Source organism: Vagococcus sp. (assembly GCF_052102835.1).
Lineage (GTDB): Bacteria > Bacillota > Bacilli > Lactobacillales > Vagococcaceae > Vagococcus.
Genome location: NZ_JBQEIL010000007.1, coordinates 65,628 through 114,384, shown reverse-complemented (window position 1 = coordinate 114,384; position 48,757 = coordinate 65,628). Strand labels below are relative to the sequence as shown.

General features: G+C 35.0%; 31 protein-coding genes, 1 riboswitch and 1 other annotated feature (1 of these 33 running past the window's edge). Of the genes, 12 read left to right on the top strand and 19 right to left on the bottom strand.

Features of this window, described 5'->3' with window-relative positions:
- The 8 genes from ACTJFD_RS08480 to ACTJFD_RS08445 all read right to left on the bottom strand — a co-directional run.
- Positions 1–6,177: Cna B-type domain-containing protein (locus tag ACTJFD_RS08480; RefSeq protein WP_442260913.1), on the bottom strand; the 6,177-nt coding region annotated here is incomplete at its 3' end.
- Entirely contained in the window at positions 6,174–7,586 is a 1,413-nt protein-coding gene (locus ACTJFD_RS08475; protein ID WP_442260912.1) for an Ig-like domain-containing protein, read from the bottom strand. The genes ACTJFD_RS08480 and ACTJFD_RS08475, both read right to left, overlap by 4 nt.
- Positions 7,587–8,004: 418 nt before the next feature.
- Positions 8,005–8,265, bottom strand: a complete 261-nt coding sequence (locus tag ACTJFD_RS08470) for a SemiSWEET family transporter (protein ID WP_442260911.1) — start codon at positions 8,263–8,265, stop codon at positions 8,005–8,007.
- Positions 8,266–8,460: 195 nt separating this feature from the next.
- Positions 8,461–9,867: a dipeptidase PepV gene (gene pepV / locus ACTJFD_RS08465; RefSeq protein WP_442260910.1), complete on the bottom strand. Its 1,407-nt coding sequence runs from the start codon at positions 9,865–9,867 to the stop codon at positions 8,461–8,463.
- A 36-nt stretch (positions 9,868–9,903) separates the two neighbouring features.
- The gene (locus ACTJFD_RS08460; protein ID WP_442260909.1) at positions 9,904–10,647 is read right to left on the bottom strand and encodes a pseudouridine synthase; all 744 of its coding nucleotides are present in this window, start codon (positions 10,645–10,647) and stop codon (positions 9,904–9,906) included.
- A gap of 74 nt (positions 10,648–10,721) precedes the next feature.
- Positions 10,722–12,365, bottom strand: coding sequence for a putative polysaccharide biosynthesis protein (locus ACTJFD_RS08455; RefSeq protein WP_442260908.1), 1,644 nt, complete (start codon positions 12,363–12,365; stop codon positions 10,722–10,724).
- A gap of 94 nt (positions 12,366–12,459) precedes the next feature.
- Positions 12,460–14,874: a leucine--tRNA ligase gene (leuS, locus tag ACTJFD_RS08450; RefSeq protein WP_442260907.1), complete on the bottom strand. Its 2,415-nt coding sequence runs from the start codon at positions 14,872–14,874 to the stop codon at positions 12,460–12,462.
- A 68-nt stretch (positions 14,875–14,942) separates the two neighbouring features.
- Positions 14,943–15,146 (bottom strand) — a binding site (T-box leader).
- A 45-nt stretch (positions 15,147–15,191) separates the two neighbouring features.
- Positions 15,192–17,675 carry a LysM peptidoglycan-binding domain-containing protein gene (locus ACTJFD_RS08445; RefSeq protein ID WP_442260906.1) on the bottom strand — a complete coding sequence of 828 codons (2,484 nt, stop codon included), beginning with the start codon at positions 17,673–17,675 and terminating at the stop codon, positions 15,192–15,194.
- Positions 17,676–17,956: 281 nt separating this feature from the next.
- Here ACTJFD_RS08445 and ACTJFD_RS08440 point away from each other — a divergent pair, with 281 nt between their 5' ends.
- The 5 genes from ACTJFD_RS08440 (at position 17,957) to ACTJFD_RS08420 (ending at position 21,995) form a co-directional block, all read left to right on the top strand.
- On the top strand, positions 17,957–18,592 hold the full coding sequence (locus ACTJFD_RS08440; protein WP_442260905.1) for a DUF1700 domain-containing protein: 636 nt from the start codon (positions 17,957–17,959) through the stop codon (positions 18,590–18,592).
- Positions 18,592–19,659, top strand: coding sequence for a DUF4097 family beta strand repeat-containing protein (locus tag ACTJFD_RS08435; RefSeq protein ID WP_442260904.1), 1,068 nt, complete (start codon positions 18,592–18,594; stop codon positions 19,657–19,659). Before ACTJFD_RS08440 ends, ACTJFD_RS08435 begins: the two co-directional genes overlap by 1 nt.
- Before the next feature lie 149 nt (positions 19,660–19,808).
- Positions 19,809–20,462: a phosphatase PAP2 family protein gene (locus tag ACTJFD_RS08430; protein ID WP_442260903.1), complete on the top strand. Its 654-nt coding sequence runs from the start codon at positions 19,809–19,811 to the stop codon at positions 20,460–20,462.
- Positions 20,463–20,464: 2 nt separating this feature from the next.
- On the top strand, positions 20,465–21,403 hold the full coding sequence (locus ACTJFD_RS08425; protein ID WP_442260902.1) for a TIGR01212 family radical SAM protein: 939 nt from the start codon (positions 20,465–20,467) through the stop codon (positions 21,401–21,403).
- A gap of 22 nt (positions 21,404–21,425) precedes the next feature.
- Complete coding sequence (locus tag ACTJFD_RS08420) at positions 21,426–21,995, top strand: class I SAM-dependent methyltransferase (protein ID WP_442260901.1); 570 nt, start codon at positions 21,426–21,428, stop codon at positions 21,993–21,995.
- 51 nt (positions 21,996–22,046) lie between these two features.
- Here the strand turns inward: ACTJFD_RS08420 and ACTJFD_RS08415 are convergent, their stop codons facing one another.
- From ACTJFD_RS08415 to metK, 5 genes are all read right to left on the bottom strand, one after another.
- Positions 22,047–24,602: a hypothetical protein gene (locus tag ACTJFD_RS08415; RefSeq protein ID WP_442260900.1), complete on the bottom strand. Its 2,556-nt coding sequence runs from the start codon at positions 24,600–24,602 to the stop codon at positions 22,047–22,049.
- Between the two features lie 442 nt (positions 24,603–25,044).
- Entirely contained in the window at positions 25,045–27,621 is a 2,577-nt protein-coding gene (locus ACTJFD_RS08410) for a hypothetical protein (RefSeq protein WP_442260899.1), read from the bottom strand.
- A 368-nt stretch (positions 27,622–27,989) separates the two neighbouring features.
- Positions 27,990–31,238 carry a M14 family metallopeptidase gene (locus tag ACTJFD_RS08405; RefSeq protein WP_442260898.1) on the bottom strand — a complete coding sequence of 1,083 codons (3,249 nt, stop codon included), beginning with the start codon at positions 31,236–31,238 and terminating at the stop codon, positions 27,990–27,992.
- Between the two features lie 263 nt (positions 31,239–31,501).
- Complete coding sequence (locus tag ACTJFD_RS08400; protein WP_442260897.1) at positions 31,502–32,971, bottom strand: MDR family MFS transporter; 1,470 nt, start codon at positions 32,969–32,971, stop codon at positions 31,502–31,504.
- Positions 32,972–33,035: 64 nt separating this feature from the next.
- On the bottom strand, positions 33,036–34,223 hold the full coding sequence (gene metK / locus ACTJFD_RS08395; protein ID WP_442260896.1) for a methionine adenosyltransferase: 1,188 nt from the start codon (positions 34,221–34,223) through the stop codon (positions 33,036–33,038).
- A riboswitch (SMK box riboswitch) is annotated at positions 34,221–34,309 on the bottom strand. Its footprint overlaps the gene before it by 3 nt.
- A 316-nt stretch (positions 34,310–34,625) precedes the next feature.
- Here metK and ACTJFD_RS08390 point away from each other — a divergent pair.
- A complete protein-coding gene (locus ACTJFD_RS08390; RefSeq protein WP_442260895.1) occupies positions 34,626–35,381 on the top strand; it encodes a hypothetical protein in 756 nt (251 codons plus the stop codon).
- 64 nt (positions 35,382–35,445) lie between these two features.
- Here ACTJFD_RS08390 and ACTJFD_RS08385 read toward each other — a convergent pair whose 3' ends face one another.
- The 4 genes from ACTJFD_RS08385 to ACTJFD_RS08370 all read right to left on the bottom strand — a co-directional run bounded on the left by ACTJFD_RS08385 (position 35,446) and on the right by ACTJFD_RS08370 (position 40,656).
- The gene (locus tag ACTJFD_RS08385) at positions 35,446–36,156 is read right to left on the bottom strand and encodes an aspartate/glutamate racemase family protein (protein ID WP_442260894.1); all 711 of its coding nucleotides are present in this window, start codon (positions 36,154–36,156) and stop codon (positions 35,446–35,448) included.
- A gap of 3 nt (positions 36,157–36,159) precedes the next feature.
- Complete coding sequence (locus ACTJFD_RS08380; protein WP_442260893.1) at positions 36,160–37,407, bottom strand: carboxylate--amine ligase; 1,248 nt, start codon at positions 37,405–37,407, stop codon at positions 36,160–36,162.
- Between the two features lie 19 nt (positions 37,408–37,426).
- Entirely contained in the window at positions 37,427–39,265 is a 1,839-nt protein-coding gene (gene asnB / locus ACTJFD_RS08375; RefSeq protein ID WP_442260892.1) for an asparagine synthase (glutamine-hydrolyzing), read from the bottom strand.
- A 293-nt stretch (positions 39,266–39,558) separates the two neighbouring features.
- On the bottom strand, positions 39,559–40,656 hold the full coding sequence (locus ACTJFD_RS08370; RefSeq protein ID WP_442260891.1) for a PfkB family carbohydrate kinase: 1,098 nt from the start codon (positions 40,654–40,656) through the stop codon (positions 39,559–39,561).
- A gap of 314 nt (positions 40,657–40,970) precedes the next feature.
- Between ACTJFD_RS08370 and ACTJFD_RS08365 the strand changes: the two genes are divergently transcribed.
- The 4 genes from ACTJFD_RS08365 to ACTJFD_RS08350 are packed head-to-tail and all read left to right on the top strand — an operon-like array spanning position 40,971 to position 45,025.
- A complete protein-coding gene (locus ACTJFD_RS08365) occupies positions 40,971–41,921 on the top strand; it encodes a PfkB family carbohydrate kinase (RefSeq protein ID WP_442260890.1) in 951 nt (316 codons plus the stop codon).
- A 22-nt stretch (positions 41,922–41,943) separates the two neighbouring features.
- On the top strand, positions 41,944–42,642 hold the full coding sequence (locus tag ACTJFD_RS08360; RefSeq protein ID WP_442260889.1) for a phosphoribosylanthranilate isomerase: 699 nt from the start codon (positions 41,944–41,946) through the stop codon (positions 42,640–42,642).
- A 13-nt stretch (positions 42,643–42,655) separates the two neighbouring features.
- Positions 42,656–43,807 (top strand): iron-containing alcohol dehydrogenase, encoded by a 1,152-nt coding sequence (locus tag ACTJFD_RS08355; RefSeq protein ID WP_442260888.1) that lies wholly within the window; start codon positions 42,656–42,658, stop codon positions 43,805–43,807.
- Positions 43,808–43,822: 15 nt separating this feature from the next.
- A complete protein-coding gene (locus ACTJFD_RS08350) occupies positions 43,823–45,025 on the top strand; it encodes a NupC/NupG family nucleoside CNT transporter (protein ID WP_442260887.1) in 1,203 nt (400 codons plus the stop codon).
- Positions 45,026–45,162: 137 nt separating this feature from the next.
- Here the strand turns inward: ACTJFD_RS08350 and ACTJFD_RS08345 are convergent, their stop codons facing one another.
- On the bottom strand, positions 45,163–46,692 hold the full coding sequence (locus ACTJFD_RS08345; RefSeq protein WP_442260886.1) for a YfcC family protein: 1,530 nt from the start codon (positions 46,690–46,692) through the stop codon (positions 45,163–45,165).
- Positions 46,693–47,201: 509 nt separating this feature from the next.
- Here ACTJFD_RS08345 and ACTJFD_RS08340 point away from each other — a divergent pair.
- Both ACTJFD_RS08340 and ACTJFD_RS08335 read left to right on the top strand, forming a co-directional pair.
- The gene (locus tag ACTJFD_RS08340; RefSeq protein ID WP_442260885.1) at positions 47,202–47,894 is read left to right on the top strand and encodes a DUF5105 domain-containing protein; all 693 of its coding nucleotides are present in this window, start codon (positions 47,202–47,204) and stop codon (positions 47,892–47,894) included.
- Between the two features lie 177 nt (positions 47,895–48,071).
- A complete protein-coding gene (locus ACTJFD_RS08335; protein WP_442260884.1) occupies positions 48,072–48,584 on the top strand; it encodes a hypothetical protein in 513 nt (170 codons plus the stop codon).
- Between the two features lie 46 nt (positions 48,585–48,630).
- Here the strand turns inward: ACTJFD_RS08335 and ACTJFD_RS08330 are convergent, their stop codons facing one another.
- Positions 48,631–48,757: the final stretch of a DUF924 family protein gene (locus ACTJFD_RS08330; RefSeq protein WP_442260883.1), read on the bottom strand. 413 nt of this gene lie beyond the right edge of the window; 127 of the gene's 540 nt are visible here — the last part of the coding sequence; its start codon lies beyond the right edge, outside the window — the gene reads right to left on this strand; its stop codon occupies positions 48,631–48,633.

The following is a 48,757-nucleotide window of genomic DNA, read 5'->3' as shown; positions in this document are numbered from 1 at the left end:
TTTCACTGTGTACGTGTAACGTGTTGTCGTGCCTTCGGAATACTCAGGTAAGTCTTTAAACTCATAAGACCACTTACCTTCAGACCCAGCTTTGACTTCTTGACGGGCATATTCTGTGCCGTCTTGATAAAGGACAACCGTAATATGCTCGGGACGTTCTTTTTCATGGCCCTTATCTTGCCACACTTTTTCACCCGATACTTCGGTCGTTTGATAAGTATTAGTTATCTTCAGACCATCATAAGACACTTCATAGTTCGTTGGTACCTTATTTTCTTTAACGGTATAGACATATTCTTGACCTGTTTTATCGACTTTTGGTAAATTCGTAAATTCATACGTCCAACGGCCATCACTTCCTGATGCGACCTCTTGGCTCGCATACTTGGTATCATTTTGATACAAATCAACCGTGATGGTTTCAGGACGTGGTTCACCTTTACCGTCATTCTCCCAGTGTTTCTCACCGGACTTATCAACCGTTTGATACGTGTTCGTGATCGTCGTTCCTGACACACTACTTTCGTAATCTTTCGGAACATCTGCTTCTTTCACTGTGTACGTGTAACGTGTTGTCGTGCCTTCGGAATACTCAGGTAAGTCTGTGAACGTGTACGACCAATCCTCATTAGGACCCGCTTTAACTTCTTGACGAGCGTATTCTGCGCCATCTTGATATAACACAACTGTAATAGCTTGCGGACGTTTATTCACATGTCCTGTGTCTTGCCAGATTTTTTTGCCTGATACTTCGGTCGTTTGATAACTATTGGTTATCTTCATTCCATCATAAGATACTTCATAGTTCGTTGGTATCTCTTTTTCTTTGACGGTATAAACATATTCATTACCTTCTTCATCAATTTTTGGTAAATCGGTAAATTCATAGGTCCAACGGCCATCACTTCCTGATGCGACCTCTTGGCTCGCATACTTCGTATCATTTTGATACAAATCAACCGTGATTGTCTCCGGACGAGACTCACCATCGTCGTCATTCTCCCAGTGTTTCTCACCTGACTTATCAACCGTTTGATATACATTTGTGATGGTCATTCCTGACACACTACTTTCATATTTAGCTGAAGGATTAATTTCACGAACTTCATACTGAATGAGTTGGTTCTCTGGATTATATTTTGGTAAATCTGTAAATGTAAAGTTCCAATCCTCAACCACTTCTTGTGATTTTATTAGCGTCTCTGTTCCAGCGATAAAGACACCCACCGTAATCGAAAGTGGTCGTTCTGACTCGAAGCCTGTATCTTGCCAGACTTTTTGACCAGACACTTCCGTCGTTTCATAATGGTTGATAAAATCTGAACCTACTGTAGTTGACGTATAATGCTCAACTTCTTGTTCTTTAACAAGATATTGAATTTCTTCGCCCAGCTCATCATACTTCGGTAAGTCCGTAAATTCATAGCGCCACTGAGTATCTTCACTCGCTTGGGTTGTTTTTAACTGAGTTTGTGTACCATCTGCTGCGATTTGATATAAATCAAAACTAATCACTGAATGTGTTTGATTTTCAAAAAAGTCTTGCCAAATTTTTTGGCCTTTCAAATCAATGGTTTCATTATTAATATAATTGTTTTTAAAGTCTGTTGAATTAACTTCAGTCGTTTCATAATCTTGGACGACTTCTTCTAAAACTTGATAGTCATATAAATTTCCATCCTCATCGTACTTCGGATAAGATTGATTGAAATCGTAGGTCCAATCCTGAGTTCCTGATGACGAACCTGTTGCGACGGTAGTATCAATCAGCTCCCCATTCTGGAAAAGATTGAACTTAATTTCCGTTGGTCGCGTTTCAAATTTATTTTCATAATCCTCCCAGATTTTTCTACCACTAAATTGAACGACATCCGTCTTGCGATAAGTATTGATTATCTGTGTAGCATCTGGAATCTGAGTGGTATAATCTTGGACAACTACTTCTTTTACGCTATAACGATACTCATCACCATTGCCATCATACTTCGGTAAATCCGTAAATTCATAGGTCCATAACTGTGTTTCTGAGTCTGGAAAAACAATTTTTTTATGATCGCTTTCCATTCCATTAATAAGTAAAATAACTTGAATAAAATCAGGACGTGTTCCAAATTTATTATCGTAGTCATCCCAAATTTTTTCACCATTAATTGCGGTTTTTTCAGTCTGACGGAATGTATTCGTCAATTTCAATACAATTAAATCATCCGTAGAGGTATCCGTCTCTTTTTTAAGGACTGATTCATAATCTTGCAAATCAGAAACCTCAATAATATTATAACGATATAGAACACCCTCATCGTCATACTTCGGCAAATCAATAAATTCTGTTTGCCATTGTCCATCAGCATCTGGTTGTAGCGTTCGGACATCCCCATAAGGTCTTTCATCTTGGGTTAACTGAATTTCAATTTCGTCTGGGCGGGTATTAAATTTATTATTATAATCATCCCACTCTTTTTTTACCGCTAATTTCACTTTTTCAGTATTACGGTACTCATTAATGAAACTATCTCCTATCTGAGTTGAGGTATACTCATCAATCGGCAGTTCTTTCACCGTATAAATATAAAGTTTATTGGTCACTGCTTCATATTTAGCTAAATCAGTATAAGTATAACGCCATTCAGAGGCTGTATCTCCATCTGTAATCATTGGAACAGCTTCAGTCATCTGTTCACCGATACCGGTCGTTCCTTCTGTTTTACGATACAACTCTAATTTTTCTTTAAACACCGCCTGTGTTGGACGTTTACCAAAAACATTCTCATGATCATCCCAATATTTCACACCCGATAAATCCGTGGTGTCTAGTGAATGATCTTTAGTATTTGTTAATTTAAAGCCTAGTGTATTAGGATCACCTAACGGAACAACTTCCACTGTCGAATCATAATCTGGCACTGTGACTTCTTGAATATCATACTGATAAGCCTCACCATTATTATCATATTTAGGTAAATCCGTTAGAGTCGTCTTCCATTCACCATTTGCATCTGGAGTTATCTCATAAGGATCCTCTCGATAAAGTCCATTGTTTTGTAATAAGAAAAACTGAACTTTTTCAGGACGAATATCTGTTCCAACAATCTCATTCATCCAAATTTTCTCGATACTAATCTTCGTCGTCTCTGTATTTTGATAATGATTAATTAAGTTATAACCTTGTGTTTCTGACGTATAATCTTCAATCGGATCTTCCTCAATCGTATAAAGATAAGGGTCTAAATGTTCGTCATATTTAGGGAGGTCAGTAAAGGAATAACGCCAATCTCCTGAAGCATCTGCTTCAATTTCTTTTTCTTGATATTTTTGTCCATTTTGTAATAAATGAACCTTGATTTTAGTCGGACGAGCGCCTAATTTATCGTTGTTGTCCTGCCAAATTTTTTCACCAAAGACGGCTGTTTTTTCCGTGTTTTGATAAGTGTTTTTCAAAGTGCTTCCTTCAAATTCTGATTCATAGCCTGGCACTTTATCCTCTTTTACTTTATAAACATAAGAACGGCCTTGTTCATCATATTTATCAAGATCTTTAAATTGATAGTGCCAATTTCCTGAGGCATCTGGTTTTACTACTTGAGAAGCAACAAAAGTATCCATATCTGTCGCTCCTTGTGTATTACGATACAAGTTAACCGTGATGCTTTCTGGGCGAGTATTCAACTTATTGTTTTGGTCATTGATCCATTCCTTTTCACCACTAACCGAAACTTTATCATTATTCACATAAGTATTCGTAAAGGTATTACCCTCGGCTGATTTTTCTGATTGATAACGACTATCCGAAAATTCCTCTTTAACGAGATACTCAAATTCGCCACCATCGTTTCTATATTTAGGTAAATCAGTAAATTTACCTTCCCAAACGCTCTCGTTAGTTTCACTAGCATCCTCTTGAGATAACGTCAATTCTTGAAATTTAGTATTGTCTTGATAAAGCACAAATTTTAACTGATTGGGGCGAGTATCATGTGTATTTTGATAATCTTTCCAAATTTTCATGACTGGGATTTCAATCGTTTCATCATTCGTATACTCGTTGGTAAAATCATAACCGTTTTGAGTTCCTACATAACCGGGAACTTTTTCTTCGACCACAGTATATTTATTTTCTTTACCTTGACTATCGTATTTTTCTAAGTTGGTAAATTCATAAGCCCAACGCCCATTTTTATCTGGGGTAACGACCTGAGTCGCTTCTTTTTGACCATTTTTATATAGATGAAGCGTAATCTCATCTGGACGGGTATTAAAAGCATTGTCATAATCTTTCCAAATCTTGTCACCTTTTATATTTAATTCCTCAGTATAAGTATTAGTGAAAAGCCAACCTGATTCAGTTTGAGTTGCTTCACCATTGTAATGTGGAATGTCTTCTTCAAACATATCATATTGGATGAGTTGACCTTTCTCATCTTGTTTTTTCAAATCTGTAAAGGTCACTTTATAATCATTGGCTTTCGTTAATTTCTTTTCTTGAACCACTGTTCCGTTCGCTCTTAAATAAACTGTAATATCTGGTGTTTCTTTTGTTACAGGGGTCCCTTTCCAAATTTTTTCTGCCTTTAATTCAATACGTTCATCACTTGTTTTTTCATTCATTAAATCATACGTTTGAACCTCAGGAACATCGTCCGATATTTTATACAATTTTCCATCGGCTAATTCTTGAGAAATCGCATAACCTGATGGCGCTTTGGTTTCAACTAGTAAATAATCATCTTTGGTCAACTTATCAAAGAAGACTTCACCCTGTTGATTACTAACTAAACGATCGACAATTTTTGTCTTATCCTTTACTTTTCCGCGATATAAAGTAAACTCGGCTCCCGCCAATGGCTTATTATTACTTTTATCTTTTTTAATGAGATGAAGTTCTTTGGTTTTCCCATGAATAATTCCAGAGCTGTCTGGATAAACAACTTGTTCTGTTACCGTGACTTCATTACTTTCCATCTTAAAGTTGTCACCTTTAACCGTAATCCCATTTTTAACGGGAATTTGTTGACCCGGTCGTGACCCACTTGGATAAACAATTTGGGCATCATAAGAAATATCAATGGGCTCTCTCACATCATTTAAAAATTTTATATAAAATTGACGTTCTGTGTAATCAAAGACATAATCAATATTTTCTTGTAATCGTTCACCGGTCTTTTTCTTTACTTGTACTGTTTCTGGTAGTACACGCTGATTGACCCAATTTTTATCAAAAACTTCAACATTTTTTAAATGATAACTTAACGGATTGACTTCAACATTCCAAGCCATTGTATTTTTGGTCCCCGTCTTCACCCCACCGGTTTTTTCAACTAAGGCATTATCTTGCCAACCCGTCATTAGAGAACCGACAACAGCCGTTCTATCCGTATTGACATCTTCATAATACGCTGTATTTTTTACCTCTCCTGTTGGAAAGACTGACTGATCTTCAAAAATAGTGTCAAAACGTAATCGCATCATATAACTGACACCTGCTGGGACGGTCACTTCTAACTCGTTTGTTGCCTCGTTATAAACCACATTCTGAGCTGGAAGTTCCTCAAAGGGACCTGCTTCCCAACGTTCTTTTTCTAAACGAGCCGAACCAGGAACATACTTCTGGCCTTCGGGGATTTTATCAGTTAATTTTGCACCTGTTCCCACTTTTTTACGACCAATATTAATTAGGATTTTCCAAGAAACACCTTTAGCTCCTGCCGGAAACTCAGGTGGATCGATATTGCTATAAAGTGAGTCAATAAAGGAGCCTGATTTCGTTAAACTCACCCAATTTTCAGGATCAGGTTTCGGTTCATAACTGGCCTCATCTTCATCTTCACCAGGGACTTTATTGATTTCATAAGTATAGATTGCCTTATTTTTTTGGCTGTCAGTGACTTTTGTGTCATAAGCAATTTGAAAATGATGATCCGTTTTTTTATTGTATTTCAGGGTAAAACCAACCCTTTTATCTCCTGACATTTCATACGTTAATTCATAATCTTTATCTGCCAAAAGTTCTTTTTCTGTCAAAATATTTTTTCCTTGAACATCCTGGACCCAAATGCTATTCGCAATAATTTCGCCGTTTTCAACATGATCGACAATTTGCCAACGGTCTAACATCGCTCGCTCTTGGTTAATCGTAATATTCCATCCCAGGATCCCTTCAGCAACCTGTTTATCACTCACCTTTTTTTGATGGAACTATTCGTCGGTCCTGTTTCACCGCCTTCACCACCGCTAGGCTTTTCTGGAACAAAATTGACATCGACAATTTTTTCATGAGAGTTAACACTATTTTTAACAAAGTTAGCTCCCTCTTTAGTTACCTTAGATTGATAAGTTATCTTAACGGGCTCATGGATATCTTCCTTAAAGATAAATTTAAAGCTTTTTAAATCCTCTGCAACCTCTATTTCGTATGCTTTATTCGGTTCTACATTTAAAGAACCTTCAACAAACGTTGAATATTGTGATAAATCATCCGTAAACCAAGCATATTCTTGAGGAACATCATAACCTGACGGATTGTACGTAATCGTCCAATCAATCAGCCCCGTTTCTGGATCATAATCTGTTTTTTGTTTTGAAATATCTTTTCTTTCTTTAACTGTTGCCGAAGCTGTAGCCGAATAATTAACACCATCACCAGTCAATGTCGCCGTATTTTTAATAACTGTTGATGAGTTCGGATAAATACCCGCAGAATAGTTTAAAGGCGTTTCTATATATAAAACATACGCATCTTCTAAAGGTTCTTTAGGAATGACTAGACGACCCTCTGCATCAAAATCAACACCCCAATTTTCCCTAGCTCCATCTCTGACATTACCTGTCGCTAAATCAACATTGCCCTGATAAACTTCCTTCAAATGATAAGCAGTTGCGTTATTTGCAGAATCAACCAAAACAGGGTTATGAATTGTCGCTAATTTGGGATTAATCACTACTCGCCAAGTAATCGTTGTTAAACCACCATCACTTATCGTACTATCGACATATGTTTTTTCAATATAATTTTGATTTTTAGAAACAACATAAATCACGTCATTTTCTTGACTACCAACACCTGGAATCAAAACCTCTATCTCACCTGGACGAGTGACTTCACGTTCATCGACCATGAAAGATAATTGTAAATCACCATCGACATCATCATTCAAATGAACATTATCATTAAAAACAAGTCGAATATGACCTGAATCATCACTATAATAATGACCAAATACCAGATTCACATCCGGATCAATCAATTCTCCACTCGCTTCAGAGGTCAATCGAATCGGTGCATCCTCTGGAAGTTCAAATTCAAAATAATCACCATCTTCAATATTTTTACCCAGCGCATCTGGAATATAGATTTTATAATCAATTTGAAATGCTTCTCCGACATGAACGGGATTGTTTTCTGTGATTGGGTTACCATTGATAGTCATAACCGCACTTGTCAAAATACTCCCCTCATATCCTTCCAGTGTACTGATATCTCGACCTGTTTCAGCAGCCGTTACTTTCATCTGACCAATTGAAAAAAAAGTCGTTACAAATAAATTGCCTAATAAAACTAATAATAAAAACCAAGCCTTCTTCTTACCCATCGTATTCTCATCCTTATATTACTCTCGTTTTTTGAACGAAAGAACCGTTAATCATCAAGTCACTCCTTCTCTGTTGCTATCTTTATTAAGAATACTAAAAACTTTAACATGAAGCCGTCTTTTTATTTTTTCTTAAAAAAAGATTAAAAAAATAAAAGTTCTTCTAACTAAATTATAGCATCTCCGCTTTATTTTTACTCCTTTTTACTTTCTCGACTGTTTTCTCTATTTAATTGTGGATAACTTACTTCTTTACCAACAAAGTTATGCACAGCTTAAGCACTTTTAAAAGTCGCTTTTCAACAGTTATCCACATTGTCCACAGGGTTATCCACAGGTTTTAGTGTGGATAACCACTTTTTTAGACAAAAAAGCTTTTCCACCTGTTAAAAACAAGTTGAAAAGCTTTTTACTCTAATTATCGAATTGCCGTTATAAAAGTAATTAAACCAAATATAATCCCAGGAGCATTTGCCATTGCTAAAGGCCAATCTTTTTTCTCTTTCTTAAGACCATAAGTCACCCACAACGTACAATTAATCGCTGCGACTAAGGGTTGTAAAAAGTTGCCAGGTTGTCCGTTTAAATTATTACTTATTTGAGGAATATAGGAAATATACATTAAACAAGAGGTCACAGTAGCAATCCAGCCTAGTTGTGTTAGTTGTTTTTCTGTCATTTTTCGTCATCCTTTCTTACTTCATTAAATTATAATAACATAATTTATCTTATGAAACAAAAAAAGAGGGGGAGTCTAAAATCCTTCTATTTCAAAAATAAGCAATGCCTGTCATCATTTCTCTTTCATACCCTTACGATTAAATAGTATTAATAAAAAAAAGAGACTCACCTTTTTAGGTCAGCCTCCATTCGTTTATTTAATTAAACGATAAATAGCGTCTGCATAAATGATCGTCGCATTAATCAAATCATCGACTGCCATAAACTCGTTCTTTTGATGCATAGTGTCAATGCTATGTGGGAACATCGCTCCATAAGCAACACCACGTTCAAGGAGACGACCAAACGTACCGCCACCAATCACTTGTTCATGACCTTTTAAGCCAGTATGGTCTTCATAGGTTGCTAACAAAGTTTGAACCAGCGGATCTGTCATCGGTACATAGTGAGGTGCTTTACCACCTGGTTGTTCAACTGCTTTAGCTGTTGTATGTACTAATTTTTCTTGAATCGTTGTTTCTATTTCTTTGCCTGTCATTCCTTTAGGATAACGGAAATTTAAGGTTATTGTATTAACATCTTTTTGATGATCAAAATGAAAAACACCAGCGTTCATTGATAATTTACCCATAATATCATCCTCATGAGCAATTCCAAATTTCACACCTTCTGTGTCAGTATGAACAAAATCAGCAATAATGGTTACATAATCTTTAGCTGGTCCTGAAAAATCATAATCACTTAGAAAGTCTGCTAAATAAGTTCCGGCATTAATTCCTTTTTCTGGCATCGCACCATGAGCTGCTTGACCATTTAAAATAAGAGTAGCTACTTTTCCAGCAAGAGTAACCTCACCTGTGACAGGATTTTTTTCTAAAAATTCTTGATATTCACTTGCAAATGCATCAATATCGCCACTCACTTCAACAACTGCTTCTGCTGTTTCAGGTACCATATTCGCACGCATTCCTGAATCAAAGGTTAACAGATTTAAAGTTCCTTCATTTTTACCTGCTGTTTCTACCACAATCGTTGTATTCCCTTTTTCACCATTGATAATTGGAAACTCAGCGTCTGGTGAAAAGCCAAAATCTGGTTTTTCTTCTACAGTTAAATAGTGGTCCATGCATTCCCAACCACTTTCTTCATCTGTTCCCACAATCAAACGTGTTCGTTTTGAAACGGGTAAACCTAGTTCTTTAATAATTTTAAGTGCATAGTAAGCTGCAACCGTTGGTCCTTTATCATCACTCGCTCCACGAGCATAAATACGACCTTCTCTGATTTCTGGTGTAAATGGATCAGAATCCCAGCCTGGTCCAACAGGAACTACATCCACGTGGCCAATCACACCTAATGTTTCATCGCCAGTTCCATATTCAAGATGTCCGGCATAGTTATCAACGTTTTTAGTGATGAATCCATCACGTTTCCCTATTTCTAAAAATTTAAGCAAGGCATCCTTAGGACCAGGTCCAAAAGGTGCTTCAGCTGTTGCCTTTTCATCTTCTCTCACGCTTGGAATACTAAGCAATGAAAATAAATCATTCATTAGGTCTTCACGACGAGCTTCCACTTCTTTTTTCCAATCAATTATCATAGAGAATCCTCCTCGGTTAGTATAGTTTCTATAATATCATTTTTTTTGACTTTTGTCTGACAATTTAGAGAATAACTCTGCTTGTTCTTCATTTAATAATTCCCGGTATTTTCCTAGTTTAAGTTTAGGGTCCAATGCTAGTCCCCCCATACTTAATCGTTCCAGTTCAAGAACTTCTTTGCCTACTTTTTTGACCATTCGTTTGACTTGGTGGAATTTTCCTTCCATAATTTCTAAACGAATCAGTGTTTGTTCCTTATCTAAGTCTACCTTTAAAATTTCTAAATTTGCGGGCAAGCAAATTTTTTCTTCGCCAATGTCTACACCCGCTTTAAAAATAGCTTGATCCGCTGCCGTCATAATCCCTGCCACAAGAGCTTGGTAACTTTTGGGTACTTTTTTCTTAGGTGATAGCAGTTGATGTGCTAGCTCACCATCATTAGTCAGTAATAAAAAACCCGTTGTATCTTTATCTAAACGACCAACCGGAAAAACATCATGCGCCCGATCTTTATCGGAAAGCAAATCAATCACTGTTCGATGTTGATTATCTTGTGTTGCGGAAACGACATCTTTGGGTTTATTTAACATAAAGTAAACAAATTTTTGATACATGACAACCACCCCATTGACACAAATAACATCCTTCTTTTCATCAATCACTAATTTGCCATCTTTTACGATTTCGCCATTAAGAGTGACCTGTCTACTTTTTAAAACCTGTTTCACTTCTTTACGACTACCAAATCCCGTATGACTTAAAAATTTATCTAATCTCATCTTTTATAAAGGCTTCCTTTCCAAAAGAGACAAAAAGTCTATGACTAGATTGTCACAGACCTTTAGACTATCTCTTATTTAATTTTTAACTTATGACGAAGTGTTTGAATTTTGGGTCCCACTAAATGATCCGCTAAACGGACTTTCAATGCTAAATAACCATAAACAGCCACGCCAACAATGACCGATACTAAGACAATCACCATTGCTTGTCCTTTTATTTCAGGATTTAAAAAGAAGGACAATCCCAAACGACACAGCCAAGTAACTAATGCCATGATTAAACTAAAAATGACAATCAACATTGTACGACGAACAATCATTAAATATTCTAATTTAGCTACTTTGTTAATACTTCTTGTAATTAAAATACTTGATACACCTAGCCCAATCGCTGTTGCGACCAACGGACCATAAACTTCAAAAGCTTTCACTAAAGGTTGCTGTAACAACAGTTTAATGACTAAGCCAATCACTAGCATCACAATTGTTTCAACATTTTTATACACACCTTGAAGCGTGGTAGAAACTAAAATAAAATAACCCATAATTAGCCCAATCACACTTGATTGAATTAATAGATTGATACCTAAAACATCTGGCTCATAAAATAAAACATACATGGGTTTTGCCAAAACGATCATCCCAAATGTCGCCGGAATCATCACAAACAGTAATAATTGAATATTATCACTAATCAATTTCGATAATCCTTTTTTATTGTTCAATGTAAAATATTCGGTGACAAGAGGTAAACTCGTCATCGCGACACCTGTCGCTAAGGAAATCGTAATCATAATCAACTTATCCGGATTGGCACTAAATAACGTAAACAACGCTTCTAATTGTTTTTCCGAATAATTAGTAAAACCAGACATAATCCGTTCAAATGTAAACTGATCTACTAATTTAAATAAAGTAATCCCTGAACCAACAATCGTAAAAGGAATCGCCTGTTTTACAATTTCTTTGACCATTTTATTATTCGCAAAATTGACTTGATTATTACTTCCAGCTACCAAGCGATCCATCTCTGGTTTCTGCTTATAATAGAAATAAAGCAGCGTCGCATAAGCACCAATCATCCCAATAAATGCTGCAAATGTTGATTGGATGACAGCATCGACATAATCACCTTGTCTCACTTTCATGATAATAAAAGTCATCAGCAACATATAAAAAACACGGGCAATTTGTTCGATTACTTGTGAAACTGCTGAAGGCATCATATTTTGATTTCCTTGGAAGTAACCACGAATAACACTCATCGACGGGAAAATCAAAACGGCCCAACTAAGGGAGCGCATCACAGGAACTAAATTTGGATTACCATCAGCTAAGATAGGCGCAAGAAAATACATCACACCTGAAAACAAGACACCGAAAACGGCCATCACGGCAATCGTCCGCTTGAATAAGCGACGACTGATACCGTACTCATTTAAAGAATTATAATGCGATAACTGTTTCGCTACAGCACCTGGAATACCAGCTGTTGCAATCATTAAAAAGATAGCGTAAACGTTATAGCCTTTACTAAACAGACCATTTGCAATTTTTCCGTGTTCCCCCATCCAAGCATACCAAGGTATGATATAAACCGCGCCCAACAATCGCGATAATACACTTCCTATGGTCATCCAGAGTGAACCACGAATCATTTTTTCTTTTGCATTTAGCCCTTGTTCCTCATGTGAGGAAGTAGTTTGATTCGACATGAACATATCCAACTTTCTTATTCCATACTGCTCTAATTGTAGCGATTTCGCGACCGATATGCAAACACTTTTAAGTAATATTTACGTTTACTTTCTAATTGGCAACAATATTTACTAGCTTATTAGGAACCGTAATCACTTTACGAATTTCTTTACCCGCTAACTGTTCTTTTATATGTTCATTTTCAAAAGCTACTTTTTCTAAATCTTCTTTCGATAAATCGCGAGCGACAACTAATTTTGCTCGAACTTTTCCATTCACTTGAATGATTACTTCTAATTCATCTTCAATTAATTCTTTTTCATCATAAACGGGCCACGTTGCAAGACTGACACTTTCTGTTCCACCTAATCTTTCCCAAAGCTCTTCAGAAACAAATGGAGCAACTGGTGCTAATAATTGGATGAAAGCTTTCATATATTCAATGGGTAAAGCCTCTGCTTTATAAGCTTCATTAATGAAAATCATTAATTGAGATAATGCAGTATTAAAGTGAAGTTGTGCATAATCATCCGTTACTTTCTTAACCGTTTGGTGATAAACTTTGGTTAATTGACCATCATTATGTGTCGTAATTCGATCTCGTAACACCGCATTATCATCAACATAAAGACGCCAAACACGGTCTAAAAATTTACGACTGCCTTCTAGTCCTTTTTCACTCCAAGAAACAGAAGCATCTAAAGGTCCCATAAACATTTCATAAAAACGTAACGTATCTGCTCCATACTGTTCTACGATGTCGTCTGGATTAACAACATTTCCTTTAGATTTAGACATTTTCTCATTGTTTTCACCTAAAATCATTCCTTGGTTATGTAAAGTTTGGAATGGCTCTGGTGTATTAACTACGCCTAAATCGTACAAGAATTTATGCCAAAAACGAGCATATAGTAAATGAAGAACAGCATGTTCAGAACCACCTAGATAAACATCGACTGGTAACCATTCTTTAATTTTTTCTGGATCAGCCAATTGGTCACTATTATGTGGATCAATATAACGGATATGATACCATGAACTACCTGCCCACTGAGGCATTGTATTCGTTTCACGACGACCTTTCATTCCAGTTTTTTCATCAACCACTTCAATCCAATCCGTCATATTGGCTAATGGCGATTCACCTGTTCCACTCGGTTTGATATCCTTAGATTTTGGTAAAATTAATGGTAATTCAGCTTCTGGAACCGCCGTCATCGTTCCATCTTCCCAATGAATAATCGGAATTGGTTCACCCCAATAGCGTTGACGTGAGAATAACCAGTCACGTAAGCGATAACTTATTTCTTTTTTACCGATTCCTTTTTCTTCTAACCATTCAATCATTTTATTAATCGCATCTTCTTTATTCAAGCCATCTAAAAACTCAGAATTAATATGTAAACCATCTTCCGTAAAGGCTTCCTCAGTGATATTGCCACCTTCTAAAACAGGTATAATTTCTAAATCAAACGTTTTAGCAAATTCATAATCACGTTCATCATGAGCAGGGACTGCCATAATCGCTCCCGTTCCATAAGTTGAAAGAACATAATCTGCAATCCAAATCGGCATTTCTTTGCCATTCACAGGGTTAATCGCATAAGCTCCGGTAAAGACTCCCGTTTTTTCTTTTGATAGTTCGGTGCGATCTAGATCTGTTTTTTTCTCAGCTTCAATAATATAAGCCTCAACTTCTGCTGCATGATCTGGTGTCATAATTTCTTTAACTAATGGTAATTCTGGTGCTAAAACGGCATAAGTTGAACCAAATAAAGTATCTGGACGTGTGGTGAAGACCGTAAAGTCTAAGTCAGTCTCTTTGATTTTAAACGTAACGTTTGCCCCTTCTGAACGTCCAATCCAATTGCGTTGCATTTCTTTAATATTCTCTGGCCAATCAATTAAATCTAAATCATCAATCAAACGGTCCGCATAAGCAGTAATTCGTAGCATCCATTGTTTCATTGGAACTCGATAAACAGGGTGATCGCCACGTTCTGATTTACCATTGATAACTTCTTCATTCGCTAAAACAGTTCCCAGTGCAGGACACCAGTTTACTGGTACTTCCGCTTCATAAGCCAAGCCTTTTTCAAAGAATTTAGTAAAAATCCATTGTGTCCATTTATAATATTCTGGATCTGTTGTATTGATTTCACGATCCCAATCAAAACTAAAACCTAATGAGTCAAATTGACGTTTAAAGGTTTGGATGTTTTTCGCTGTAAACTCGGCAGGATCATTTCCAGTATCTAAAGCATATTGTTCCGCAGGTAAACCAAACGCATCCCATCCCATCGGATGAAGAACGTTAAACCCTTGCGCACGTTTCAAACGAGCTAAAACATCTGTTGAAGTATAGCCTTTTGGATGCCCAACATGAAGTCCTTGACCTGAAGGATACGGAAACATATCTAAAGCGTAGAAATTTGGTTTCTGTGAAGTTTCCTCCGTTTTAAACGTATGATTTTTCTTCCAATACTGTTGCCATCTTTTTTCAATTTCTTTATGATTATATGCCATTAAAAAAATCCTCCTCTAATTTTTTAAAAAATAAAAAATCCTATAGACAAAAGCTTACAGCTTAATGTCTATAGGACGTTATTTCTATACGTGGTACCACCTATGTTTATATTCTACTATTACTAGAATACCTCACACTTCTTGATAACGGAAAGACTCCGAAGCGATGATTTAACGGTCAGACAAGTTCAAAAGTTCCATTTGTACATTTTCACCAGCCATGTACTCTCTACTAAATTTTCCTTTTTACTACTTCTTATCATCATTATTTAAATATTAAGATTATCATAACAGATAAAAAATTGATTTTCAAATGTTTAGTTAATTTTTAACGTTTGACCCACATAAATAATATCTGAAGAAAGTTTGTTTTTCTCTTTAATCGTAGCTACTGAAATACCATATTTTCGTGATAAGGCCCATAATGATTCGCCCGCTTTCACACGATGAGTTGTTCCATTACCAAATTGAACTTCTCGTTGTGATTCATTTCTAACCGGTTCTTTCAATTTTAATGTTTGACCCACATAAATTAAATCGCTCGTTAATTGATTTAATGATTTAATTTCACTGATCGTTAGATGATTTTGTAAAGCAATTCGATACAAAGTATCACCACTTTTAACTTTGTAAGTACTTCCCGTTGTTAGCGTTGGCTTGTTTGCTGTTTGATTTGTCGAATTAGAAGCAGTTTGACTCACTTTTAAACGTTGATTAATATAAATTAAATCATCACTCAATTGATTTAATGATTTTAATTGCGAAACTGACATATTATACTTGCGACTAATTCCATATAACGTATCACCGCTTTTAACTACGTAATAACCTGATGTTGGCGTTGGTTTTTCAGTCGGACGGTTGGTTGAATTAGACGAACCACTTGTCCCTTTTATTTTTAATGCTTGACCCACATAAATTAAATCACTTTCTAAATGATTCCATTGTTTTAATTCAAAAACAGTCATACCGTAGCGTTGACTAAGCCCATATAATGTATCGCCCGCTTTAACCACCACTTGTTCATTGGTTGGAGTTGGGGTTGGTCTAGAGCCTGGTTTAGACGTAGGGGGTTTAGGTTGTGTTGTTTGATTTGAAGTCACTTTTAATGTTTGACCCACATAAATTAAATCACTTGTTAAGCCATTTAATCGTTTTAGCTCACTAACCGTTAAACCATAACTACGACTGATAGCAAATAATGTATCGCCTGATTTTACTTGATAATTACCGGATGACGGAGTTGGCTTATTTGGTTTTTCAGAACTATTATTATTGCCTGTCCCAACTTCCGGAGCTGCTGTATTACCGGTTGGAGCTGTATCATACTGCGTTAAGTTATGTTTGACGATTAAGCTATTCAACTTGTAATTATAATTTGGATCCGTTGCGTAGCGTCCTCTTAACCAAGCCGTTGCATCTTGATAAGAATTCGTATTTGACTTCCAAGCTCCTGAATAGAAATAAACACCTGGAGAAAAAGAAGTTGTTTTTAAAACATTCGCATTGTCTTGGAATGATTCTGCAAAAGATGGATACTTTCTAAACTGAGCATTAATAAACACATCTCGCCCATTAAAATGTTCCCATGTTTGCATCGTTACAGACTGTCCGTGATAAGACCCTTTAATCCCAAAAAGATTATGATTAGGTGCCGATGCTAAACTACTCTGACCGTAACCACTTTCTAAAATAGCCTGTGCAATCATCACAGATGCATATAAATTGTTACGATGTGCTACGCCCTGTGCGTAAGGCGCTATTGTTAAAACAAAATCATCCTGTGGGATTCCTGTTTTTGGTAATGTTGCTCTTGGTGTTGGTGTTGGTACTGTCGCCTTAACAGGAGAAGCCTGACGTTTTGGCGCTGGTTTTGGTGCTGGCTTTGGTGCTGGTTTTGGTTTATTTTGAGTCGTACTATTCGTTGATGGTGCACTTGTATTACTCGTTATTGTTTCAGTCGTACTTGTTGATGGCGCGCTCGTACTATTCGTTGTTGTTTCAGTTGTACTTGTTGATGGCGCGCTCGTACTACTCGTTGTTGTTTCAGTTGTACTTGTTGATGGCGCGCTCGTACCACTCGTTGTTGTTTCAGTTGTACTTGTTGATGGCGCGCTCGTACTACTCGTTGTTGTTTCAGTTGTACTTGTTGATGGCGCGCTCGTACCACTCGTTGTTGTTTCAGTTGTACTTGTTGATGGCGCGCTCGTACTTTCCTGTGTAACTTCTGCTGAAGACTCCGTAGAAGGCTCTTCAGTTTGTAACACAATTGCTGTTGACACAATTTGTTGTTCTAATGAAGCTGACACCATTTGTGTTTTTAATTCTTGCGTTTTTAAGCCAACTAAAACAGGTAAAGTTACTTTCGAGCTTTCCTGTGTCTTAAGATTCAATTTGATTTGATTCAACTGACTATCAAAAGTATAGTGACCAATAGATTGTCCCAATCCATTTTTTAAATCTGCTGCTTGTTGTTCTTCCTTAAACTGAACATTAGGTGAGAGCTTTATCACTACTTCTTGAGTGATATCTTCCGAAACATCTAATTTCAACTGAAGTTCAAATGGTTGATTTTTAAAATTTTCTTGACTTGATGTATCCAATGAGAGTAACTGAACTGCTGCTTTTGTTAGCGAACGTTCGCCTGATAGTTTGTGATTTGTATCCTCATCAGCAAAGGCTTTCATTGGTGCATTACTGATAAACACCGTTGATGATAACACAATTGTCATGCCAAACCATGATGCATTTCTTAATATGTTTGCTTTAGTCCCCATAAAAAATGGAATATCTTTTTTCATAAAATCTTTCCCCCAATCACTTCTTTTACATCTATATAAATTAATAATTATTCTTACCTACTTTAAAATTATTTTAAACTGTCATAGATTAATTAAAGCATGACCTTACTCTGATAGCAAGCAGTAACAAGTGTCTTTTTTTCTTTTTTACCACCTTTTAATTATTATTATCTGTTTCTTTTTTTCATACTTTAGGCTGATTTTGTTCTAATTCACTTGTAGCACTTCTTTTTTGACTGTATATTAATGTTAGATATAATACATGCTTAGGAGTTGACACAATGAACAAAGAACATTTTTTAATTGAACTCAGATTAAATTTAAAACAACTTCCTTTTGATGAACAACAGGATATTTGTCAAGTTTATGCCGACTTATTTGATGAACAACTGGCAGCCGGACTTTCTGAATTTGAAGTTAGTAAGGAATTAGGACAACCAAAATCAATCGCTATCGATATTTTAAAATCCAAAAATCTTTATTTCGAAGAAACACAACCCAGCGATCACGGATGGCAAGAATTTTCAGATGCAGAGCAATTTGAACATCCTTATCAACATGAATACGAATTCTCACCTGTCGCACCAAGTCGTTTTTCACGTGTCTCTCAAATTATTGGGCTCTTTTTTCTTAATACCTGTTTTATGATTTGGATGATTTCAGCTTTATTTATGCTTTTATTTGCTGCTTGGCTCGTAGCACTTACAATGATTGCCTCTCCTTTGATAGCTCTTGTTGGTATTTTTATGACCGCCGCAAGCACTTATGGATTCTTTCAATTAGCTAGTGCTTTCATTCTTTGTGGTGTTGGTTTAATCGGTTTCTTACTATTAAAGCCCATTACAACTGGAAGTTTTAAATTATTAAAAGGTTATATTCGTTGGAATCTTCTAGTCTTACGAGGAGGTCATCACTAATGATAAAAAAATCAACAAAAATTATTTTAAGCTTAGCCCTCCTTTTCATTGTAGGAGGAAGTTTCTCTAGTTTTTTCCTTTATCAAAATTTAAAAACACAACGTGAAAAGAATGAAGTCCGTGAATCCTTTGCTTACGATGGTTCTGAAACGTTAGTTTTAAATTTCAATCGTAGTACCCATGTGACACTCACCAAATCAACTGACGATCGTGTACATATGGAAAAAACAGGTCTGCCATTAGATCAACGTGCCGTTGGTAAATTAAAATGGAACATTGATAAAAAAGACAAAGAGACAACTGTCTCTATCGATAATGAAAAAGCCACAAAGACGTTGCCATTTAATTTTTCCTTTTTCGACTACGGTGTTGGCAAGGATAGTATCAATCTAAGCTTGCCAAGTGGCTATAAAAAAATAATCGTTAATGGCCGTCAAGTCAATTTGAACATCTATGACTTCTCTCCTGAATCATTAGAAATAAAAGTTGATCACGGTGACATTTATATGCAGAACGTCAATGCCAAAGAAATCAAAAGTAACACTGTTTCTAGTACTTTAAGATTAGAAGAGGTCAAAGCGACCCAAGATATCGAGATTAAAACCCAGTACGGGGGAATCACGGTCCTCGAATCGCATGCTAGAAAATTTGACCTAACCTCAACTTCTGGAGATATTTTTACGGGTAATACTCATGGTGATTTAACGACAAAAACAAATGATGGTTTTACTAGTATCAATCATACCTATGGAAAAATTCTAGTGGAATCTAAAAATAGTGATATTTTCTTCCACTCCATCTTCACTAAAGATGATATTGACCTAACTTCAGCTCATGGGAATCTTGAGATTGAGCTTGATAAAAAAGGGTGGGAAAAAGCGGCTATTTCGCTAAAAACACACAGTGGCATTATTACAGAACTAATGGATGAAGAATTAGAAAATGGCACACCTACTCTTGAAACGAAAAAAGGAAGCCCTCAATTAAAAGCAGATACAAAAAGCGGAAATATTGCTGTGCGAGCACTAGAAGAAGATGATACTCATTACGAGTTTGATGATTATTAATTTTTATTAACCTTTTATTCAAATGATTCGTTTCAACATAGTTTATGTTATACTGAAAGGGTTGTAGTGAACAAAATCATTGTTCACTACAACCCTTTTTTAATTTTTAGATTGATGATTTTGCTCAATATTAGGAGGCTCTTTTTATAGTGAAAAATAAAATTTATTGGCAATTTGCTGCAAGTGTTACCTTACTTCTGTTTGCAATGATTGCTTACTTTGTCATTTCTAACCCAATCGTTTTACAATCCATTGACCAGCCAATCATTCATTTCATTCGCGGGTCTATCACACCAACAAAAACAAGTTTTTTCCAATACATTACTAAATTTAGTAACACAATTACGATTATTTTCCTTACCTTAGTTGGTAGTCTTAGTCTTTATTATTGGAAAGAAAAAATCAGTGCTTACTGGCTTTTAATTAATTCAGCCTTGGTTCAAGGTCTTGGAAACATAATTTTAAAAAGTATCTTTTCTCGCCCACGACCAGCTGTTTCTGGCCACTTAGTCCATGCAACTGGCTTTAGCTTTCCAAGTGGACACGCGATGGGAAGCATGCTCTTTTATGGAACTCTGATCCTCGTCTTACCCAACCTGATAAAAAATAAAAAAATACGATTAAGTATCCAATTAATTTTAGGGCTTTTAATTTTATTTATTGGCATGAGTCGAGTCTATCTTGGCGTTCATTATCCGACAGATGTTTTAGGGGGCTGGCTGATTGGGGTAACTTGGCTCTTGGCAACTTACCCAATTTTCAAAAAATTGGAGTTCAAACAAGAATTTGGAGGAAATAAATAAGTATGTTTCAATTTAAAACAAGTCAACAAAAAAGATACTACACTTGGAATGAAGCTTTACGTGAAACTTTTTCAGAAAAACTATTTAAAGTCCCCATTGACGGTGGCTTTGATTGCCCTAATCGTGACGGAACAGTTGCAACAGGTGGCTGTACTTTTTGTAGTGTTTCAGGGTCTGGTGATATGATGATTGCTCCAAGTGATCCTTTACCCATTCAATTTCGAAAAGAAGTCGACCAAATGCATAAAAAATGGCCAAAGACTAAACAATATATTGTTTACTTTCAGAATTTTACAAATACACATGCACCTTTAGAGGTTATCAAACATCGTTTCGAACAAGTTTTAAATGAAGAAGGGGTTGTCGGTTTATCCATCGGAACTCGTCCTGATTGCCTACCAGATGAGGTTGTCGCGTACTTAGCTGAATTAAATGAACGCTTCTATTTATGGGTTGAATTAGGTCTACAAACAACTTATGAAGCAACGAGCCAAATGATTAACCGAGCCCATGATTATCAAACTTATCTTGATGGTGTTGCAAAATTAAGAAAACATAATATCCGTGTCTGTACCCATCTTATCAATGGCTTACCCGGTGAAACACATGAAATGATGCTAGAAAATGTACGACGAACGGTCCAAAATTCCGATATTCAGGGGATTAAATTACATCTCCTTCATCTGATGACTAATACAAAAATGGTCAAAGACTATCAAGAAGGACGATTACAATTAATGTCACAAACAGACTATGTCCGTTTGATTTGTGATCAGTTGGAAATTATTCCTCCTAATGTCATTATTCACCGGCTCACTGGAGATGCTCCTCGAGAAACCATTATTGGGCCAATGTGGAGTTTGAAAAAATGGGAAGTCTTAAATGCTATTGATCAAGAATTAGTCAAGCGTAAGACATACCAAGGAATTTATACTAATTAAATATAAGGAAGGTTCTCTATCGATGCTATTATCTGCGTTACGTTTCAGTCATTCTTTATTGGAGGAAATCATTCAACCTGGTGATTTGGTTGTCGATGCAACCATGGGAAATGGAAATGACACCGTGTTTTTAGCAAAACTAGTAGGCGAAAGCGGGCGAGTTGAAGCTTTTGATGTCCAACAGCAAGCTTTTGATGCAACCTATCAACGCCTAAAAAAAGAAGCAGTCTTAAAACAAGTTAATTTAAATCTTCTGAGCCATGAACAACTAGATACTGTGCTAGAGCCTCAAGATAAGGTAAAAGCTGCCATTTTTAATCTTGGCTATCTACCTAAAGGAAATAAAGAAATTATTACTAAAAGTAAAACAACGTTACAAGCTGTTACTAAATTGTTAGAGCGACTCGATGCAACAGGGCGAATCATTTTAGTTATCTACTCTGGACATCCTGGTGGCGAAATTGAAAAACGTGATGTTTTAGACTACACAAAAAAATTACCTCAAGACTTATTTTCAGTCCTCCACTATCAATTTATTAACCAAAAAAACTGTCCTCCTATGCTCATCTGTATTGAAAAAAAACATACGTAAATAAAAAAGCGAGATTGACCTTAATGTGGTCAATCTCGCTTTTGTCTATCTTTAAGGCGCGTTTTCTAGGACCCACATGATTTCACCATGATAAGTTTCCGCTAAATTCCCAGATGCGACCTCTAAATAGAGCCCCTGTTCTCCAGCATTCAATAAAATCGTCTCCTCTGGTTTAACACGTTGTTCCATCACTTTAACCTCAGAATTGGAACCAATCCCTTTATCAGCAAATTTCAAATGACCTAACAAAGTTAATTTTTCTGTTTTAAAACCACCAAACTCACCTAATAAACGCCAATTAACGAGCTCACCACTTGGAGTTTCTTGTGTGTTAACCACACTTATTTTAGGACTATCTTGAGGATAAATGGTCTCAACTTGATTAGATAGTTGTCGACTCCCAAAATTGATTGCCTTAGACACTCTAATTTCTGATTTTGGTTTAAAATAAAGATTAATAATGGTTTCTTGACTTGGAACCTTCCCATCTTTAATTTCTTGACCATTCGCTGTTGCTTTTAGTGATTCATAGTCATAACCATCGGCACTTGTCTTACCTGTAACCACATCTGTTAAGTGACTTCCGACTGATATCTCAGTTAAATTATCAGCTTTTTTACGCTCCGTTGACGTCGTTGAGATAAAGATGGAACGTTCCGTCCCAGAATACAAGTAATTAACAGTAACCTTAACAGTACTTAAAGCATAATAAATCTTCACTTCATCCAAATCTGAATCGACTTTTTTACTATATTTATTACCCAGCGTCCCCGATTTTTCTTGATCTAATTTTAATTCTTCATATTCTAGTGGAACCTCAAATTCTAATTTTTTTCCCAGACGGATATCGGCTTCTTTTTTCAAACTCTCTGGTTGTGGTGTCAGTAGAGTATCTACTAAATAATAAGTGATTTTAATATGTTTTAAAACATAGACCTGTACATTTTCTTTTTTTGACACTGCATTATCATCGTTACGAATCAGTTGAACACTTAAAGGATAATTACCTGCTTTTTTATCGGAAAATAGTGACCGTTCAACTGGTAGCTCCCAACTTCCTTCTAACTGTCCCGCTGGATAAGAGTAGTCCGCAATCGTTTCTGTTTCACGTATTATTTTTATCTTACCCCCTTTTTCTAAAGGGTCGCGCCATGTTCCTTTTACTACCAATTGACCTGTTTCATTTATCTTAATCTCATGTTCTTCTTCCCTAAGCTTTAAAATTGGCTCTTCACTTTCTTTAACAATCAACCCTATCCCTCTTGTACTCTGCTTATCTGGATAAGTCGTGTTTTGAATCTTAGTTTCAATCTGATAACGTCCGATTGGTAATGTTTCAGTTCCTAACAATTTAATCTTCCACTCGCCAGAATCTTTATTCCCACCATCGTAACTTGTTTGTTCAATAATCCCTATCGGCTCGCCTTTTTCATTTTTAACATTAAATGAAATTATCCCTTTTGGTGGATTATTTTCATCATACCAGTCACCAAAAATTTCAAGCGAAGAATCACCTTCCGTCATCTCAAAGTCTTCATTTTCAGGATTAATTTCAGGATTCGCATCAATCACTGCTAACGACGTTGTAAACGAAAGCGTTAATTTTTCATTTGGCTCGACATCTCTAGGTGTCACTTTACTTCCCAGACCAGAATCTGTTTTCCAACCAACAGAAGCATTTTCATTAAGGATAATCTTTTCTACATCATTTGGTTGAGATTCTAACCCTGTTCCATCAAATTTCCGATTAGAAAAAAAAGTGTACGGATTGTCTTCACTTGGCAATTGGAATGCTGTGTTCCCCACATGATAATTCACTAAATCAGGATAATCAAATTTGGACCGTTTAAAAATATAATTCAAACGGTATTCATCTGTCTTAGTATAAACCCCTCGATTTCTGCCCAAGGAATAAACAGGAACCTCATCATTTTCTCCTAGTTTAAAATCATGACCATAATAAATCCCATACTTCAATTTTTTACCGGACTGATTCCAATAATGAATATCCGTCTTAACCGCAAGACTATTTTTATCTTGTTTCATTTCCATCTCTAGGAGATAACTGCCCTCATCTATTAACAAAACTGCTTTTGCTTCTTTTTTATTTCCTAATAGTCGTTTTTCGCGAGAGTCTAAATCAGAAGTAACATCAACACCTAAAATTTTATTAATTCTTTTTCCCTCTGCATCAATAACCATTGCACCACTACTGTACAACCTTAACTGTTGGCTTTCTGTATTTCCCCCTTGAACCTTTCTCGAAAAAACCGAGCCAATATAATCAGCCGAACCTTCTTTTTTTAATATAACATTAGAAATTGCTGCAAAATCTTTAGGATTGGATAAAGGAGAATCGTACTGATAAAGACTTCTAAAACCAAAACTAAAAATAAGCGATGTCTCGCTTCCTGGCAACTTTGCTTCAAATTCATTTTCACCATTTGTATAATCTTTATAGCCAATCGATTGATAATAACTTTCTCTCTCCATCATTTTTTTGCTAACCGCAACTACAGAACTTGAATATGATAAAAAACCAATCCCTACAAAAAACAAACTTAGACTAATCAATAAGGTAACTCTTTTATAGCTTATTTTCCCCATATTTCTCCCCTCGATTTTCACTTTGTTTACTATAAAAAAAAAGTAATTATTACTAGGTTTTTAACACACTAATAATAACTACTAATTGATATTCCATATAAAAACTATTAAACACAAACGCTCGTTTTTTATCTTTTTTGTGAAAATACTCAACTTAAGTATACACAACATCCTCATTTTTCACTACCTATTAATTTTAGCTAACCTCTAACAATTATTTTATAACAACCATATAAAATCCAATGAGAATATCAAGTCTGAATAAAAGATAGTAATAATACAGTAATAATAAAATCGTTTCCTAAGTATTTTTTTTATCCTACAATAAATAAGTTTATTTTATCATTAAACGGTCAAAAAGAGATGAATTTGAGGAAAACTCTCAAATTCATCTCTTAATCAAAATCACTACTTTTTTTATTTTTAACTTTCAATCAAACAATTAAAAGGCGTTCTCTAATATCCAAGTAATTTCACCACGATAAATTTCTGCTAAGTTTCCTGATTCGACCTCTAAATAGAGCCCCTGTTCTCCTGCATTCAATAAAATCGTTTCTTCTGGTTGGATACGTTGTTCCATCACTTTAACCTCAGAATTAGAACTAATCCCCTTATCTGCAAATTTTAAGTGACCTAGTAAAGTTAGCTCTTCGTTTCTAAAACCACCAAACTCACCTAATAAACGCCAATTAACGAGATCACCATTTAGGGTTTCTTGTGTATTGATCACACTTATTTCAGGACTATTTTTAGGATAAATTTTTTCCACTTGTTTCGATAATTTTTGGCTCCCAAAATCAATCGATTTCGGGACTTTGATTTCTGATTTTGGTTTAAAATAAAGATTAATGATCGTTTCTTGATTCGGAACTTTCCCGTCTGTAATTTCTTGACCATTCGCTGTTGCTTTTAATGACTCATAGTCATAGCCTACAGCCGTTGTTTTATCTGTAACAACATCTGTTAAGCGACTTCCGACTGAAATGTCGGTTAGATTATCAGCCTTTTTACGCTCTGCTGATGTCGTTGAACTAAAAATCGAGCGCTCAGTCCCTGAATACAAGTAATTAACGGTCACTTTGACTGTACTAAAATCATAATAAATCTTCACTTCATCCAAATCTGAAACGACTTTTTTACTATATTTATTACCTAGCGTTCCTGATTTTTCTTGATTTAATTTTGCCCTATCATATTCTAAAGGAACTTCGAATTCTAAATTTTTACCTAGACGTATGTCGGCTTCTTTTTTCAATTCGTCTGGCTGTGGTGTCATCAAAGTATCACCTAAGTAATAAGAAATGATGATCCGTTTTAAAACATGAACAGCTACGGTTTCCCGTTCCGAACTTGCGTTATCACTATTACGGACAAGTTGAATATCTAAAGAATAATCACCTGCTTTTTTATCTGAAAAAAGTGATTGGTCTATGGGTAACTCCCAGTTCCCCTCTCTTTGTCCTGCAGGATAAGAGTAGTCAGCGATTGTTCCGGTTTCATTTATTACCTTTATCTTACCCCCTTTCTTTAGAGGGTCTTGCCACTTCCCTTTTATTATAAATTGTCCAGTTTCATTTTTTTTGATTTCAAATTCTTTTTCAAGAATTTCTAATTTCGGTTCTTCACTTTCTTTAACAATTAAACCTATTTTTCGACTACTCTTTTTACTTGGAGTTTTCGTATTTTTAATTTCTGTTTCAATTTGATAACGTCCAACTGGTAGTTTTTCCGTTCCTTCCAATTTAACTTTCCACTCGCCAGAATCTTTATTCCCACCATCATAGCTCGTTTGCCCTACAATACCTGTCGCTTCGCCTTTTTCATTTTTAACCTTAAATGAGATTGTCCCTTTGGGTGGATCATTTTCATCGTACCAATCACCCAAAATTTCAATCGAAGCATCGCCTTCTGTCATCTCAAAATCTTCATTTTCAGGGTTAATTTCAGGATTAGCATCCATCACTGCTAACGATGTCGTAAACGAAAGCGTTAGTTTTTCATTTGCCTTAACATCCCTTGGTATCACTTTACTTATCAAAGCGGAATCAATTATGTCGTTAGATTCCTCTCCATTCAAAATCACCCTATCTACATCATTAGGCTCAGACTCTAACCCTAGTCCTGTAAAGGTTTTATTCGAAAAAACTTCAAATGGATTATCACTACTCAATGTTTGTCTATCAGTATGACCAACTTGATAATTCACTAAATCAGGATACTCAAATTTAGAACGTTTGAAAATATAGTTTAAGCGATATTGATCTGCCAGAGGATCAATCTCTGCATCCGTCTTAGTGTAGACCCCACGATTTCTACCCAATGAATAAATAGGAACCTCATCATCACTTCCAAGTTTAAAATCATGGCCATAATAAATCCCATATTTTAATTTTTTCCCCGATTGATTCCAATAATGGATATCCGTTTTTACGGCTAACATATTAGAATCACCTTTCATTTCCATTTCTAAAAGATAATCACCTTCATTGATGAGTAAGACGGCTTTATCTTTACTTCGATTTCCAAGCAACGTTTTTGTTCGCCTGTCTTTAGAAACAGTTTGAGTCGATTCTACATCTGGATTTATCACTCTCTTCCCTTGAGCATCAATCACCATTGCCCCGCTATTAAAATACCGTGCTCGTTCTTTAGTTTCCTCACCATCTTGCCCTTGATAAAGAGAACCGACATAATGGTCGTTTTGCGGCTGATCTAAAAGCACGTTCGCTACTGGAATATACTCTTCAGAGTCCATAATGGGGAGCTCAGTCCAATTAGGATCCCTAAAGCCAAAACTAAAAATAAGTGAATCATCGTTTCCTAGGTATTTTGTTACAAATTCATTTTCATGACCCGTATAATCTAAATAACCAATGGACTTGTAGTACTGCTCTCTCTCCACCATTTTATTACTTTTTTCTGCCATAACAACCGTTGAACTAGATAAAATGCCGACCCCTATAAAAAACAAACTGATACAAATCAATAAGATGACACTTTTATTACTTATTAATTTCATTTCTTTCCCTTCCCCTCATTTTCCATGTAATTGATTATAAAAAAATTATTATCATCTCTTGATAATAATTACTAATTAATAACGACGACAATAAACTATCAAACAAAAACATCTATTTTTTATATTTATAGATAGATACTTAAATCTATTATACATAATATCAAAGGGTTTCTCCACCCCAAAAACTAAATACAATACTTCAAAACGTTTTTAATGAACTAATATACGATTTATGTATTCTCAATTGACGAATACGTTTATCAATCGTCCGTTTATAAGAAAAGAGAACGATAAGTCCTTTTTATTAAAAGGATTTATCGTTCTCTTATTATTCTTTTTTTATTTTAAAACTGTTTTTTTATAAAAATTTACTCCCCTTTTTCCTCTTTCCCACGTTTTCTAAAATATCCGATACCCGCTATCACGAGTAACGCAACGATTACGATAATAAATGCACGGGTGCCTGTACTCTTTTGTTGTGCTTTCTTATCTGTCTTATCTCCTAATTCTTTTGCAAATAGAGCATTCGCCACATAACGATAATCGTCTTGTTGATGGGCTTTATTTGTAATTGAATTAGCAAAGACTAACACGTCGACATCTGAATTTTTAAGTTCAGCCACTTGAGTCGAGCCTTTGTATTTCTTAATATGATCGGCTGACATAAAGCCTTCAATCAAATCATCTTTCGTTGTCTTTACTAAAACTTTAGCATCTTTTGGTGTTTTGGTAATCATATTACCACCATAACCATACATAATTTGATCTTTATCTTTTTTATAATTAGCAGTAACTAAGCTATCATCAATATATTCTACTGTCGTTAGTGCATCATAATCAAAATCTTCACTACGCTCAAAATCAAATCCTAATTTTAAATTCTTCACGCTATCGGATGCATAAGAACCTAAAGCGATATAAGGCTTACCATCTAAAACAGCTTTTTCTTCCGTTTCATTCAATGGTTGATTACCGATGATAACATCAGCCTCTTCAACAGAATCAGCTAAATCAAAATTTAGTTGTTCTTTCAAGGCATAGAAATCCCAATTAAGTGACGTATTTAAACGGTTAAAGTAACCATCTAAGCCAAATTCTTCATCTGTTCCTTCTTTCACCATAAAAGCAGGTTCTTTACCAGGAATATAAACTTTTGGTGATTTTTTAATTTCTTTTGCTTCTGGTAATTTTTTAACTTTGAGGGCATGAAGAATATAATCATCTTTGACTTGATCAAAGGCTTCTTCAGAAATCAAGAAGTCACCGATATAATCTCCCGATTCAATCATGCTTACCTTTTGTTTATCTTTAATCAATTGATTAACCGCTTGAACCGCATGAATTGAATTATTATCTAAAACTAAATAACTTCCCTCTCCTGTAACTTCTGATTTCAATGGTTTAAATTCTTCAATGACTGTCATTGATTCTTGTGGAATGGCCTCTTTTTTCGTAATAACATCCATTGAGAACCCTCGCAAGTCTGCGAATGCAGTCAATGGTTCTGAATAAAGTGACGTCCAATTTTCAATCACCACATTATCATATAAAACAGCATTGGCCATATTACGCTTCGGTTGGTGCATATCTACAACCATCGTTCCCTTAGGATAGGTTTGCTCATTGATTTTTGTTTCTTTATTAAGCTCTTTCACTTGGACATCATTTCTTAATAAATAAGTTACGATTTCTGAAGTGGCTTGACGGTTTCTCTGATTTTTTGAGTCTGTTGGAATTACATAATACTCTGGGAAGAAGTTATCATTCTCTTCATGCTTTTTCCTAAAGACATCAGCTTCTTTACCAATTTCATCTGTTTGACTCACATAATAAGGGCGAATTGATTCGGCATCTTCGTTATCAACACCACGAACCCATCCTTTTAGTTGATTTCCATAAAAGGCTTGTTTGTTATCACCAACATATTTACCATTATTAACTAACGCATATTTGACTGCCTGTACAGCATCTTCATTACCATAGGGAACTTCTACAGTATAAGCAGCTGCACCATGTAGGAATGAATACTGTGGTGTATAACTCGTTGACATATCATCAAAAGGTACCCATTCAAAAATTCCCTCTTCATTTTTCTTCAAATAATCACGCATAGGCATTTGGAAACTATTAATCGAGTCATTATTAACAATGGCTGTCGCTCCAAAAGCTTCTCCCTGTTTCAAGGCATTTTCAATAAACAAATCATATTCAACGTTAGGATCATGCGTTGGAGAACAAGGTTCTACTTGAAATTGATTGTAAAACCCATGAATTTCATATAAGTTAACTGGATTCCATTCAGCAATTAATTGAGTCATCGCTTGTGTTTCTGGTTGAACTTGATAAGTATTGTCACGATTCAAATCAAAACCATTTCCATTCGTTCGGACATTGACTGCATGAGCATCAGCATTTTCAGATGGAACTAATATAAAGAAGACATTTTCTAGCATCTCTTTAACGTTGGCATCTGTATCTTCAATTTCATAAAATTGGTTTAATTGCTCTTCACTTAAATTAGCAGCTGCGTCAGGATCATCTGGGTGTTCTTCGCTTTTCACCCCATCACGAATATAACCAACCCCCGTTACGCCTTTATCTTGAATCATTTCTGACCATTTAACACCGCGGTCTGTTTTTTCTTTCTCTACCTGTTTTTTACCTTCTGGTGTTAACTCTGTGATTGTTCGATAAGGAATTTGACTGTCTGCTTTATCAACGAATTCTTTTGTAAATTCCATCACTGCATCAACACCTGGGTTTTCATCCGAATGGATATTACTATAAACAATCGGAACTTTATAGGAAGCCTTACCAGACTCCACTTCTTTTAAGACTTTTTTTGGATCTTGCATCGCTTCTTTATTTAATTTTTGATAGTCTTCAATCGATTTTTTAGAATCAGCGATAAATAGAGCTTGCATTGGCCGTCCTTGGGCTGTTGTTCCAAATTCTTTGACTTCTGCATAAATCCCTTTTTCATTCGCTATTTTAGCATAATCTAACAGGGATTGATCTAGGCCTTCATATAAATGATAATTCTCGTACGGTTTCACCTCGACCTTTGTTTTCGCCAAAACCTCCTTACTATCTACCAACTCTAACTCGTAAGTTCCCGTATAATCTAAGAGTGAATTTCTAATCTGAGCACGTGCCCGACCGTCAATCCCATTGACGCCATACATATACTCAGTATTAAAGGTTAATTTTATTTTATCTTGGTCCACCGTTGTTTTAATATCTTTAAAGAAAGGTATGGAAGGATAACTCGTTTCTTCGTCAACGGTCACTGGAAATGTTTGCCACTTAGATAGATCATCTCCTAGATATTGATGGGGAAATTCTTTCTTGTCCTGAATTCCTTCATCACGTGATAATTTCCATGTTACATTTTTAACTAGCTTATCTAAATCAGCTTTTGATTGCCCAGGAAGTTCTACTGTCGCTTCAAAAGCCTGTTTGTCTGTGAGTGATATGACATTGGATTCTTTATTTTCTTTATTAGAAAAAGCTATTTTTCCCTCTTCAGCCGCAAAAGATAATTGTCCACCCCCTAATACAATCGTACAAACTAATAAGCTCCCTAGTACCTGACACGATTTACTTTTATTTCTCATTTTCCATCCTCCTCGTTCATTTTGTATCAAAGTAATAGTAACACTGTTTTGGAAGCGTTTTCTTTTTTGTTGTTATTTTTTACTATTCTCTAAGGTTACTCTTACTATTCTCTCAATATGTCGATTAACTATCAACCCCCTTGTGGACAAATAGAGGAACTCAATGTGACGTACATCAGCCGCACCATACTTAATGTCCATTATAAAAAAACCCCTAAGATAGTTAAGTTCACTATTCTCAGGAGTCCTCACTCTTTATTTTATTATTTTAAACTTACTTTTTTCTGGAATTGATTTAAAACCAAAGCAATCACAACTAGACACACTCCGACTAGAAAAACATTGTGAATACTTCCTGATAAGATATTTCTCAAATCACCAATTAACTCACTTGGCAGCTCGTTTGCTGTGTGTGGATTAATTAGTTTATTCATCATTCCTTTGTTTGCACCTAAACTTTCTTTAGCTACTAAGCCTTTGTCCATCGTGCTATTTAAAACTAAACCAAAAGCTGAAATCATAATCGTTTGTCCCACTGTTCTAGAAAGCGTAAAAATTGACGTTGCAACTCCCATATGATGTGATTCCACTGTTGATTGTGCTAAAACAGTTAAGATTGTCATGGTTAAACCAAAACCAACACCAAAAATAGCTGAAAAAATTAAAAAGGTACTATAAGGTGTCGTTTCTGTAACTAAAACAAGGAAAATCCCACCCATTAAAATCGGTAATAAGCCCATTAAAATAATTTGACGATTATTAAATTTATTCATGATTTTACCACCTAGGAATGATCCAAACATCCAAATTACAGACATCGGTGCTAAAACAATCCCACCAATTGTAGCTGTTGTCCCCGCAACCCCTTGCATCCACATTGGAATATAGACTTCTACCCCCATTAGGAAACCACTAATTAAAGCCGCAATTAAATTCACAATCACATACGTTTTGTTCTTAAATAAATCTAATGAGATAATTGGGTCTGGCACACGTTTTTCTGTTCGAATAAATAAATATAATGCCAAGAAGAAACTGGCAAATGATATGATCGTAATAAAACTAAAACCGTCACTAATGGTTTGAAATCCGTATAGAAGTGACATTAGCATCACCACTAGAATCACACTACCGAGATAATCAACTGGCCCTTTATCAATTTCAAAATCATCTTCTATCATATAAATCCAGAATAATAGCATTAATACTAAACCAATCGGTACATTAATCAAGAAAATCCAATGCCAACCAACATAATCAACAATAAAACCGCCAGCTAAAGGACCAACGATACTAGCAATCCCCCAAGCTGCACTATTCAAACCTAGTATATTTGCTCGCTTTTCAATCGGGTATAAATCAGCAATAATCGTCAAAGAAACTGGTACAATCGAACCGGCCCCAATCCCTTGAATCGCTCTAAAAATAATCAACTGAATCATATTTTGACTAATCCCTGATAAAGCAGATCCAATAATGAAAATTAAAATTCCAACCATAAAAACTGGTTTTCGCCCAATTTTATCTGCTAATTTACCATAAATGGGTGTCATCATCGCATTCGTTAATAAATAAATGGATATAACCCAGTTCATAATATTAATCCCTTTAAGTGACCCGACAATCGTTGGCATCGCTGTCGAAATAATCGTGCCCTCAATCGCTGTCATAAATGTGGCAATAAACACACAAATGGTGACAATCCTTACATTTGTTTCTCTTTTCTTTGTCATAATTTCCTCCTTACAAAATAAAGACCCTCACAAGTAAAAAAACTTGTCAGGATCATTGGTTAATCTATTGCGCTAAACTTGTTTGTAGTGCAGCAATTTTATCCGTTTTCTCCCATGTAAAATCTTCATCTTCACGACCGAAATGACCATAAGCAGCCGTTTTCTGATAGATTGGGCGACGTAAATCTAACATTTCAATAATCCCTTGCGGTGATAAGTCAAAATGCTCACGAATAGCTTTAATTAATTGACTTTCACTAAATTCACTTGTACCAAAAGTATCGACTGCAATTGAAACTGGTTGAGCAACACCAATGGCATAAGCCAACTGAACTTCACATTTTGTGGCTAATTTTGCTGCTACAATATTTTTAGCAATATAACGAGCAGCATAACTTGCCGAACGATCCACCTTCGTTGCATCTTTTCCTGAAAAAGCGCCTCCACCATGACGAGCAAACCCACCATAAGTATCGACAATAATTTTACGACCTGTCAAGCCAGAATCACCTTGAGGGCCCCCAATGACAAAACGTCCTGTTGGATTAATAAAATAGCGGGTGTCTTCATCTAATAATTGCGTTGGAATCACCTCATTGATGACTAGCTCTTTCATATCTTTTTGGATCGTTTCGAGTGTTACTTCTTCATCATGTTGCGTACTAATGACAATGGTATCGACACGAATTGGTTTTCCTTGTTCATCGTACTCGACCGTCACTTGTGATTTAGAATCCGGACGTAAGTAGTCAAGGCGATCCGTTTTACGTAATTCAGCTAATTTTTGAGTAATCCGATGGCTTAATGCAATCGGTAATGGCATTAATTCGGGTGTTTCATCAATCGCAAAACCAAACATTAACCCTTGATCACCTGCACCTATATCAGATGCCTCCGTCTGACCTTCTTTTTTCTCTAATGCTTCATCAACACCTTGAGCAATATCAGGTGACTGTTCATCAATCGCTACCATCACTGCACAAGTGTCCCCATCAAACCCATACTTCGCACGAGTGTACCCAATCTCTTTAATCGTTTGGCGAACCACTTTTTGAATATCAACATAAGCTGTTGTTGTAATTTCTCCAAAAACAAGGACAAGTCCTGTAGTCACGGATGTTTCACAAGCCACACGAGCATTCGGATCTTTAGCTAAGATCGCATCTAAAATCGCGTCACTAATTTGATCGGCTACTTTATCTGGATGGCCTTCTGAAACTGATTCTGATGTAAATAATTTTTTTTCTTTCATTCTGTTATTCCCCCTGAGGTATTTTTTCGGTTACAAGGAATCTTTACAAATCTGACGTAAATCCTATCGGGAATCTTGCACCACGGCTAGTATAACAGAAATTAAGATATTAGCCTACTTAATTTACAACAAATAACATCATAGATAAGACCCATTATCCCCTAGTTTAGCTGAAAATCATCAACTCATTATTTTAGAGAAAACCTCTTTCTTCAAAACTTAACCAAATTCACCTTTGGAACAATCTCACCTTTTATGCCTTATCCATGACTAAAAAATGCAAGTCTCTAACTAAATTACCCTTCATTTTTAGAATGATTTTAAAATATATTCCGAAAATTCTTGACCTTTCAATTAACTTTTCCTATCATAAATAGAGACGATAAGATAAGGGGGAAAAAAATGACGCGAAAACGCTCTTTTTCATACTTGGGATTTGCGCTTTTAGTAACGACTTTACAAACAGCATTGTCTTTACTTCCTGGTTATCTTTACTTTAGAGAAAATAGTCAAGGCCCAATGATTTTACCTTACATGATTGTTTATCTTTTACTCAGTGACTTTTTCCAAGTTTTTGGAAAAGCATCCTATAAAAAAGGCCATTCGATTCCTATTCCGATTTATGCTTTAAAAGTAATTATTAGTGGGTTTTTAATTTTAATGATTATCAAGCAAACGACTTTTCTCTTTGTCTTTATTTTTATAGCGTATGAACTTTTTCAGTTGCTGATCTTTCTAAAACAGTTCTTCTACATTGATTCTATTTTTTATTCTTTAACCAATGCCCTTTTTAAAGGGGTTGTTTTTAATCAGATGCTGACAATTAGTTATCCTTTTAACTATGACTTTAAACAAATTCAGCCCTTCATCTTTTCCTTCTTTTTAATTTTACTTTTAACTATTTTAACCCAGGGCATGTACTCCTTTTTATCTAAACAAACGTGGTTCTTGATTTTATCTTTTCTTTGTTTGATTGCTCTTTATTATTTGCTTTATCGTCAGTTTAAACAAGGGGATCTTATTCTTTGGAAATTTATTAGTTTTAGTGCCAGTAATATGATTGCTTTGTTCTTTTTTGCTAAATCAAGAAATGCTCAAAAAAAAGAGGTCGTCCTCTATCTTTTTGGTTTAGTTGGCATGTTTGTCTATTATCTATAAGAATTAATAAAAATAAATCTACCAAATGAAAAATTTGGTAGATTTATTTTTTTAAGCTATAAGATTAGCCTCTTTTTTCCAAGGCCAAAGCCACTGTTCGATCTGCTAAAATATTTTGTGGATCAATCACTTCTCCTTTTAAGTAAGGCTGTTTGTCTTCAACTAGAGATAATTCAGTACAACCTAGTAATAAAACATCACAATTGAAGTCAGTAAACATTTCATCTAAAATTTCATAGTAAAGAGAAACATCTAAATCATTTTGTTCTTTGATTTTATTAAAAATCAGACGACTCACCTTAGCCTGAATCTCCTTTGAGGGATGAACTGCCGTAAAACCAGCTTCTTCAATAAAAGGATCATAAATTCGGTTCTTAATGGTCCCTTCCGTCCCAATAATTCCAACACGTGTTGTTTTTGAGCGTGGCGCATCAATCGCCTCCACAGCTAAAGCAGGCATATGTAAAATCGGAATCGGCGTTGCTTGTGTCAATTCTTGATAGAAATAATGAGCTGTATTACATGTCAAAACAAAAAAATCAGGTTCTAACACACTTTGTTTTTCTAAAACATCCACTAAACAAGGCAATGGATTGGCATTTTTTTCAGGATTCATAATATAACTACTACGATCAGGAATCGTTGAATAGTTAATTAAAATATAATCCAAGTATTCTTGATCTTTCGTTGCCGGTGTTTTACGATTAATCATTTTGATATAAAGTTCTGTTGCCATCGTTCCCATTCCACCAATGACCGTAAAAAATGACTTCATCAACTACACCACTCTTTTTCCATATTTTTTAAATTCACGACGATAATAGTGGAACATGCGTTGCATTAATAAGAAACGTTTAAAACTTTTATCCCCTTCGTAATAAAAAGTATAGCCATAACGTTTTTCTCTAATCATTCGTTGGGCTTGCTTTTTATATTTGGTATTGGGAACATAACGATTAAAAATATCAATTGGAATGTTTAACCACAATTGACCTTCCTCTTCAGGAATATGACTAAAAACAGGGGCGCTCTCTTTCAGATCGTCATAGATATAATCTCTGACGACCCATTCTGCCAAGTTCAAGCCATTTAAAGTCACAAAAAAGCTACTGCGTCCTTGACGCAAATTGATTTCAAAGAATTTAAACGTTTGATCTTTAATATCATATTTTAAATCAAAATTAGCAAATCCTGTGTATTTAATATCTTCTAAGAAATACTTCACTTTTTCAAAAATTTCTTCATCATAATCAGGCATGATGGCTAAATAATTCCCAATACCTAATGGCGTTGGGTCTTCTAATAGCGGGTGTCCTAAGCACATCATCTTAACTTGATGATGTTTATCCACATAAACGTTTAAAACACGCATTGGACTTTCATCACCCTCAACAAACTCTTGTAAGACCATATTCTCCAAATACCCCGCTTGGTAAATCCCTTTTACGATTCGTTCATACTCAGATTGTTCTTGAATAATATAAACTTTTTCTTTAATCGGATCTTCAAAATCATTCCAAGACACACTATTAGCTGGTTTCAAAGCAATGGGATACCCAAAAGGATTTTGAGCTTGATCACTATCAGCCATCTCCTTAGTAACAATCTGTGTTTTAGGATAAGGTAAATTGTATTGCTCACAAACATCATAAAAGCTTTGCTTATTCACTAATTTTTTTTCAAGTTTTTTATCAATATACGGACATACAAATGTTTCTGATAATTCGTCTAAATGTTTTGATATTAACTCTGTATACCAGTCACCCATTCCCATTAGAACTACCGGAACACCCACGTCTTGATAACGTTTAGCCACCTCTCTCATCGTAGTGATGAAAGTTGGATCTGTATCAAAATCAGGTACAATTTCTAAATCTAAAATTTTTGAATGTTGCGTTGGAGCAAGTGAGGCACTTGCGATTACTTTTACCGGTTTTTCTGTCATTTCATTAAATGAACGCGCCATCCCATAAAGGTTTAAGTCGCCACCTAATAAAACAGGAATAAATTCCTTTTTCATCGTCATTATCATCTATCTCCTTTTATTATTTGTTTTCAATAAAGTACACTTGATACCACTTAATAAAGGTATAGATTGTAAATATTTTTTGCATATTTGCAATACCCTGTTTTTGTTCTTCTAACAAACGATTTAAGTAAGCAGTATTAAAGAATTTTTTCGCAATGTCTGAATTAAATGCTTCTTTTAACATAGCTTGGTATTTATCTTCTTTTAACCAAGTTGCTAAAGGAGATGGGAAGCCTAGTTTTTCACGATTAACAATTCGTTCTGGTAACTTAGCTTCGGATGCTTCACGCCAAGCCGCTTTCGTCACGCCATCTCTCACGCGAGTATTAACTGGTAATTTTTTCGCGATTTCAGCCACTTCTTTATCAACTAAAGGGGTCCGAACCTCTAACGAATTCGCCATGCTCATTCGATCGGCTTTATGTAAGATATCATAAGCTAACCAACCATGAATATCAAAATGTTGCATTTGGGTAACATCGTCTTGACCCTTGACTTCATTAAACATTCCCTTAACATATTCTGAAGAAGGATGATTATATTTTGTATTTAATAATAACTCATCTCGCTCTGCTTCATTAAAGACATAGTTTACACGATAATAGCGTTCACTTAACGATTGAGCGCCACGAATTAGGAAACGTCGACCATGGAAGTGAGGCAAACGTTTGGCCGTTTGAGCCAATACTTTACGCATATTTTTTGTCGTAAATTTACGATATTTTGCAAAAGTATCCGCTTCTAAATATGTATTATAACCACCAAAGAATTCATCAGCACCTTCACCAGACAACGCCACTTTTACGTGTTTTCTCGTTTCTTTTGATAAGAAATAAAGTTGAATAGCAGATGGATTAGACAATGGTTCATCCATATAATACATCGCTGTTGGAATAATATCGAAAAAGTCATGATCATCAATCATAATTGGTGTGTTTTTTTGTTTGATTTCTTCTGCAAACTGTTGTGCCCAACTTAACTCGCTAATTTTTTCATCTGAAAAACCTAATGAGAACGATTGGATGTCACGATCTTGAGAGGCTTCATTTAAAATGTAACTAGAATCAATCCCGCTTGATAAAAAGCTTCCCACTTCAACATCAGCAATCATGTGTTTTTTCACAGAAGCATCGGCAGTTTCAATAATTTGTTGTTTTGCTTCTTCCATCGTAATGCTTTCATCCGTATCAAATTTAAAATGGTAATATTCATTAATCGATAATTTTCCAGCTTTATATTTAAATGAATGACCTGGATTTAATTTAAAAACATTTTTAAATAACGTTTCATCACTTGGGATATACTCAAAACTCAAATGAATCGGTAGCAACTCTTCATTTAATTCTTTAACAAATGAGGGATGATCTAAAAAACCTTTGATTTCAGATGCCCACATAAAGGTTGCGTCGTCTTTATAGTAATAAAGTGGTTTTATACCAAAATGGTCTCTTGCTCCAAAAACTTCTTGATTGCTTTTATCATAAATAATAAAAGCATACATGCCACGAATACGGTCTAATAACCCTTCTCCCCATGCATCATAACCATGAATTAAAACTTCTGAATCCACAGACGTTTTAAAGACATAACCCATTTCTTTTAATTCTTCACGTAATTCTTGATAATTATAAATTTCACCATTAAATGTTAATACTTTCGTATCATCTTGGTTGGTCATTGGCTGACTACCATGGTCTAAATCAATGATTGATAAACGACGAAATCCCATTGAGATAAAATCATCCTGATAAAATCCTTCATCATCCGGACCACGATGTGCAATTCGGTCTGCCATTTTTTTAATTGTATCTGATGCTATCATTTCTTGATTAATATATCCTACAAAGCCACACATAATTAAATCCTCCGTTTTTAGTTCGGTTTTATTAGCCTGATCTTAAAAAACGACCAGTTTTACTAGTATCTTTTAAGTATACTTCAACTACTTACTAAATTAAAGATTTCCGAGACCATTATATCAATTTTAGTAACGGGTTAACATAGTTTAAAGTTTATTTAACAAAATATTACACTCATTATTTGAAAGTTCGCCTTTATAATAAAAAACCCTAAAATAATCATCCTGATAATTGCCAGAATTTATTTTAAGGAAGTGATTAAAAACGAGACATACAAAGAACTACTTTTTTAACCACGTTTATTAAACAACGTTTTTTCTTTAGAAATAATTTCTTCTGTTGAAATCAAGTGATTCACTGATTCATTACTCTTCATCGATAAAATTGCAGCACTATACGCTAATCGCAAGTTTTTTTCCCAATCGATCGAATTTTGTAAGCCCCAAACATAGACGCCGGTTAAAACAGCACTCACTCCATTTGTATTAACAATCTCATTCGGAACTTTTTTCAAATAAATTTTTTCATTACGATTTAAAAAGAATAGACCTTCACTGATAGAAAAAACAATAATATTTTCAATGTTTTTAGTCAACATAAAAGCCATTGCCGTTTCTAAATCAACATAGTGCTCACCATAAAAATTAAGCAACTCCTTTAATTCTGCTGGTGTTGCAATTAATGTATGAATCTGTTGATTGGGACTAATTAATCTAAAGTTTTTATTGATGGACGTCGTTTTGATAACGATTGGTGTCGTGACATTTTTATAAATATAATCAAAAGTTTCGACCGGGATATTAGTATCAATGACACAGTATTTTGAAGCATTAATTTTATCAATATATTTCATAACAAAAGAAGGGGTCATTTTTTTGTAGATATCCATATCATCAATGCCCAGAATTTTCTTACCGCTCGCATCATCAATATATAAAAAAGTTGAGGTGTGCTCGTTCGCTATCCTTTCACAACATTGAATATCCATATTATTTTCTTTGCTATTATTAACAAATTTTTCACCATTCATATCATCTCCATAAACAGAGATTAAATAATTGGGAATATTTAGCTTTGTTAAAACCAATGAAATATTCCGCCCTGCTCCTCCTAATGTGAAATTGATTTTACCCGGATTGGAATTATTACTAATTAATTTCTCAGAAGATAACCCCATAATATCAATATTAATGCCTCCAATGACGGTGACAAAACTTAGATTATTTAGCACATAGCCTTTTCCTTTGATATAGCCCTTTTTCATTAAGTTATGGATGTGAGCCGCAACACCAGAACGAGTAATTCCTAGCATGAAAGCTAACTCATCTTGTGATATTAACGGGTTTTCTTTTATTATATTTAAAATTTCAAGTTCTCTTGAAGTCATCTTATCCTCCTAAAAAAATCATACCTCTATTTTACCATACAATTTTTACTTAATTAAATATTACCTAGACAGATGTTCTTATTAAAAAGTAAAAAATTGTCCTAATCATTAGTTTATAAAAATCAAGAACAAACATTATTTTATATAATAACCATTAGTTTAATAAAATCCTTTATAAACAAACGTTTAGTTTTTGAAATATTGTTTACAAAAAGAGAAGGAGCATCGTATAGTTAGTGACATCAAAGGAAACGTTATCAAATATTAAAATAAATTTTTGATACTTTTCCTATAGTAAAGGATGGTGGAATTTTTTGGAAAAAGAATATGTCGTTGTGATTGGTGGATTAAATGTCGACATTGCAGGTCTTTCAGGTCCAAATTATCGAGAAAAAGATTCAAATATTGGTCAAGTATCAATTAATGTAGGTGGGGTGGGACAAAACATCTCGCATAATCTAACAAAATTAGAAATACCAACCTATCTAATTAGTGTTTATGGTGACGATAACTTTGGGCATATTGCGAAAACTGAATGTGAAAAAAACAACATGAATCTTGAGTATTCGAAGTGTATCGATAGGACAGGCAACTCGATCTATTTATACGTTAACGATGACAAAGGGGATCTAGTCACAGCAATCAATGACATGAATATTATCAAATATATTACTCCTGAATTTTTAAAGGAACGTCTTGATTTCATTAACCAAGCTAAAATTGTTGTCATTGATTGCAACATTTCAAAAGAAGCAATCGAATGGCTTGCACAAAATGTAACTGCACCGATTTTTATCGATCCTGTTTCAGTTGCTAAAGTCGATCGAATAGAAAATATTTTAGGTCAAATCGATACATTGAAGCCCAACGAACATGAAGTCGAAATCTTAACAGGTGTCAAAGTCATTGATGAAGATAGCGCTCGTAAGGCTGCTCAAATTCTTAATGAAAAAGGCCTGAAAAATGTCTTTGTTTCATTAGGAGCTCAAGGCATCTTGTGTTCAAGAAATGGTGAAGTTGCTCTTGTTAAACCTCTTGCTAAAAAGATTGTTAGTACCAATGGGGCTGGTGATTGCTCAATGGCTACAATCGTTTGGTCTAGATTTAGCTATGGAGATGCCTTACCTCTAAAAGAAGTCGGGCTCTTTACACAAGCGGCAGCAAGTATTAATTTAGAGTCACCTTGTGCAGTTTCCCCAGAATTAAGTGTTCGAAATATTATCCTCAGAGCACAAGAAAATGTGGCAGAAGTAGTCACTAAATAAATAGTATTAAGGAGAATGGAAAATGGTAAAAACTCAAATTTATTCAATTGTTAATTATAATGAAGCGGTTCAAGTAATGGAGGCCGGTGCTGATCATATTGGTTTAGTTCCGATGCAGAATGGCGGCGTACCTGCTCATCGTGTTCCTTTTGATGTAGTTACTAAAATTTATGCTGAAGCAAAAAAACGTGGGGTAAAATCAATTGCGATTATGTTAAACGAAGATGTTGAAGAAATGTTCTTCATTCTTAAAACATTAAATCCAGATATCGTTCACATCGCTGGAATGGATTATACCTCTGACCAAGCTTTTGCAGATCGTTTACACAAAGAATGCCCTGGAATGGAATTAATGCAAGCTGTCTTAGTTGATGGTCCTGGTGCTGTCGACCGTGCCATTAAATATGCTAAATATTGTGATTATTTATTAACAGATACTGGTTTAGCCGCTGATACAGGCATTGGTGCAAGTGGAGAAACACATGATTGGAATATCGACCTTGAAATTGTTGAAAAAGTTAAAATACCAGTCATTATTGCTGGTGGTCTTGGCCCAGATAATGTTGAAGACTGCATTCGTAAGATTAAGCCTTATGGTGTTGACTCGCTTTCAAAAACATCTTTCAAATTCAAAGATGGTGTAATTGAAAAAGACATTCCCAAGGTTCAAGAATTTTGTCGCAAAGCTCAAGAAGTATCGAAAGAGCTAGGTCTAAAATAAAGGGGAACTTTAAATGAATTTTAAATTAGAACAAAAAGTAAAAGTATTGGTTACTTATGATATTAAGAAAAATCTAATCGAGATCTTAAATCATAACAATTACTCAAAGCCGATGATTGTTATTGATAACTTTTTACTAAACTCACCCATCATTAAAGAAACACTCACTGAACTAACCAAACAAGGAATTGAACACTTTATTTATAGTGACGTCGTTCCTGACCCACCAATAGAATTGATAGATACCGGGGCACAGCTCTTTTTAGAAAACAAATGCGATTCTGTCGTGGCTATCGGTGGCGGTAGCGTCATCGATGCGGCCAGAGGTATTAATATCGTCCGTCTCAATGGTGGTAAAATAAAGGAATACGTTTTTGATAAAATCGTTACTTCTCGTTGTTATGGTTTAATTTCAATACCAACAACATCTGGTACTGGAAGTGAGCTTTCCAACGCTTTAGTAATAACAGATACAGAAACACATGAAAAACTAGCCGTCTTATCCGATAATGCCGTTAGTGAATATGCATTACTTAATCCTAATTTAACACTAACTGTTCCTAAAAACATGACGATCATGACTGGATTAGATGTGTTTTCGCATGCGGCAGAAGCTTATACTTCTAATTTATCAAGTCCAATCATTGATGCTATCTGTGAAAAGATTATGTTTTTAGTTGTTAAATATTTACCAAGTGCTGTCAATAATCCTAACGACTTAGAAGCCAGAGAACGAATGATGGTAGCTTCTGCTCTTGGCGGTTGGGTCTTGAATAACGGGGGAACACATTTTGGTCACTCACTAGCGCACGTCGTGGGTGCTAAATTAAACATGCCACATGGAATGGCTTGTGCTTATTCACTACCTACTACTTTAAAATTAACAGCCGAAGTAAAACCGAATAAAATTAGAGAAATTGGGAACATTCTAAACATGAATTTTCCAGCAAATACTACAGATATTGACCTTGGAGACACTGTTGCTAAAGAATATAAAAACTTTAGAGATATTACATTAGGACTTCCTTCTTTTGAAACTCTAAATATCTCACAAGCAAGCCTTCAAGAATTAAGTGAACTTGTTTTAAATGAGCGCTTTGCACAAAATAGTCCATTTAAACTAACACCTGAAGTTGTTGCGGATGCTTTAAAGACGTTTGGATAAAGGGGAATATAAAATATGAGTATCATTAGTGTCTTTCGTGGGATCATTGCTCTTCTGTTTATTGCAGCAGTGGCCTTAGCATTTAGTTATCAAAGAAAAGGAATTCGTTATAAAAATATTATCATCATGATTTTATTACAACTAACAACAACCTTCTTACTTTTACAAACAAATATTGGTTTAAATCTCCTTTCTGGGGTATCGAATTTTTTTAATTGGCTAATTGACCAAGGAATGGCTGGAGTAAACTTTGTTTTCGGAGGTATTGCTATTGAAAGTGGCGCTTCTGTTTTCTTCCTAAATGTTTTAATGCCACTCGTGTTTATTTCAGCATTAATCGGTATTCTAAACTATCTAGGAATTTTATCTTTCGTTATTAAATGGGTTGGCTGGATTATCAATAAAATCACTGGAATGGGAGAACTCGAAAGCTATGTTCCTGTAGCTACAACTTTGTTAGGTTCTCCGCAAGTTTTCATCACCTTGAAAGATATTATTCCTAAATTGAATTCAAGACAATTATTTACCGTTTGTATGAGTGTCATGTCCTCTGCAAGTGCAGCAATGCTTGCCTCATATATGAAGATGATTGATGGCAAGTATGTCGTTGTTGCTGTCTTTCTAAACTTCCTTTCAGGTTTAGTTATCTCTGGAATAATGAATCCTTACGATACAAAAGAGACTAAAACAACAGAAATCACTACTGATGAGACACCAAAAGAAAAAGAATCGTTCTTTCAAATGCTTGGTGATTATATCAGTTCTGGCTTTAACTTAGCGATTATTGTCGCTGCTATGGTGATTGGTTTTATTGCCATCATCACATTTTTAAACAATGGCTTAGAAGCGATTATTGGCATATCTTTTACTGAAATTGTCGGCTATATCTTAGCTCCAATTGCTTACATTATCGGGGTTCCTTCAAAAGATATTGTCACTGTCGGAAGTATCATGGCGACTAAATTACTAACCAATGAATTTGTTGCCATGGGAGACGTAGCAGACGTTGTTTCACAATTATCAACCAAGTCAGTTGCTATGATCTCCGTCTACTTAGTCAGCTTTGCCAATTTTGGAACTTTAGGGATTATCTCTGGGGCGATTAAATCCATCGATGAAAGCAAAACAGGCGATGTTGCTAAGTTTTCTTTAAAATTAGTTTTAGGAGGAACTTTAGCTGGTCTACTGACCGCAACCATTGTCGGTTTCTTCTTCTAACTAAATAAATGACATAAATAAAAAATCTTATTAATTATAAAAATATTAAATCCGAAATATTTATAAAATAGGGCAAACCAAAAAGCTCAAAAAAAAAGGAACAAAATCTAAAAAAGATTTTGTTCCTTTTTTAATTTTTATGATAAAAGTAAAACATTGGCGACAAGCATTATCAAGATGAGGATAACGGTCATTACGAGGAGTTTCATGACAAATTTCAACCATTTATCAAACCCAATATTGACCATCGCAAGGGAAACTAAAATTAAACCTGTTGGCGCAATCAAACCAATTAAACCTTGACCCCAATTATAAGCGTTAATAATAATCGAACGATCAATCCCTACAACATCCGCAAGAGGTGCCATAATCGGCATTGATAAGACCGCTAAACCAGATGAAGATTGAATAAAGAGCCCCAAGATACAGTAAACAAAAAAGAGAACCGTAATAAAAAGGACACTGTTCATATTGCTAATCAAATTACTGAAGAAGTTCATGATGGTATCACTCACAAAGCTTGTTTCCATAACGATACCAACCGAACGAGCCAGTCCAACCGTGAAAGCTACTCCAAGTAAATCACCTGCGCCTGAAACAAAACTATCAACAAAGACTGTTTCTTTTAAGCCCGCTGTTAACGCTAAAATATAGAGTACTGCTAAGAATACAACCGTAATTTCAGTGAAGTACCAACCCAATTGTTGTACTCCGTAAATCATGACGACAAAACCAGCTGCAAAAATCAAGAGTGTTAATTTTTGGCGCATGGTAAACTGGCCGTCTTTTTCTTTATCAATCTTAAATTGAGCCATACTTGGGTCTTTCATTTCTTCGACCACTAGTGACTTACTGGGGTCTTTTCTTACTCTTTCTGCATAACGAATCGTGTAGAACATCGCCAAGCCGACTGAAAGGATCCACATGATGACACGACTGGGCATGCCGTCAGTGAAACTAATCCCGGCCGCATTGGATGCAATCACTGTTGAGAATGGGTTAATAGTCGAACTCATCGAACCAATGGCCGAACCAAGATAAATCGTGGCGACAGCAGTCAGTGTATCGTATCCTGCAATCAAGAAGATTGGTACGAGTATCGGATAGAATGCCAATGTTTCTTCAGCCAAACCAAATGTTGACCCCCCTAATGCAATCAAGCCCATTAAAATGATAATTAACCATTTTTGTTTGCCATCTAGTTTTTCAGACAAGCGTAGAATACCTGCATTCATAGCACCCGTCGCATTCACAACCCCTAAAACTCCACCAATGATAAGAATAAAAATCATAATGTCAACACTGTCGAGCAACCCTTTCACCTGAACATTTAAGAATTGTGAAATCGTGCCAAAAATACCACGTTTCGGTTTTTTTATTCTTTCATAACTATTTGGAATAGCAACTGGTTTATAAAGGGTACCATCTTTAAATTTATCAATGGAAATATTAATTTTATATTGATCTAATGTTTTTTGTGTTGCTGGTTCCGCTGACGTCTTGTCTTTTGAATCCGTAATAACAAATTCTTTTTTAGCTTCATTGTAGCTCAATGTACTGTATTTTCCAGATGGAATAAAAAAAGTTAGTGCTTGTACAAACAGTAATACAATAATAATAACGGTATATGCACTTGGAAATTGAAATTTCTTTTTACTTTTTGTCATAATGACTTCTCCATTTTTCGTTTATTTTTAAGATAACCGTAACAAATTTATTTCTATTTCTTTCAATGAACCACCTCGCCTTTTAGTCATGATTTAAAAACGCTTCCACTCCTAATAAAAACATTCTCTTTCAAAAATAATTAATAAATAAACAAGTTAAATATATTACAAAATACGTTGGATAAGCACAAACTTTTAAGTTTCTCTCATTACTATTTTATTAGACTAATAGAACGAAGATAAAACGATAAGTATTCTCTCATCAAAACCACAGATAACTTAATAACCATTATTTCCAATGTTAGTGACTGACATAAAAATACTCCCGAATGAAAAAATATTTATGACTCTTTTTTTGAAAGGATTATTAACAGACTAAATTTTATCTCTATTTTTTAAATCTATTAGCAAAAATCGTATTTTTCTCTTTTATTTGTAAATGTTATTATCTTAAAGTTGATATAGTGTGTTATTAACGATAATAAAATACACTAAAAAGGAGAAAAGAGATGAAGAACAAAAAAACATTATTCATTTTTTTAATGGGGTTATTATTGCTTGTTGGTGCTTGTAGTTCAAAAGGGATTGAGCCTAAAGAAGCCGCTTCTATTTTTTTAGATGCTGAATTTTATGGTAAAGCGACCGAAAAGTATGAAAAATATTTTAATGTCAAAATTGTGGATGTTGAAAAGTCAATCAAAGAAGGCTTGGCATTAACAATGAAGCCGCTTGGTGTCAGTGACGAAACATTGGATACGATGTCTAAAAATATTAAAGAAACCATTGCTAAAAAAACGAGTTATAAAATTAAAGAAGTTGAGACAAAAAAAGAAACAACTACTGTAACGGCTGAAATCTATGGACTTGATTTTACTAATCTTGAAACAAAAGTTGAAGAAAAAGTTTCTGCTGAATTAATCAAAGTCTTAAAAGAAAATGGAATTGAAATTAATAGTATCGAAGAAATTTCTGAAATTACTGACCCTACACAAATTGAAAAAGGACAAAAAATTGTCCAAGATCCTGAAATGACAGCAAAAATTATGAATACTATTTTACCCTCTCTTTTTAAAGAGACTGAAAAAATGAGCAAACCAACCGATGTTGCCTTTGTCATTAAAGAAAGTAAAAAAGAGGGATGGGAAGTCGCAGACTATAATAACATCGTCCTTGACCTAACAGATGCTTTTCTTAACTTGTAATTTAAGAACTACCAACTAAAACCTTTGAACGAAGGACGACGTCCTTCGTTCAAAGGTTTTTCTTTTTAAAACAAATCAAGTCTTTTTGTAATGAAAACGTTTTAATAATAGCTTTAATATAGTAAAATGTCTATTATAGGTGTTGTTTTTAGAGTCTTAATGAAAAGGAGTTAGTTTATGGAAATAAATAGTAATGAAGCTAATTATATTAATTATTTAAAACATAAGTATCCTAAAGAACATTTTGTTTCTGGTCGAACGATTCATGGTGAAGAAAAGTTAGAAGATGCCCCTCTAGGAAGCAAAATGCGTTTACTTTACTTTGGTAAAAAAGCAATTTACTTTACTTTATTAGATCCTTTAAATTTAGCTTATCTCAGTACAGATGTTTGGAATTACCAAAAAGAAAACATTCTAGCTATTTTATTTAAAAAGAAGTTAACCCTTTTTGAAATAAAAGTCCTCTTTATCGAGGAGAAAGAGCTGTATACTCGTGAACTTTTTTGTCGTCGCTTCACTTTTTTTAATCGTTTTAGTTTAGCGAATTTCTTAATGTTTTTACAGGGGAAAAAAAGTGCTTTTATTTTTAAAGCAAGTTTTTTTGAACGTTATATCCTTGAATATTCTCAAAAAAACACTCTTCCTTTCCCGCCTGTCGAGTTAGGATTACAAGTCACCTATGATTTTTAAAGTCAAAAAGAGTCTAACCCACATCAGGGCTAGACTCCTTTTGACTTTAAAATGAAGAATTAGGTTGTAATAAAAACTGTTTTTCTGCTTCCGTCGACGTACGATTCAAGATCATATTTCGATGCGGATAACGTCCAAATTGCTTAATAATATCAAAATGGCGATGCTCATAA

Coding starts and splice junctions, on each gene's coding strand:
- ACTJFD_RS08345 (WP_442260886.1), bottom strand. CDS start 46,692: ATGACAAAAAGTAAAAAGAAATTTCAATTTCCAAGTGCATATACCGTT.
- ACTJFD_RS08475 (WP_442260912.1), bottom strand. CDS start 7,586: ATGGGTAAGAAGAAGGCTTGGTTTTTATTATTAGTTTTATTAGGCAAT.
- ACTJFD_RS08460 (WP_442260909.1), bottom strand. CDS start 10,647: ATGAGATTAGATAAATTTTTAAGTCATACGGGATTTGGTAGTCGTAAA.
- ACTJFD_RS08355 (WP_442260888.1), top strand. CDS start 42,656: ATGAATTTTAAATTAGAACAAAAAGTAAAAGTATTGGTTACTTATGAT.
- ACTJFD_RS08350 (WP_442260887.1), top strand. CDS start 43,823: ATGAGTATCATTAGTGTCTTTCGTGGGATCATTGCTCTTCTGTTTATT.
- ACTJFD_RS08415 (WP_442260900.1), bottom strand. CDS start 24,602: ATGGGGAAAATAAGCTATAAAAGAGTTACCTTATTGATTAGTCTAAGT.
- pepV (WP_442260910.1), bottom strand. CDS start 9,867: ATGATAATTGATTGGAAAAAAGAAGTGGAAGCTCGTCGTGAAGACCTA.
- ACTJFD_RS08470 (WP_442260911.1), bottom strand. CDS start 8,265: ATGACAGAAAAACAACTAACACAACTAGGCTGGATTGCTACTGTGACC.
- asnB (WP_442260892.1), bottom strand. CDS start 39,265: ATGTGTGGCTTTGTAGGATATATTAATCAAGAAATGATAGCATCAGAT.
- ACTJFD_RS08435 (WP_442260904.1), top strand. CDS start 18,592: ATGATAAAAAAATCAACAAAAATTATTTTAAGCTTAGCCCTCCTTTTC.
- ACTJFD_RS08445 (WP_442260906.1), bottom strand. CDS start 17,675: ATGAAAAAAGATATTCCATTTTTTATGGGGACTAAAGCAAACATATTA.
- ACTJFD_RS08370 (WP_442260891.1), bottom strand. CDS start 40,656: ATGACTTCAAGAGAACTTGAAATTTTAAATATAATAAAAGAAAACCCG.
- metK (WP_442260896.1), bottom strand. CDS start 34,223: ATGAAAGAAAAAAAATTATTTACATCAGAATCAGTTTCAGAAGGCCAT.
- ACTJFD_RS08425 (WP_442260902.1), top strand. CDS start 20,465: ATGTTTCAATTTAAAACAAGTCAACAAAAAAGATACTACACTTGGAAT.
- ACTJFD_RS08420 (WP_442260901.1), top strand. CDS start 21,426: ATGCTATTATCTGCGTTACGTTTCAGTCATTCTTTATTGGAGGAAATC.
- ACTJFD_RS08390 (WP_442260895.1), top strand. CDS start 34,626: ATGACGCGAAAACGCTCTTTTTCATACTTGGGATTTGCGCTTTTAGTA.
- ACTJFD_RS08340 (WP_442260885.1), top strand. CDS start 47,202: ATGAAGAACAAAAAAACATTATTCATTTTTTTAATGGGGTTATTATTG.
- ACTJFD_RS08405 (WP_442260898.1), bottom strand. CDS start 31,238: ATGAGAAATAAAAGTAAATCGTGTCAGGTACTAGGGAGCTTATTAGTT.
- ACTJFD_RS08440 (WP_442260905.1), top strand. CDS start 17,957: ATGAACAAAGAACATTTTTTAATTGAACTCAGATTAAATTTAAAACAA.
- leuS (WP_442260907.1), bottom strand. CDS start 14,874: ATGGCATATAATCATAAAGAAATTGAAAAAAGATGGCAACAGTATTGG.
- ACTJFD_RS08380 (WP_442260893.1), bottom strand. CDS start 37,407: ATGACGATGAAAAAGGAATTTATTCCTGTTTTATTAGGTGGCGACTTA.
- ACTJFD_RS08335 (WP_442260884.1), top strand. CDS start 48,072: ATGGAAATAAATAGTAATGAAGCTAATTATATTAATTATTTAAAACAT.
- ACTJFD_RS08360 (WP_442260889.1), top strand. CDS start 41,944: ATGGTAAAAACTCAAATTTATTCAATTGTTAATTATAATGAAGCGGTT.
- ACTJFD_RS08400 (WP_442260897.1), bottom strand. CDS start 32,971: ATGACAAAGAAAAGAGAAACAAATGTAAGGATTGTCACCATTTGTGTG.
- ACTJFD_RS08385 (WP_442260894.1), bottom strand. CDS start 36,156: ATGAAGTCATTTTTTACGGTCATTGGTGGAATGGGAACGATGGCAACA.
- ACTJFD_RS08455 (WP_442260908.1), bottom strand. CDS start 12,365: ATGTCGAATCAAACTACTTCCTCACATGAGGAACAAGGGCTAAATGCA.
- ACTJFD_RS08410 (WP_442260899.1), bottom strand. CDS start 27,621: ATGAAATTAATAAGTAATAAAAGTGTCATCTTATTGATTTGTATCAGT.